General features: G+C 53.6%; 56 protein-coding genes, 1 tRNA gene, 3 pseudogenes and 1 riboswitch (2 of these 61 cut by a window edge). Of the genes and pseudogenes, 32 read left to right on the top strand and 28 right to left on the bottom strand.

Features of this window, described 5'->3' with window-relative positions; all coding sequences use genetic code 11:
- The 16 genes and pseudogenes from ACOTZB_RS11300 to ACOTZB_RS11225 all read left to right on the top strand — a co-directional run.
- Positions 1-672: the 3' portion of an integrase domain-containing protein gene (locus ACOTZB_RS11300; protein ID WP_058973036.1), read on the top strand. The gene continues 219 nt to the left of window position 1, outside the view; 672 of the gene's 891 nt are visible here — the last part of the coding sequence; its start codon lies beyond the left edge, outside the window; it ends in the stop codon at positions 670-672.
- A gap of 577 nt (positions 673-1,249) precedes the next feature.
- Complete coding sequence (locus ACOTZB_RS11295) at positions 1,250-1,654, top strand: hypothetical protein (RefSeq protein ID WP_421627162.1); 405 nt, start codon at positions 1,250-1,252, stop codon at positions 1,652-1,654.
- A gap of 96 nt (positions 1,655-1,750) precedes the next feature.
- Entirely contained in the window at positions 1,751-2,110 is a 360-nt protein-coding gene (locus tag ACOTZB_RS11290) for a hypothetical protein (RefSeq protein ID WP_421627161.1), read from the top strand.
- Between the two features lie 149 nt (positions 2,111-2,259).
- Entirely contained in the window at positions 2,260-2,568 is a 309-nt protein-coding gene (locus ACOTZB_RS11285) for a hypothetical protein (protein WP_058973033.1), read from the top strand.
- 80 nt (positions 2,569-2,648) lie between these two features.
- Entirely contained in the window at positions 2,649-3,260 is a 612-nt protein-coding gene (locus tag ACOTZB_RS11280) for a hypothetical protein (RefSeq protein WP_200678806.1), read from the top strand.
- A gap of 78 nt (positions 3,261-3,338) precedes the next feature.
- Entirely contained in the window at positions 3,339-4,322 is a 984-nt protein-coding gene (locus ACOTZB_RS11275) for an ArdC family protein (protein ID WP_421627160.1), read from the top strand.
- A gap of 95 nt (positions 4,323-4,417) precedes the next feature.
- Complete coding sequence (locus ACOTZB_RS11270; RefSeq protein ID WP_421627159.1) at positions 4,418-5,368, top strand: DUF1281 domain-containing protein; 951 nt, start codon at positions 4,418-4,420, stop codon at positions 5,366-5,368.
- Between the two features lie 124 nt (positions 5,369-5,492).
- The gene (locus tag ACOTZB_RS11265; RefSeq protein WP_421627158.1) at positions 5,493-6,176 is read left to right on the top strand and encodes an N-6 DNA methylase; all 684 of its coding nucleotides are present in this window, start codon (positions 5,493-5,495) and stop codon (positions 6,174-6,176) included.
- A 308-nt stretch (positions 6,177-6,484) separates the two neighbouring features.
- Positions 6,485-6,934 (top strand): translesion error-prone DNA polymerase V autoproteolytic subunit, encoded by a 450-nt coding sequence (umuD, locus tag ACOTZB_RS11260; protein WP_421627157.1) that lies wholly within the window; start codon positions 6,485-6,487, stop codon positions 6,932-6,934.
- An 8-nt stretch (positions 6,935-6,942) separates the two neighbouring features.
- Positions 6,943-7,044 (top strand): annotated as a pseudogene (locus ACOTZB_RS11255) (hypothetical protein); the annotation flags it as partial.
- Between the two features lie 561 nt (positions 7,045-7,605).
- Complete coding sequence (locus tag ACOTZB_RS11250; protein WP_421627156.1) at positions 7,606-8,277, top strand: hypothetical protein; 672 nt, start codon at positions 7,606-7,608, stop codon at positions 8,275-8,277.
- Complete coding sequence (locus tag ACOTZB_RS11245; protein ID WP_031591973.1) at positions 8,274-9,380, top strand: helix-turn-helix domain-containing protein; 1,107 nt, start codon at positions 8,274-8,276, stop codon at positions 9,378-9,380. The genes ACOTZB_RS11250 and ACOTZB_RS11245 overlap by 4 nt, the downstream gene beginning before the upstream one ends.
- Positions 9,381-9,768: 388 nt before the next feature.
- Positions 9,769-9,909: pseudogene (locus ACOTZB_RS11240) on the top strand (DNA polymerase V subunit UmuC); the annotation flags it as partial.
- Positions 9,910-9,982: 73 nt separating this feature from the next.
- The gene (locus tag ACOTZB_RS11235; RefSeq protein WP_421627155.1) at positions 9,983-10,966 is read left to right on the top strand and encodes a tyrosine-type recombinase/integrase; all 984 of its coding nucleotides are present in this window, start codon (positions 9,983-9,985) and stop codon (positions 10,964-10,966) included.
- 1 nt (position 10,967) lies between these two features.
- Complete coding sequence (locus ACOTZB_RS11230; protein ID WP_421627154.1) at positions 10,968-13,085, top strand: tyrosine-type recombinase/integrase; 2,118 nt, start codon at positions 10,968-10,970, stop codon at positions 13,083-13,085.
- A 124-nt stretch (positions 13,086-13,209) separates the two neighbouring features.
- A complete protein-coding gene (locus ACOTZB_RS11225) occupies positions 13,210-13,611 on the top strand; it encodes a VOC family protein (RefSeq protein WP_421627153.1) in 402 nt (133 codons plus the stop codon).
- A 167-nt stretch (positions 13,612-13,778) separates the two neighbouring features.
- Here the strand turns inward: ACOTZB_RS11225 and crcB are convergent, their stop codons facing one another.
- The 6 genes from crcB to ACOTZB_RS11195 all read right to left on the bottom strand — a co-directional run bounded on the left by crcB (position 13,779) and on the right by ACOTZB_RS11195 (position 17,904).
- Complete coding sequence (crcB, locus tag ACOTZB_RS11220; RefSeq protein ID WP_010260804.1) at positions 13,779-14,153, bottom strand: fluoride efflux transporter CrcB; 375 nt, start codon at positions 14,151-14,153, stop codon at positions 13,779-13,781.
- 2 nt (positions 14,154-14,155) lie between these two features.
- The gene (locus ACOTZB_RS11215) at positions 14,156-14,866 is read right to left on the bottom strand and encodes a 2,3-bisphosphoglycerate-dependent phosphoglycerate mutase (RefSeq protein ID WP_421627152.1); all 711 of its coding nucleotides are present in this window, start codon (positions 14,864-14,866) and stop codon (positions 14,156-14,158) included.
- A gap of 43 nt (positions 14,867-14,909) precedes the next feature.
- A complete protein-coding gene (eno, locus tag ACOTZB_RS11210; protein WP_421627151.1) occupies positions 14,910-16,199 on the bottom strand; it encodes a phosphopyruvate hydratase in 1,290 nt (429 codons plus the stop codon).
- A gap of 15 nt (positions 16,200-16,214) precedes the next feature.
- Positions 16,215-16,640 carry a universal stress protein gene (locus ACOTZB_RS11205; protein ID WP_039334412.1) on the bottom strand — a complete coding sequence of 142 codons (426 nt, stop codon included), beginning with the start codon at positions 16,638-16,640 and terminating at the stop codon, positions 16,215-16,217.
- A complete protein-coding gene (locus ACOTZB_RS11200) occupies positions 16,637-17,545 on the bottom strand; it encodes a DHHA2 domain-containing protein (protein ID WP_421627150.1) in 909 nt (302 codons plus the stop codon). The genes ACOTZB_RS11205 and ACOTZB_RS11200 overlap by 4 nt, the downstream gene beginning before the upstream one ends.
- A 78-nt stretch (positions 17,546-17,623) precedes the next feature.
- A riboswitch (Fluoride riboswitch) is annotated at positions 17,624-17,693 on the bottom strand.
- 49 nt (positions 17,694-17,742) lie between these two features.
- Positions 17,743-17,904: a hypothetical protein gene (locus ACOTZB_RS11195; protein ID WP_421627149.1), complete on the bottom strand. Its 162-nt coding sequence runs from the start codon at positions 17,902-17,904 to the stop codon at positions 17,743-17,745.
- A gap of 104 nt (positions 17,905-18,008) precedes the next feature.
- On the opposite strand from ACOTZB_RS11195, the pseudogene umuC reads away from it, so the two are divergent.
- Positions 18,009-19,049, top strand: a pseudogene (gene umuC, locus ACOTZB_RS11190) (translesion error-prone DNA polymerase V subunit UmuC); the annotation flags it as partial.
- Between the two features lie 347 nt (positions 19,050-19,396).
- Complete coding sequence (locus ACOTZB_RS11185) at positions 19,397-21,928, top strand: DEAD/DEAH box helicase family protein (protein ID WP_421627148.1); 2,532 nt, start codon at positions 19,397-19,399, stop codon at positions 21,926-21,928.
- A gap of 63 nt (positions 21,929-21,991) precedes the next feature.
- Here the strand turns inward: ACOTZB_RS11185 and ACOTZB_RS11180 are convergent, their stop codons facing one another.
- The 4 genes from ACOTZB_RS11180 to ACOTZB_RS11165 all read right to left on the bottom strand — a co-directional run bounded on the left by ACOTZB_RS11180 (position 21,992) and on the right by ACOTZB_RS11165 (position 25,622).
- Positions 21,992-22,525 (bottom strand): hypothetical protein, encoded by a 534-nt coding sequence (locus ACOTZB_RS11180; RefSeq protein WP_421627147.1) that lies wholly within the window; start codon positions 22,523-22,525, stop codon positions 21,992-21,994.
- A gap of 46 nt (positions 22,526-22,571) precedes the next feature.
- On the bottom strand, positions 22,572-23,780 hold the full coding sequence (locus tag ACOTZB_RS11175) for a conjugal transfer protein TraF (protein WP_421627146.1): 1,209 nt from the start codon (positions 23,778-23,780) through the stop codon (positions 22,572-22,574).
- A gap of 197 nt (positions 23,781-23,977) precedes the next feature.
- A complete protein-coding gene (locus tag ACOTZB_RS11170) occupies positions 23,978-24,913 on the bottom strand; it encodes a conjugal transfer protein TraE (RefSeq protein WP_421627145.1) in 936 nt (311 codons plus the stop codon).
- A 148-nt stretch (positions 24,914-25,061) separates the two neighbouring features.
- Positions 25,062-25,622 carry a hypothetical protein gene (locus tag ACOTZB_RS11165; protein WP_421627144.1) on the bottom strand — a complete coding sequence of 187 codons (561 nt, stop codon included), beginning with the start codon at positions 25,620-25,622 and terminating at the stop codon, positions 25,062-25,064.
- 204 nt (positions 25,623-25,826) lie between these two features.
- Between ACOTZB_RS11165 and ACOTZB_RS11160 the strand changes: the two genes are divergently transcribed.
- Positions 25,827-27,389, top strand: coding sequence for a TraI domain-containing protein (locus ACOTZB_RS11160; RefSeq protein ID WP_421627143.1), 1,563 nt, complete (start codon positions 25,827-25,829; stop codon positions 27,387-27,389).
- A gap of 33 nt (positions 27,390-27,422) precedes the next feature.
- Positions 27,423-28,382 (top strand): tyrosine-type recombinase/integrase, encoded by a 960-nt coding sequence (locus tag ACOTZB_RS11155; RefSeq protein WP_421627142.1) that lies wholly within the window; start codon positions 27,423-27,425, stop codon positions 28,380-28,382.
- A gap of 275 nt (positions 28,383-28,657) precedes the next feature.
- On the opposite strand, the gene ACOTZB_RS11150 is transcribed toward ACOTZB_RS11155, so the two are convergent.
- Positions 28,658-28,733, bottom strand: a tRNA-Phe gene (locus ACOTZB_RS11150).
- Between the two features lie 169 nt (positions 28,734-28,902).
- On the opposite strand from ACOTZB_RS11150, the gene ACOTZB_RS11145 reads away from it, so the two are divergent.
- Complete coding sequence (locus ACOTZB_RS11145) at positions 28,903-29,748, top strand: AraC family ligand binding domain-containing protein (RefSeq protein WP_421627141.1); 846 nt, start codon at positions 28,903-28,905, stop codon at positions 29,746-29,748.
- Between the two features lie 36 nt (positions 29,749-29,784).
- On the top strand, positions 29,785-30,375 hold the full coding sequence (locus ACOTZB_RS11140) for a LysE family translocator (protein WP_193805207.1): 591 nt from the start codon (positions 29,785-29,787) through the stop codon (positions 30,373-30,375).
- Here ACOTZB_RS11140 and ACOTZB_RS11135 read toward each other — a convergent pair.
- The 5 genes from ACOTZB_RS11135 to aspA form a co-directional block, all read right to left on the bottom strand.
- Positions 30,372-30,947 (bottom strand): transcriptional regulator, encoded by a 576-nt coding sequence (locus ACOTZB_RS11135; RefSeq protein WP_032643754.1) that lies wholly within the window; start codon positions 30,945-30,947, stop codon positions 30,372-30,374. The two genes, ACOTZB_RS11140 and ACOTZB_RS11135, sit on opposite strands and share 4 nt — an antisense overlap.
- Before the next feature lie 49 nt (positions 30,948-30,996).
- Entirely contained in the window at positions 30,997-32,688 is a 1,692-nt protein-coding gene (locus tag ACOTZB_RS11130) for a protein-disulfide reductase DsbD (protein ID WP_421627140.1), read from the bottom strand.
- On the bottom strand, positions 32,664-32,987 hold the full coding sequence (gene cutA, locus ACOTZB_RS11125) for a divalent cation tolerance protein CutA (protein ID WP_193805205.1): 324 nt from the start codon (positions 32,985-32,987) through the stop codon (positions 32,664-32,666). The genes ACOTZB_RS11130 and cutA overlap by 25 nt, the downstream gene beginning before the upstream one ends.
- A gap of 113 nt (positions 32,988-33,100) precedes the next feature.
- Positions 33,101-34,402, bottom strand: a complete 1,302-nt coding sequence (locus ACOTZB_RS11120) for an anaerobic C4-dicarboxylate transporter (RefSeq protein ID WP_421627139.1) — start codon at positions 34,400-34,402, stop codon at positions 33,101-33,103.
- A 115-nt stretch (positions 34,403-34,517) separates the two neighbouring features.
- Entirely contained in the window at positions 34,518-35,954 is a 1,437-nt protein-coding gene (aspA, locus tag ACOTZB_RS11115) for an aspartate ammonia-lyase (RefSeq protein ID WP_003855923.1), read from the bottom strand.
- A gap of 335 nt (positions 35,955-36,289) precedes the next feature.
- Here aspA and ACOTZB_RS11110 point away from each other — a divergent pair, with 335 nt between their 5' ends.
- A complete protein-coding gene (locus ACOTZB_RS11110) occupies positions 36,290-36,754 on the top strand; it encodes an FxsA family protein (RefSeq protein WP_014882199.1) in 465 nt (154 codons plus the stop codon).
- 24 nt (positions 36,755-36,778) lie between these two features.
- Here ACOTZB_RS11110 and yjeH read toward each other — a convergent pair whose 3' ends face one another.
- Positions 36,779-38,029: an L-methionine/branched-chain amino acid transporter gene (yjeH, locus tag ACOTZB_RS11105; protein ID WP_421627138.1), complete on the bottom strand. Its 1,251-nt coding sequence runs from the start codon at positions 38,027-38,029 to the stop codon at positions 36,779-36,781.
- Between the two features lie 179 nt (positions 38,030-38,208).
- Here yjeH and ACOTZB_RS11100 point away from each other — a divergent pair, with 179 nt between their 5' ends.
- From ACOTZB_RS11100 to ACOTZB_RS11090, 3 genes are all read left to right on the top strand, one after another.
- Positions 38,209-38,502 (top strand): co-chaperone GroES, encoded by a 294-nt coding sequence (locus ACOTZB_RS11100; RefSeq protein WP_003855929.1) that lies wholly within the window; start codon positions 38,209-38,211, stop codon positions 38,500-38,502.
- A gap of 31 nt (positions 38,503-38,533) precedes the next feature.
- Positions 38,534-40,177 (top strand): chaperonin GroEL, encoded by a 1,644-nt coding sequence (gene groL / locus ACOTZB_RS11095; RefSeq protein WP_014882201.1) that lies wholly within the window; start codon positions 38,534-38,536, stop codon positions 40,175-40,177.
- A 134-nt stretch (positions 40,178-40,311) separates the two neighbouring features.
- Complete coding sequence (locus ACOTZB_RS11090; RefSeq protein ID WP_421627137.1) at positions 40,312-40,665, top strand: DUF4156 domain-containing protein; 354 nt, start codon at positions 40,312-40,314, stop codon at positions 40,663-40,665.
- Between the two features lie 47 nt (positions 40,666-40,712).
- On the opposite strand, the gene epmB is transcribed toward ACOTZB_RS11090, so the two are convergent.
- The gene (gene epmB / locus ACOTZB_RS11085; protein WP_421627136.1) at positions 40,713-41,741 is read right to left on the bottom strand and encodes an EF-P beta-lysylation protein EpmB; all 1,029 of its coding nucleotides are present in this window, start codon (positions 41,739-41,741) and stop codon (positions 40,713-40,715) included.
- 40 nt (positions 41,742-41,781) lie between these two features.
- Here epmB and efp point away from each other — a divergent pair, with 40 nt between their 5' ends.
- The 3 genes from efp to ecnB all read left to right on the top strand — a co-directional run bounded on the left by efp (position 41,782) and on the right by ecnB (position 42,793).
- On the top strand, positions 41,782-42,348 hold the full coding sequence (gene efp, locus ACOTZB_RS11080; RefSeq protein WP_010427766.1) for an elongation factor P: 567 nt from the start codon (positions 41,782-41,784) through the stop codon (positions 42,346-42,348).
- Between the two features lie 58 nt (positions 42,349-42,406).
- Positions 42,407-42,538: an entericidin A/B family lipoprotein gene (locus ACOTZB_RS11075; protein WP_024907352.1), complete on the top strand. Its 132-nt coding sequence runs from the start codon at positions 42,407-42,409 to the stop codon at positions 42,536-42,538.
- Between the two features lie 108 nt (positions 42,539-42,646).
- A complete protein-coding gene (ecnB, locus tag ACOTZB_RS11070) occupies positions 42,647-42,793 on the top strand; it encodes a lipoprotein toxin entericidin B (RefSeq protein WP_003025482.1) in 147 nt (48 codons plus the stop codon).
- A 36-nt stretch (positions 42,794-42,829) separates the two neighbouring features.
- Here ecnB and ACOTZB_RS11065 read toward each other — a convergent pair whose 3' ends face one another.
- On the bottom strand, positions 42,830-43,429 hold the full coding sequence (locus ACOTZB_RS11065; RefSeq protein WP_421627135.1) for a helix-turn-helix transcriptional regulator: 600 nt from the start codon (positions 43,427-43,429) through the stop codon (positions 42,830-42,832).
- A 261-nt stretch (positions 43,430-43,690) separates the two neighbouring features.
- On the opposite strand from ACOTZB_RS11065, the gene sugE reads away from it, so the two are divergent.
- A complete protein-coding gene (gene sugE / locus ACOTZB_RS11060; protein WP_006178944.1) occupies positions 43,691-44,008 on the top strand; it encodes a quaternary ammonium compound efflux SMR transporter SugE in 318 nt (105 codons plus the stop codon).
- Here sugE and ACOTZB_RS11055 read toward each other — a convergent pair.
- A complete protein-coding gene (locus tag ACOTZB_RS11055; RefSeq protein ID WP_193805200.1) occupies positions 44,005-44,535 on the bottom strand; it encodes a lipocalin family protein in 531 nt (176 codons plus the stop codon). The genes sugE and ACOTZB_RS11055 overlap by 4 nt on opposite strands.
- Positions 44,536-44,640: 105 nt before the next feature.
- Complete coding sequence (gene blaACT / locus ACOTZB_RS11050; protein WP_421627204.1) at positions 44,641-45,786, bottom strand: ACT family cephalosporin-hydrolyzing class C beta-lactamase; 1,146 nt, start codon at positions 45,784-45,786, stop codon at positions 44,641-44,643.
- Positions 45,787-45,918: 132 nt separating this feature from the next.
- Between blaACT and ampR the strand changes: the two genes are divergently transcribed.
- Entirely contained in the window at positions 45,919-46,794 is an 876-nt protein-coding gene (gene ampR / locus ACOTZB_RS11045; protein WP_421627134.1) for a LysR family transcriptional regulator AmpR, read from the top strand.
- A 29-nt stretch (positions 46,795-46,823) separates the two neighbouring features.
- On the opposite strand, the gene frdD is transcribed toward ampR, so the two are convergent.
- Genes frdD through frdA form a run of 4 tightly spaced genes read right to left on the bottom strand, consistent with a single transcriptional unit; the run spans position 46,824 to position 50,117 of the window.
- Positions 46,824-47,183, bottom strand: a complete 360-nt coding sequence (frdD, locus tag ACOTZB_RS11040; protein ID WP_032662398.1) for a fumarate reductase subunit FrdD — start codon at positions 47,181-47,183, stop codon at positions 46,824-46,826.
- A gap of 10 nt (positions 47,184-47,193) precedes the next feature.
- Positions 47,194-47,589, bottom strand: a complete 396-nt coding sequence (gene frdC / locus ACOTZB_RS11035; RefSeq protein ID WP_032662400.1) for a fumarate reductase subunit FrdC — start codon at positions 47,587-47,589, stop codon at positions 47,194-47,196.
- A gap of 10 nt (positions 47,590-47,599) precedes the next feature.
- A complete protein-coding gene (locus ACOTZB_RS11030; protein WP_023310124.1) occupies positions 47,600-48,334 on the bottom strand; it encodes a succinate dehydrogenase/fumarate reductase iron-sulfur subunit in 735 nt (244 codons plus the stop codon).
- Positions 48,327-50,117, bottom strand: a complete 1,791-nt coding sequence (gene frdA / locus ACOTZB_RS11025) for a fumarate reductase (quinol) flavoprotein subunit (protein WP_421627133.1) — start codon at positions 50,115-50,117, stop codon at positions 48,327-48,329. Before frdA ends, ACOTZB_RS11030 begins: the two co-directional genes overlap by 8 nt.
- A gap of 310 nt (positions 50,118-50,427) precedes the next feature.
- Here frdA and epmA point away from each other — a divergent pair, with 310 nt between their 5' ends.
- Positions 50,428-51,405 (top strand): elongation factor P--(R)-beta-lysine ligase, encoded by a 978-nt coding sequence (epmA, locus tag ACOTZB_RS11020; RefSeq protein WP_421627132.1) that lies wholly within the window; start codon positions 50,428-50,430, stop codon positions 51,403-51,405.
- 44 nt (positions 51,406-51,449) lie between these two features.
- Here the strand turns inward: epmA and mscM are convergent, their stop codons facing one another.
- The 3 genes from mscM to rsgA all read right to left on the bottom strand — a co-directional run.
- The gene (gene mscM / locus ACOTZB_RS11015; RefSeq protein WP_421627131.1) at positions 51,450-54,773 is read right to left on the bottom strand and encodes a miniconductance mechanosensitive channel MscM; all 3,324 of its coding nucleotides are present in this window, start codon (positions 54,771-54,773) and stop codon (positions 51,450-51,452) included.
- Between the two features lie 19 nt (positions 54,774-54,792).
- On the bottom strand, positions 54,793-55,761 hold the full coding sequence (asd, locus tag ACOTZB_RS11010; protein WP_421627130.1) for an archaetidylserine decarboxylase: 969 nt from the start codon (positions 55,759-55,761) through the stop codon (positions 54,793-54,795).
- A 97-nt stretch (positions 55,762-55,858) separates the two neighbouring features.
- Positions 55,859-56,473, bottom strand: partial view of a small ribosomal subunit biogenesis GTPase RsgA gene (rsgA, locus tag ACOTZB_RS11005; protein ID WP_023334242.1) — the 3' portion only. 438 nt of this gene lie beyond the right edge of the window; 615 of the gene's 1,053 nt are visible here — the last part of the coding sequence; its start codon lies beyond the right edge, outside the window — the gene reads right to left on this strand; the stop codon is at positions 55,859-55,861.

The raw sequence follows: 56,473 nt of genomic DNA, 5'->3' as shown, positions 1-56,473 counted from the left end.
GAAATGTCGGCCATCCGGGGTTTGCTTCGGGTTGCAGGAAAAACGTTTATGGCTGACCCGGCTCACGAAAAACTGAGCAATCAGGCTCTGGGTATTTCAGAAACCAGTCGTGACGGAACAAAGGTTGCCATTCCCGATAATTATTTCCGGCAGGTGCTGACGAGTGTAGAACAAAAGGATGAAGGTGTAGCATGTGCATTGAGGTTGTCCCGGTTACTGGGTTTAAGAACCGAAGAAACAGTTCAGTCCGCGAAATCATTAAAAACCTGGCAAAAAATGCTTCTCACTGGTAACGAAAAAATTCGCGTTGTATTCGGGACAAAAGGAGGTCGTCCCAGAGACACAACTGTGTTGGATCGTGACGCTACTCTTTCCGCAATCAGTATTGCGCTGAAATATTTGAATGAAAATAACGGTAAGTTGATCGATAAGCCGTCATTACATACCGCTATCGAACGGTACCGAAATATAGTGCGCGAAGCCGGATTGACCGGGAAATATGCACCGCACAGTTTGCGTTATGCCTATTCTGTCGATGTGATGAATCTTCATATGAAAAACGGCTTCAGTAAAGAAGAGGCGCAGGCTCTTGCATCAATGGACCTGGGGCATGGGGATGGCAGGGGGCATTATGTGGCCCGTGTTTACAACAAGGTTGAGAGTGATGAATAGTATTTCTTTTTTCTGTCACTGGACTATTCGATTTCTTTTGAAATTGAACGATAGAGCTACATTTATTCTCGAACAAGGTTATTACGAAATAGCCTGCTCACAAGAAGCGCACATGCGCTATGGTGAAGAATACACACATCCCCATGCTTTTCTCAATTTTTTGCATGGCGCACTATCTGCGTTTTTTAACAAACACTAAATTGTTATTAACTGGCAGTAGTAACTGTTTATTGAGAAATTTATCTCCGTGGTATTGCTGGAAATGAGCGGATTGTGTACGCTTAGATTGCTAACCGTTGTCACACCGACAACTGCCAATGTTCCAGTGATTTGAGAGGAACGCCTTCGGGTAGTCACACGCCAATGCCATCGTTACCTGAGAGATGGCGCTTTCGAGCGGTAATAAATCTGTTTAACCTTTGAAAACAGAGTCCCTTATGGGCTAAGGTCCTTTCAACTAATCACCTCTTCTCGGTTTTCTTGTTGTACTCATCTGGCAGCTTGCAAAAGGCCTATTCGCTATCCATTAGGGAAAATTTCCCTATGGGACGTTTCCCTTCTTCGAGGAATCGTTTCCATGCATTACACACAAGTGTTCAATCCAAATACCTTACTCAGCTGTGATTCTTCTGCTAAGGCAAGCATCATGGTGGAATATGTTCGCACTCAGCTTAATTTCCATTTAATGAACAAACTAAGGGTCGACGCCGACGCTGCTATGTCAGATGACGGTCTTCCCGATTACCTGACATTTATCAGGTGGGTTGCAGATTCCACAGGTTTTGTCATGCAATCCGGTTACGTCAGATATGACTTTGTTGAAAACGCGGTGGACTGTCTCATCCTTATGGGCGCAGAGGTCCACAGCCGACACTGGAACGAAGCTTTTCAGCAGGGCATAACCCGGGCTTGCGAGGAAAAAGCGCTGGACGAAGCCACAGACCAACTACGCAAAATGTTTTATCAGAGCTACCCTCTCTGAAGTAACACGACGGTCTGAACAATTTAATCATTTGTCACCCTGACGGGACTTTTGTCCCCGTAAGGGACAGGGTTCCTCAATTTTAAGGAATCCTTTATGAACGAGTATTTACCTGAACCATCCTTTCACATTCGTGCCCGTGAGCTGACTGCGCACAAAGTGGCGCTTGTTAATGCTGAAGGTGATTTGCTGAGCATTGCAGCTCTACGTCGCCTTGGCCTTAACACTCAAACCGACATAGATGGCTTTGCGTACTATGTCTGGGACATGGCTGCTGTTGCACAAGACCTCGCAGCATTGTCTGTACGCAATCTTATTCCTGAATCCTGGAAGTCTTTCTTCGAAGGCCTTTGCAATATGGCCAGAGAAATTGACGACGCTGCCTGGACGTTTTTTTTCGGGCGCGCGGTCCAGGACGAAGAGAATCTCATAAGCGAAGATCGCTGGATGGACTGAGCCGGACCATTGGGTTCAGACTCAACCGGATTGTGAATGAGTCATACACTAAAAGCTGGCGTCATTGAGACAAACGCGATAACCCATGCGGGGAAAACCTTCCCGCATCCGCGGTGACGGTTTTCTCCGTATTCATCAAGGAGAAAACCATGAGCAGTATAATGCTGATACTCATCACCCGTACCACCCGCATGCTCAGCAGCCTTACAGAGGCAATGAAGCAGCGACAGGCAGAATGGTTTACGAACCGCAGCGGTTACAGCAGTTTCCGCGCTGAGGTCATCGAGTCTGATGACGGATATACCGCCATCATTTCGCGCAGAACAGGTTACAGTTCACGCGACTGGCACTATCAGCAGCTGGCCAGCACCGGTCATTTTGCCTCTGCCCGTAAAGCCTTACACGCTGGACGGCAAATGGCGCAGCAGATGGCCGGACTGCGTTACCGCTTCGACTGAATCGTTCTTCACTGATTAACACTTCCCGGAGGGACCTTCCCTCCCGGGGAGGTTTCCTCCTCATCTTAACTGGAGGGAACATGATCCGCTTTACATCAACTGAACTTCGTCCGCTGCTCACTCAAAATCTGGGTATGCAGCGCCCGCTGATACTCGAAAAGAACCTGGGGATTTATATCCGCATACCCGATGACCGACGCCCCGGCGAGTGGATGAAAGCCTGGGCTGAAGGCTGTAATCCGTCAAAAGATTCTGGTTGGTCAGATGTCGCCGACGGGCTGATCCCAGATAAAGAATTCTCTTTCAAAACTTTCTTGGCACAGAGCATGTTCGATGCGGTGCTGAGTAAACATTGTGACCTGCTGATAACCCCCGTTATCAGTGACCTGAATAATGCGCTGACTCTTCATAAAGAAACGCAACCTCCGTTGAAGATGTATGTGCCGGTGGGGCAATACCGGGATAGTGTGCAGTGGCTTTATGACCAGTCGTTGCGCCACTTTCATGCCTGCGTGGGTAATGCTGAACGTCTGAGCTGGCGTTCACAGGCACTGCGTGTTCTGGATCAGGTAATACGCCTGGACTCAAAACGGGCCAAACCCGCAGATCGGGAGATGTTTAATCGTGCAGTCGCAAGCGTAACTGATCGCATCCGTACCGTTATGTCAGACGGCTCCTTACGCTACTCCTGATAACTGATTTTTCCACTCACTGGTGGCGCATTGTCCGCCACTGGACAGGATGCGCCCCTTACTAAAAGGCAGCATCTGATGAAAACGACTTCTGGCCGGCGTAAAGCGGCAGAACTTAACACTCCCGACCTGTACCAGCAGGTCACAGACAAAATCATTGTTGCGCTGGAGAACGGCGTGCCCCCCTGGCGGCGGCCATGGCGTTCGGCTAAAGGCGTGCACGGCAGCAGTTTGCCGGTGAATGCCGTCACCGGCCGTGCCTACAGTGGTATCAATATTCCGCTGTTGTGGATGGCTGCTGAAGAGCAGGGTTACGCCTCCGACCGCTGGATTACCTTCCGGCAGGCGAAAGACGCCGGCGGATACGTCAGAAAGGGCGAAACCAGCGCGCTGGCCATCATTTACAAACCGTTTGAGAAACAGGCCCGGGACAGTAGCGATAACCTGCTGTTTAGGGACGGTGAACCTGTCATGGAGCAACTGGCCATGATCAAACAACTGCAGCTGTTCAGTGTTCATCAGTGTGAAGGGTTACCTAAATCTGTTACCGGAACGGTTGCTCATACTGCACCGACCGGGCAGCACTCTGATCTCAGCGCAATTCAGCTGAAGCAGGTGCAACAGATACTCAGCGCAACCTGCGTCGGGTGTGACCATCGCCGGCAGGACCGGGCGTATTATCGCCCGGGCGCAGACCGCATCGTGATGCCGACGGCGCCGCAGTTTCTTACGGAGGCGGATTACTGGTCCACGCTGCTACACGAGCTAGTGCATGCCACTGGTCACGGGAGCCGACTCAACCGGGAAGGGATCACCTCTTCATCACGGCAGTTTGGTGACCCGGTGTACGCCTTCGAAGAGCTGATAGCGGAAACCGGCAGTGCTTTTCTCTGCGCGCAGCTGGGTATTACCGGCGACGTGCAGCACGAAAGCTACCTCGCCGGCTGGCTGAGAGCGCTGCGTGAAGACAAACGAGCAATTTTCCGGGCCTGTCGTTTCGCCCGGGAAGCCTCGGAATACTTACTTGAGCCCCTGAACCGGAATACCGAACAGGCGGCATAACTGAACCGGCGGCTGCGGCCGCCATCATCCCCCTGAGGGCATCTTCCTCAGGGGGATGCCCTCTTTTCGTTTTAACTGACAAGAGGAGTTTCACAATGTTTTCATGGTGCCATAACCGTCTGGAAATCACCGCCAAATCGGTCTGCCTCGATGTGATGCAGCCCTGGATTGCCGGCACGGAAAAACCGCTTTACCGGCAGGCCATACGGCAGGCTACAAAGCTGTTTCTGGCCGGCTGTGCCGGCATACTGAAGCCCGTCAGGGCGGTGGAATACACACCTTACCCAATGCTTACCGCATATGGCGCGGGTGCGCAGACCTCACCCAACCAGGCTTTCCAGCACTTCATTGAGCTGCTGGAGCAGGATGCATGGATCGACACTAAAACGGTTTCCCGCATGGAAAAAATCTGGCTGCAGTCCGGCATCGATGCGCTGAAGTGGGAAGCTGTTCCGCTTTCAGCGCGGCAGATAATGGCGCAGTTGATGGCCGTGCACTATGCCGACTGGTTTGGCGTTGCCGGCGCCGGCGGTCACTTCGACCCGCAGGAGCGCTGGGAATGGCTCAGCATCATGCCGGAGGCAACCTGCCCCTGCGACATGCTGATGGTGATGCCGTCACGTCTGGCCACTGAGCTCAACGGCGAAAGTGGTTTGTTCACCGGACTTTCCACGGCATCAGAACTTTATCTGCAGCTGTTTGGCATGGCGTTTCCGGCTGGCCATCAGGCCATCTGGAATCGAGATGAAGTCAGCTCACTGACACTGAGCTTTAGATCTCCCTGGTTTCCGCCTTCAGGCGAGGTGATGGGCGAGATGTCGCAGCTGTTTGACTGTGAAATCCGTCACTACTGGATTTCACCGGAAGCCGGCACGTCAGGCTACAACTGCTTTGACCGTGGTGACCATGTTGACAGCGGTCCTTACCCGGCAGAGGAACTGCGCCAGTCAGAGGCCACTGAAGGGGCCCGTATGTATCTGGTGACGCCTGATAAGGCAGCGGTACCTGCGTCCGGCTTAGCACATTACGGCAGTATCCGTGCATAACACCAAAATGAACCGTTTTATACGGCTTCACTAACCAGCCACAGCGAGAGCTGTGGCTTTTTTTCACCTGAAGGGAACACCGTTTCCCTCCGGGAGCGTGTTCCCTTTGCACGAGGAAGCACGCATGAAAAAAGTTATAAATCACGAAAAGGCTTTTCTTTCACTCTTCAGCCAGACGGCGCGTTACCACCGCCGGCATCAGGTATTTGAGGATTTCATCAGTTGCAGTGTCATCGCACTGGAAAATCGCCTTCAGTTCTGCGAAAAGCGCGAGCAGAAGTATTTGCGCATAGTGTCACGATATGAAAAGCCCGATGTGGAGAACATGGCGCATTTGCTGGCCCATGTAGTCAGCGGACTTGAGGATGCTCCAGGTGATTTTCTGGGGCGGATCTTTATGCAGCTTGATATGGGTGATAAATACCGTGGACAGTTTTTTACCCCATGGAGTATCGCCCGCATGATGGCTCAGCTTCAGCTTGGGAATATTGAAAAACAATTGGAGCATAAACCGTTTATTACACTTTGGGAGCCAGCCTGTGGTTCAGGTTGTATGGTGTTGGCGTACGCCAACGTGATGATGGAGGCAGGTTATCCGCCGCATCAACACATGTGGTTTTCAGCAACAGACATCGACCCACTGGCAGCAGGTATGGCTTATATTCAGCTTTCACTGAGCGGCATACCAGGTGAGGTAGTCGTAGGAAATGCTTTAAGCGATGAGCGGCGACGGGTGTTACGCACGCCTGTACATTACTGGGAACGTTGGCCGTATAGATTGCACAGCGTAACGGATAGCAAAATATAACCTTCTGATTTTCATCAAAAATAACCCAAGCAGACCTGATTCAGGTCTGCTTTCTTTCTACACGTAAAATTAATCCCAACCTGACAAGTTCTCTTTCCTAAAATTTATCCCAGCGATTTTCATTAAAAATTTCCCGCAGGGTCAGTTAGATGGCTTTATTCCAGGAGGTAACTTTTCGCTTCCTCTTGCCAGATAAATTTGGCTCAATAATACTGTATGCATAAACAGTTAAATGAAGGGTGGAATTCTATGTGTAGTTTACTAAAAGCTTACGCAGTCACGCAGCAGCATGACAGGGGCATTGGGTTATGAACATAGCCAAACATAACACTGGGCTAACGCTGCTCTGGCCACCCATTTTTGCCCCCCGTATCCGCGTACCACTGTATGATGATCCTTGTGCCGCCGGTTTCCCCTCTCCCGCTCAGGATTTCGTCGAAAAAGAACTCGACCTTAATGAGCTCTGCATTCGCCGGCGTGCCTCAACCTTTTTTGTGCGCGCAAGCGGCAACAGCATGCAGGACTTGGGCCTCTGCGATGGCGACGTCATGGTGGTTGACCGGGCCGAGGAAGCTTCTGACGGCGACATCGTGATTGCCGAGCTCAACGGCGAGTTTACAGTCAAGCGCCTGCAGCTGCATCCTAGTCTTGCTCTACTGCCAATGAATTCGGCATATCCGATAATTTATCCGGAGCACTTACAGCTGCTCGGCGTCGTCACTTGGTTCTTTAACAGCACTCGTGCCCGCCGGAGGTGATCATGCCAATGTTTGGTCTAGCCGATGTTAACTTCTTTTACGCCAGCTGTGAGACACTTTTCCGCCCTGACCTTCGTGGTAGGCCAGTGGTTGTGCTGAGTAACAACGATCTGAGTGATTAGAAACGTTAGTTAGTTTCGTTCTGTTCAATTTAGTCTGTCTAAGGGTTTGACAGGTCTGCTATGAGCGCAGGCTGTGTGAAAACGCCTGAAGCTTGAGACGTGAACGCAAAAGACACTGACGCCTGCGCTTTTAGGTTAAATCTGCATCATCTTTCAATGCAAATTTTCTAAAAACCGTCCAAACGCGTGACCTTCTGTCAGCAATAAGAGTTCTCACACAGCCTGAGCGAGGAGCGGAAGTTCATGATAGTTCCAACTACTGATTAATGCCTTACAAGCATCACGATATTTTATTGAGATATGAGCAGTTCATTCCCTCAGGCAATGAACTGTTTCTCCACTTCTTTAACTATATGGATAAAGGGCGCAGTTCTATTCAACTTTGAGAAATGTAGTGGTCTTTTTCTATAGCCTAAAAAAGTGAGGAACAACTGGGGACGGGGTGTGAGGAAATAAGTGAGGATTTGTGATAACTTTCCGGTGGCCACTTCTTGATTTTGTCATAACAATTATGTTGAAATCATGAAGTGAACCAATGGAGACACCCTCATGACCATGCCTTATTGTATCCTGCATACCGAAGCTGATTCAGATGTTGTACTTAATGGACTGGGTTTTTCGGAAAACGATATTCATACCGCTCTGACGTCTGCTTTGTACGAGCGCCGCAAATCTAGCAAGCTTCATCCCGCAGTGGATGCAGGGTTCCGTTTCTGGAGCGAGATGGTTGCCGCGACCCGCCGTGAACTGATTGGCAAGTGTAATGGCTGGTCTCCTGAAGTGGTCAAGCGAATGGAAATGGTCGTTAACTCAGCCAAGGGGGTTAATCTGATTATAACCTCGGGTGACAAACACACCGGACGTCCTGATGGATTACCGAAAACCAAAAATGCAAAAGGTGAGGCAACGCGTTCGATTGTTCACAACAATCCCGGCACAGTCGATATGTTCCAGCCGGATGCGTTATATCCAGGTAAATCTGAAATCACGCCGATAGACAGCACCCGCACTTATATCGTCCTTTATTATTATGATGCGGCTAACAAAGAGGTCCGCTGCGAAGTGTCCTACCCGGTAGGAATGGTGAACCAGGACGGATTTGCCCGCGTAAGCGCCTGGAGTGAGCGCATTATTTTGAGTCCTCTGCCGTTTGAAGGCACGGATATTTTCCCTGATGAGGATTTCGATGATGACATATCAATTTCCGTTGAAAGCAAATGAGTAAGCCTGTCGATGACGGCAAACGTCTTTTTAATCCGTCCCGGCTTAAGCTGGCGCGGATCAGACGCAAGCTGACCCTGAAAGAACTGGCAGAGAAAATGGGGCTATCCAGCCGTATTGTAATTGAGTACGAAAAAGACTATTGCCTGTATGAACCCACGCCAGAGACGGTCCAGTTATACGCTAGCGCCCTGAAGTATCCAGAGTCCTTTTTCTTCGGGGATGACGTTGAAGCAATCGATCCACTAACGGTTTCATTCCGTTCTTTGCGCTCGACAAAAGCCGCCGACCAGCATGCGGCAATTGGAGCTGGTGCGCTGGGGGTTATGCTGAGCGAGTATTTCAGCACCCGCTTCACGCTGCCGCAGCCTGAACTGCCGAATCTCCGTGGAAGTGAACCTGAGGTCGCCGCACAGGCGGTGCGAGAAGCTTGGGGTATTGGTAAGAAGAGTATAACCAACGTTGTTCATCTTCTGGAGAAGCACGGCGTTAAGGTGTTCTGGCTCTCGGAGGAAACGGCGAGTATCGATGCATTTTCTTTCTGGAAAGATGATGTCCCTTACATTTTCCTCAACACGCGCAAGTCAGGTGAACGCAGCCGCTTCGATGCGGCACATGAGTTGGCTCACCTGGTGCTTCACCGTCACGCTGATGTCAAAGGACAGGATGCTGAGCGTGAAGCGGATGCTTTTGCGTCAGCATTTCTGATGCCCCTGGAAAACGTGATGGCCGTTAAAATGTCGTTTCCAACGTTCGACAAAATCGTTCAGCTGAAATCGCTTTGGAAAGTCTCGGCAATGGCTCTGATTGTCAGAATGCGAAATCTGAACATGCTGACGGAATGGCAGTATAACAGTCTGATGCGCGATGCAACCGCAAAGGGGTTCCGAACCGGTGAGCCGGGAGGAATTGAGCGTGAGAGGTCACTCATTATAGAAAAAATGATGGCCGCTCTTGCGGGTAACGGCGTTCATCTGACTCAGTTGAGTGATGAGCTTAACGTGCCTCTTGATGAACTGAGCAGTCTGCTTTACGGTGTGGCGGCAATCAGCGGCGGCAATAGCAGAACCTCATTATCCAGGGCCTCGCTCCGTCTGGTGTGAATAGGTAAACCGCTCATGCTTAGAGCCGCTAAGGGGGAGTCTCTGGCGGCTTTTCATTGATGGCCAACAGATTCCCCACGGTCATGTTTCTGAGTAGCAACCCTCACATTTAACCAATATCCAATAGGAACTCGTAAAAATGTAGCGGTATTACCCGCAATTCCCCTGCCTAGCCCCTATTAGTATGTACAGACTGGTTTTATCAACGTTCGCCTTTGGCACATAACGGAAGGTGACTGATCACCTACCTATTTGAAGATGCTTCTCACCGGATTCGTTCTATAAGTTGCGGATTAAATTAATCCTGCGAGACTTGAGATATAGAAAAAGTTAGTAATCCAATACCGATTAAAATCATATTGTTATATATAAGTAACTGTTAGCGACCCTCAGATATAACGACGGCTGTGTTATAGCACGTAGCGCTGGTGCCAAAAAACTGGGCATAAAAATGGGCACACCGTGGTTCCAAATTAAGGGGCAAGATTTTGCTGAGCGCGTACATGTGTTTAGCAGTAATTATGCCTTATAGTAAGTTAAGTGGAATGCAACATTGAGTGAGTAATCTTTGAGCAGCGATATTGCTGTCAGAGGAGAACACGATGCTGATTCCACCGGATGAACATGCTCTGTTACTGGCAGAGCGCTGGCTGAAGCTTTTATCAAATCTGGGTCGCGCGCAGGCCACGCTCACAGCCTACCGCAATGCCCTCCACCATTATTTTACGTTCTGCAGCCAGAATGGAGTTGAACCTGAAAAGGCCCGGTTTGAAGACCTGGCCGCCTACATCAGTCCCCAGCTGCCCGGCATGCCTTACCCTGCGGCCAGCGCCACGCTTCAGCTGCGCCTGTCCGCTATCCGCCTCTGGTATGACTTTCTTATGTATCTGGACCTCTGCCAGGTCAATCCACTGCCCCGTTCCGGCACGCCCGGCATGCTGAGTTCTGGCCGTGGGCTGGTCCCCCGCGTCGTGAAGCTGCCGCGCATTCCTGACGATGCGCAGTGGCAGTCTTTTCTTTTTCATGCCGCCGCTTCCCCGCTGCGTGACCGCCTGATGCTGGCATTGACTTATTACGGCGCGCTGCGGCGGTCTGAAATTACCTCACTGAGTATCGAAGACATCGACTTTGCACACCGGCTCATCCGCATCCGGGCAGAAACCACCAAGAACCGGCGTGAGCGTATTGTCTGTTACAGCCCGGCCGTTACACCCGTGCTGGCGGCCCACCTTATGCAGATGAAGCGGGCAGGAATCATCAGAGGTGCCCTGTTTCGTTCTGAGTCGGATCGTAATCAGGGCGCACCGCTCTCATTCTGGACCTGGAGCAAAACGGTACGGGAATGGGCACTGATTTCAGGGCTACCGGATATCTCAACCCATACCTTCCGCCACCTGCGCCTCACACATCTGGCGCGCGCAGGCTGGAAGCTGCACGAGCTGGCTACCTGTGCGGGACACCGCGACCTGACCACTACCCAGATTTACATCCACCTTTCCGCGCGGGATCTCGCCGCCAGGATGGCGGGCGCGATAGAAACGGCAGATCTGAGAATGGCGAACCTCATTTTCAGCGCGGAGAAATAGCATGAGCACTCAAAGACCGATTGAATGCAACTGGCGTCCGTTCGACATGACTGCATACCGGCTTGAAACGTCACTGAGTTCCGCTGAACAGGTGGCGCTGGCCAGCTCTCACAGCCGGTCCGGTATGTCACGCATGGATCCCGTACCAGACCTTATCAGACCGCTGACGGATATTGCCGCCGCAAGCGGATGCGGCAGAAAAATCACCAGACTTGTAATAGCCAGATTGCTGCGTGAAATGCATGTAACCGGCATACCCTGCTGGTGCTGGTCGCAGGAACGCTGGCAGACACTCTGCCGGGAAGTCCGTGATGGCCGGCCGTTAATAGCCGCTTTTGCCTGGCATCTTGCTGATTTGCATGACCCGCTCAGCCTGCCCGATATCCGGAAACCCGCCCTGTATGCCTCAGCTATCTTTGGCCAGGCTTTTTATCACCAGGAGCTGCAACGACTTACCGATACGCTGACGTCGCTGGGATATGCCCCGGCCAGCCAGAAAAATCATGTCTCAGGCATACTGGCCACGCTGATGATCGTGAACAGGGATCCCCGGCTTGAGTCATTTACGCCGGAACTGCTCTGGCAGGTCCAGTCCGGCATGGAGGCAGGGACTTCCCGCTATGTCGGTCGCGTTTCACATGCGCTCGCCGCGCTGGGCATTATCAGCACTCCAATGAGGATGCGAAACTACACGCAGTGGTATGAAAAGCCGGTGGAAGGCATCGATCCGGCCTGGGTACACTGGTGCCGTCGCTGGCGGGAAACGTCGGTGCTCAGGCCCCGCTCCTGCGAAAGCCTGTACAGTTTTATTCTGCGATGCGGCCTCTGGCTGGCAGAAGCGCATCCGGAGGTAAGAGAACCGGCTGACTGGACGATGGAAACCTGCGCCAGCTTTATCGCGGCGGTAGGCCGGATGAATGTGGATGATCTTCAGCTGGGCACTGAAAGGGGCATCCGCAAATCGGTGCGCTCCGGCGAGCCCATGATGCCGCATTCCAGAGCGAATTTTATCTATTCATTGCGCCGTTTTATGATTGATTACGAAAACTGGGGCTGGGGACGCCTGCGTTTCAGCCCTGCCCGTCATCTCTCCACGCCCGATACGCCCCTTTTCCGCCGTGGGGTCAATCCCCGGGTGATCGACGATCCGGTCTGGCTGAAGCTCATCTGGGCCAGCCTGAATCTGCGTCAGAAAGATCTGCTCACTGAAATACATTATCCGCTGGCCATGCTGCAGGCGATGGCCGTTATCTGGACCCATGCAGGGCTGCGGAAAAACGAGCTGCTCCGTCTGACTACAGGGTGTATCACGCCGCAGGAAGATGAAATAGTGAAAGATGACGGCAGCGTCATTCCTGTCGGTACACTGTGCTACCTGCATATCCCTGCCGGAAAAACCTCAAAAGCCTTTGTAAAGCCGGTAGCAGCCGTGGTGAAAAAATACGTCGATCTCTGGCTGGATGAGCGCCCGACAGAACAGGCCATGCTGGCCGACGATCGGACGGGTGAGAAAGTCCGGCTTCTGTTTCAGTACCGCGGTAAGCCTGCTGGCGGCACCATTCTCAATAACACAGTAATACCGATGCTGTGTGCACGAGCGGGCGTACCCTTAAAGGATAGTGGCGGAACCATAACCAGCCACCGGGGACGGGCCTCTGCGGTGACCGCGCTGGCCAGCGTGCCGCAGGGCATGTCGCTGTACGAACTGATGCAGTGGACGGGACACTCAACGCCTCAATCCACCATGCATTATCTCCGCATCCGTCCGACTCAACTGGCTGCCTCATTCGTAAAAGCAGACAGGATTGCTCACATGATAAGCGTGCTCATTGACCACGATCCGAAAGCCGCCAGCCTGACAGGCCCCGCGACGTACTATGATTTGGGTGACTCATACTGCACCAATCCCTTCTGGAGCAGCTGTCAGCACCGGATGGCCTGCATCGGCTGCGATTTCAACCTGCTTAAAGACAGCGCGCGCGGGCTGATACTGGAGAGTAAAGCATCCATCCGGCGTTACCTCGAAGAGGTTCCGCTCACTCCCGATGAGAGAGCCATACTGGAGCAGGATGCTGAAAAGGTTGGGCATGCTCTCACAAGACTGGGGCCACAATCCTGACAGATCAGATGTCTACAATGTCCGGCCTGAGGGTATCGGTGAAGAATCAGTACAGACGACCGAACGTCGTATTGATATAAATTTGATTATAGTGGGCGTTATGCCGTAACTGATGGAGCAGCAGATGAGAAAACAGAAGCGATGTATGGGGTATGTGGCTGTCGTTGTCGATGACTACGATCGTGCAATTGAATACTACACCGATAAGCTGGGCTTTACCCTGATTGAGGACACGCCGCAGCCGGGTAAGCGCTGGGTCGTCGTGACGCCGGACCCTGACAGCGACTGTGCTATTCTTCTTGCCCGCGCGTCGAATGACCGGCAGGAAGGCTTTATCGGCAACCAGTGCGGCGGGCGGGTTTTTCTGTTTCTGAAGACCGACGACTTCTGGCGCGATTACAATGCTATGAAGGCAAAAGGCGTCCACTTCTGTCAGGAGCCGCGGGAGGAAGAATACGGAATGGTTGTCGTGTTTGAGGACCTCTATGGCAATCGCTGGGACCTTTACCAGAACAGGCAGACCTGAAACACTGTCTCGATAGTGTCCCGGATTTAGGGGAAGCATTACAGGCGTAAACCCTGCCGGGTCAGGCCTGCAGAGAGCGATTCTGAACAGTATACTGAACTGTCTGACCTCAGTGCAGCGGTCGCTGTACTGAGGTCTCCCTTGGATTATAGGCCGTACGGTCCGGGTTAACCACACAGCGTCATGATATAAAATCCGGCCGCCGTCATGGCCAGCGAACCCAGCACGTGTATCAGCACCGAGGCGGCTGCCCAGGCATAGCTGCCTGACTGCAGCAGGGCAAAAACCTCAGCTGAAAATGTGGAGAATGTCGTCATTCCGCCACACAGCCCGGTGGTAATGAGCAGCCGCCAGGCCGGATCGAGGCCTGGATGGCGCAGAAAATACGCCAGCGCCGCCCCGATGATAAATCCACCCAGCAGGTTGACCAGCAGCGTCCCCGGCGGCAGGTCCGGAAAAAGCGCGTTCAGGCGTGCGCCCAGCTGCCAGCGGATTACACACCCTAAAGCACCGCCGGTGATGACGGCAAAAAGCTGATTCACGTTCACTCCTGTTTATTTTTTATATTCAGAACATAACGGGACACGACCTGTGCGGCCTCATCCATCTGGTATACGGCCGGCACGCCGGTCGGGATATGCAACTGAGCCACGCTGTCGTGAGGCATGCCGTCCAGAAAGGCGGTCAGGGCGCGCAGCGTGTTGCCGTGCGCCACAATCAGAACGGTACTTCCGCAGCGCAGCTGTGGCACTACAACGTGATGCCAGTACGGCATGACGCGACGCAGGGTCATTTCAAGGCTTTCCGTTGCAGGCAGGTCGGCCAGCGCAACGCGGCTGTAGCGCAGATCCCGACGCAGCTGCGCCGGCGCCTCCGCGTCCGCGGGCGGAATGCCGGTGAAGCTTTTGCGCCAGAGCCTGACGGTCTCTTCCCCCATCATCCGGGCAGCGTCGTCCTTGTTCAGCCCCTGCAGCGCACCGTAGTGGCGCTCGTTCAGTCGCCAGCTCTTTTCCACGGGTGTCCAGCTGCGGTCAAGACGGTCCAGCACCCGCCAGACCGTATGAACGCAGCGTGTCATCACCGAGGTAAAGACCCTGTCGGGCATCAGGCCCGCCGCCCGTAGCGCGTCACCGGCCCGGTCAGCCTCCTGCTGCCCCCGGACCGTCAGCGGCACGTCCGTCCATCCGGTGAAACGGTTTTCCCGGTTCCACTGGCTTTCGCCGTGCCGCAAAAGGATCAGCGTTGCAGGTGTCACAGGCATTCCTTCTGTGCCGGACGGGCACCGCCCGGCGGATGTGTTACGTGCGGCGCACAAACGCATGAAGCCCCGCGTAGTGCGCATCGTCACCCAGCGCCTGCTCAATGCGCATCAGCTGGTTGTACTTTTCCACGCGTTCGCCGCGGCACGGCGCACCGGTTTTCAGGTGACCCGCGCGCAGGGCCACCGTCAGGTCGGCAAGGAACGTGTCCGTGGTTTCCCCGCTGCGGTGGGACATGAACGCGCCCCATCCGTGCCGCTGGCAGAGCGCCACGGCGTCGAGCGTTTCGCTGAGCGAGCCTATCTGATTGAGCTTAATCAGCGCGGCGCTGGCGAGGTTTTCGTCAATGCCGCGCTGAATGAATTTCACGTTGGTGACAAACAGGTCGTCACCAACCAGCTCGGCCCGGCCTGCGAGCTGCCGGTGCAGATGCTTCCAGCCCGCCCAGTCGTCCTCGGCCAGGCCGTCTTCCAGCAGGATGACCGGAAACTGGTCCATCAGCTCGCCGTAGTACGCCGTCATTTCCGCCGCGCTCAGCGCACTGCCCTCGGTGCGCAGATGATACTGACCGTCTGCGAAAAACTCACTTGAGGCGGGGTCCATGCAGATGCTGATGTCCTCTCCGGGCCGGTATCCCGCTTTCTCTATCGCCTGTACGATAAACGCCAGCGGGTCGCGGTTCGACGACACGGCGGGCGCAAAACCGCCTTCGTCGCCCACTGCCGCCGACAGGTTGTTGTCCAGCAGGATCTGGCGCAGCGCCTGGTAGACCTCGCTGCCCTGACGCACGGCCTCGCGTAGCGTGGGGGCACCGTGCGGGGCTATCATGAACTCCTGAAAATCCGCGCCCTGACCGCGGGCGTGCACGCCGCCGTTGATAATGTTCATGCACGGCACGGGCAGCAGGTTCGCCTGCAGGCCTCCCAGGTAGCGCCACAGCGGCTCGTGCGAGGCCTGTGCCGCCAGCCGGGCCACCGCCAGCGACACGCCAAGAATGGCATTGGCACCCAGGCGACTCTTGTTCTCCGTGCCGTCCAGCGCCAGCAAAATGTTGTCCAGCTGACGCTGCTCGCGCACGTCGCTGCCGCGCACGGCCTGGCAGATTTCCGTATTAACCGCCCTGACGGCATCCAGCACGCCTTTGCCGCCAAAACGGTGTGCGTTACCGTCGCGGCGCTCTGCGGCCTCGCGCGACCCGGTGCTGGCCCCGGAAGGCACCGAGGCGCGCGCCATCATCCCGTCCGCGGTCCGGGCTTCGACTTCAACGGTAGGGTTGCCGCGCGAGTCAAGAATTTCACGGGCGGTCACGTTGTCCAGTGTAAAACGCATGGTGTTTCTCCCGGTTCAGTCAGTCAGGTGGGTGATAAGTACATCCACCGTGAGGTGGTTGATATATTCCGCTGAGCGGGAGGTGAGCATGCCCATAAAGCGGTTGCGGTGCCCGGCAAGCACGAGGTCCACGCCCAGCTCCGCGATGCACTTCTCCACGTCCTCAAAGCGGTGCATGGTGACCAGCTCCCGCGTATCGACCGCCTCAGGCACGGAAGCCGCCAGCTCGCTCAGAAACGCCTTGGCCTTCACCACCTCCTCCGACACGACGTCGTCCATCAGGCTGTCGGACACGTAGTTCATCTCGCGGTAGTCGTCGCTAATGTGGGCCAGCGTGATTTTCATGCCGAGCGGCTGCGCCAGCGCAACCGCGCGCTTCAGCAGGAGGGTGCCGTCGTCTTTATCATTTACAAGAATCAGTGCGTGGGTGTAGCAGGTCATAATGAACTCCCGTTCTGGTTAAGGCGGGACTCAAGCCACGGCAGAAGCTGCTTTTTGCGGCTGAGCATGCCCGGCACGGAGCAGGAGGCCGCGTTAACGCTCTCCCGCCCGGCGAAGTAAAGCGTTGAAAAACCGGCACGAATGTCGGTCAGCATCAGCACCGCCAGGGCGGCACCCGACTGGTCTGCCAGATACACCAGGGCTGCGAGCAGGTCGTCCATCACAGGGGCAACCTGTGTCGGTGAGCTGACTTCAATCTGGGCAATGCGCACGTCGGTGCCGGCAATGACGAAGGCCTTGAGGTCCCTGTCCAGCAGCTGCTGTGCGCTGAGGCCGGTGACGTCTGTTTTTGCGGTGAGGAGGTCACGGGCGAAGGCTCTGCGGTTTACGCCGGACAGCACGCCCAGTTCGGTCGCCGAACGGATATCGTCTTCGGTGGTGGTCGGCGAGCGAAGATTCACAGTGTCACTCAGAAGTGCACCCAGCAGAAGCACGGCGAGCGTCGGGGGCAGCGCGCGACGCGCTTCAGCGTTCATCAGCAGCCAGAGCAGGGTGGCGCTGCTGCCAACCGGGCGAATGTGCACCTCCGGCGGCAGTTGTGTTATCAGCCCGCCCAGCCGGTGGTGGTCAGTGATGCCCACAACGTTGCTCCGGAGCAGGTCGTCAGGCCCCTGCGCCGGCTCTGTGAAATCGACCAGCCAGACCCGTTCATCCTGTAAAGGAATATCAAGCAGCGGCGGCAGCGTGAGTCCGGCGCCGTCAAAAATAAAACGGGTTTCGCGGTTAGCCTCGCCGAGACGCCATGCGCGGGCGTCCATGCCGCGCCCGGTCAGCCAGTGCGCGGTGACGACGGCCGTACAGATAGCGTCGCTGTCAGGATTGATGTGGCCAAAAACGTGTATCAAGGGTCTCTCCCCATAAAGGGAAGTACGCAGGCCGGGAGCAAAGTATGGACGGCCTGACGCACCTCCTGAAAATCAAGAGTCACATCAGGCGTCATCAGCTCCGGAACGGAGCGGTTGGGAAAGGTGGAACGCCATCACCCTGTACTGTGAGTATAGAACCGGACGGAAAACCTGTCAGTATTATTCTGCTGGCGCCCTCAGCCTGCCAGCGCAGCGTGGGCCTCGCGAAGCACCCGGCGAATGTTTTCCGGCACCGCCGGACTCGTGCAGAGCGACACCGGGCTGGAGTTCGGCATCACCAGCACCGAGACGCCGGGTCGCAGGGAACTGAACGTCCTTAAGTCAGACGCAGTCGGCATGGATGACTGCAGCAATTTAAGTCTGAATAAGTAAGGCTCTGGATTTCAGGCCATGAGGTATAGTCGCTCATTTTTTTGTTTAAATTGCATTCCACATAAATCATAGCCTTAGCCAGAGGGTGATGACTGCACTTGAAGAAATAACGCCACGCGTAGAGCAGTATTCAATCGACGAGATGTTCTTGGACCTAACTGGCATAGATGGATGCGAAGGGTTTGAGCCCTTTGGCCTCCGGTTGCGCGCGCATGTATTGGCCACAACAGGTCTGACAGTTGGCGTAGGCATGGGGCCGACAAAAACCTTGGCCAAATCAGCACAGTGGGCAAGCAAGGAGTGGCCCCAGTTTCGCGGTGTGCTTGCGCTTACACCAGGCAATCCCAAGCGTACTGAGACACTACTTGAAAATCAGCCTGTGGAGGAGATTTGGGGTGTCGGCCGACGAATTGGCAAGCGGCTCAACTTAATGGGGATTGAAAACGCTCTGCAGTTGGCACGCGCTCATCCTGCTTTTATCCGCAAAAACTTCAGCGTGGTTCTTGAACGCACCGTTCGCGAGTTAAACGGCGAATCATGTATTCCCCTTGAGGAGTTTGTGCCAGCAAAGCAGCAAATAGTGTGCAGTCGCTCTTTTGGTAGGCGTATCACGACGAAAGCGGCTATGCAGGAAGCGCTGTGTCAGTACTCTACACGGGCAGCGGAAAAGCTCAGAAAAGAACGTCAGTTCTGTCGGCGAATTAACATTTTTATCCGGACTTCACCGCATGCTCAGGGCGAAATCTATTATGGCAACAGCGCCAGCGAGAATCTCACGATACCCACTCAGGATACGCGAGATGTTATTGAGGTGGCCATGCGATCGCTTGACCGAATCTGGTTAGAGGGGCGACATTACATGAAAGCAGGTGTCATGCTTGATGACTTCACGCCTAACGGCGTCAGTCAGTTGAACCTGTTTGATGAGGATAAGCCGCGGGCTAACAGCACGCAACTAATGAAGGTTATTGACGGCATCAATCAGTCCGGGCTTGGGCACATGTGGTTTGCGCGTCAAGGGGTCGGTAATGAGTGGCACATGAAGCGGGAGTTATTATCACCTGCCTGGACTACTCGTTGGAGTGATATTCCGTGCGCTCGGGTGCTATAAGCAGGCAAAAAAAATCAAACTCATAAAAAGCAATATTAGTGTGTCACCACGATCATCAACATGGACATGGCCATAGCAAAAATAAAGTAGATGATTGCTTCCGCAGCTCGTTTTGACTTTCTTCACATCCTCTCTCCTCATAGCACTAACCAAAGAGCTGTTACAGGGGGATTTGCCTCAAGTTTGTCAACACCCTTCGAAAGCTTTCGATGGATCGTGGTGAAAAAATTCGTTTATGGAATGGCTAAACGGATACACCAATCATTGCCGAAAAACATAATTTTTAATACATTGATTTGATGGGTACCCTTTGCTTCAGTTTCCGAACAACAAAAATGGAGTGAGTTATGATTGATTTCACAAAAAAGCTAAAGAAAAAAGAACTACCCAAAAGAATCAACCCTATTGAAATATATGAGTCTTTAGATAGGCGTAGCGAAGCAGGCCCGTTACGCCCTTCCCAAAAAAGAATTCTCGAAGAATGGTTCAATAACCGAAGAGATGATAGAGATAACATAATTAAATTGCATACTGGAGCAGGTAAAACATTAATCGGATTGCTAATCTTACAATCTAAAATAAATGAAAAAAACAGCCCATGTCTATATGTCTGCCCAAATATATATTTAGCAAAGCAAGCAGTAAGAGATGCTGAAAAATTTGGCATCCCTTACTGCATAATAGATCACAGCAAAATGATACCTGATGATTTTCATGCTGGTCGAAAAATACTTATAACGCATGTTCAAAAATTATTTAACGGCAAAACGGTTTTTGGTTTAGGTAGTAAATCAATACTAGCGAATTCAATCATACTAGATGACTCTCAGGCATGTATAGATTCTATTAAAAACAGTTTTACTATAAAGGTCGATAAAAAGAGCAAACTTTACACATCAATACTGAATATATTTTCTGATGAACTCCGAGAGCAAGGGGAAGGAAGTTATCTTGAAATGGAGAATGGTGTTGGAACAAATACATTGCTTCCTATACCTTACTGGTCATGGATTGATAAAAAAGAATTTGTGGCTCAAGAGCTTCTAAAAAATATTGAGGACAACAGAGTCTCGTTCATTTGGCCCCTAATAAAAAATGAAATACATAATTGCCAGGCATTCATTTCTGGCGAATCTTTAGAGATATCACCGATATTTTCACTAATAGATTCTTTTGGCACTTTCAGCAAAGCCAGGCATCGTTTCCTTATGTCTGCAACGACACAGGATGATTCATTTTTTATTAAAGGTTTAGGATTTGATGTTGAAGCAGTAAAAAAACCATTAGTTAACCCAGACCTTGTGTGGTCTGGTGAGAAAATGATATTAATACCATCTTTGATTGATGAAACATTAGATCGTGAAAAAATAATAAACTGGTTGCTTCCTCCATTCGATAAACGGACGTTTGGAACAGTTTGTCTTGCACCAAGTTTCTCCAACACAAAGCAATTTCAAAACATCGGAGCAACGGTGGCAACTACAGAAACCATATATGACTGCATTGAACAGTTGAAAAGAGGCATATATACAAATGCTATAGTCTTTGCGAATCGCTATGATGGAATAGATCTTCCAGATAACTCGTGCCGTATTTTAGTTATTGATTCCAAACCATACTCTGAAACCTTAACCGATAGGTATGAGGAGGAGTGTAGGCCGAGCAGCGACATAATTAATGTCAAGACAGCGCAGCGAGTAGAACAAGGGTTAGGTCGCAGTGTGCGAGGTGAAAAGGACTATAGTGTTATTATTATCACTGGCGGTGATCTTGTTCAATTTTTGAAAAGCCCCCTAACTACAAAATATTTCTCTCCCCAAACAAGAATGCAAATTGAAATAGGTAGTCAAATTGTTGGATTTGCAAAAGATGAGATTGAGGATGGCGTAGATGTTGATAAATTGTTCGTTGGTTTAGTTAATAAATCATTGCTTCGCGATGAAGGTTGGAAGGAGTATTATGTCGAGTCCATGAATGAAATTGATATGCACGATGGGAGGGATAATCTTTATGATTTAATTAGCTTGGAATATAAAGCGGAGAATTTATTCATAAAAGGTTATATAGATAAAGCATGTGATGTGTTGCAAGATATTTGTGATAATCATGTTGAGGATGTAATGGAGAAAGGTTGGTATCTCCAACTCCAGGCCAGATATAAATATAACATGAGCAAGCTTGAATCGAACAGGGTTCAAAAATCAGCATTTCAACGTAATTGCAATTTACTAAAGCCAAAGGATGGTGTTGTTTATAAAAAAATTGACAATATTAATGCCACGCGCGCCAATAGAATTATTAAGTGGGTGACATCGCATGATAATTATCAATCCTTAATGATATCTATCGATAGTATTTTGCAGAATATTTCTTTCGGCGTGCAATCTGACAAATTCGAAGATGCTATGCACAACTTAGGAACCGCTATTGGTTTTGTTTGCCAACGCCCTGATAAAGAAATAAAAAAGGGACCTGATAATCTTTGGGGAGATGTCGATGGACAGTATTTCCTTTTTGAATGTAAAAACGAAGTTGACGAAAATCGATCGGAAATAAATAAAACAGAAGCCGGTCAAATGAATAACCATTGCGGCTGGTTTGCTGATGAATATGGAAATGCCAAATGCAAAAAAATAATAATAATAAATACACGAATTCTTTCTTATCAGGGTGACTTTACTGATGATATTTTCGTTATGCGAAAAACTAAACTGAAGCTATTAAAAGACAATGTAAGAGCTTTTTTCAAAGAGTTCAAGGATTATGATATTCATGCATTAGACGAAACTATCATTCATAAATTCATCGCTCCTCATAAAATCGACATTGGAAACCTAATTTCCATTTATACTGAGTCAATAGTTAAGGCAAAAAAATAACTTATTTAGTAGGCATGTACTGTTTAGACGGTGCCTGCCTACATACTTTTTTCATCCTCTTATTTATTTTAGGGAGCCGCTAGCGACGTCCGGGATTTGTTTCCACAAACGCGAGGTCCAACTTTTTTTAAGATGCTCCGGATTGGAAGATGTATAGGTTGCTTTAATAAAGCTTTCTTTGCTGTTACCTCGCATTTCGAGCGTCAAGCGGTCATTTCCGGCCCAGTTTCGGCTCATGCGATAGTAGCTGCCCGGCTGTGCCTCCCAGCTGGCGCCTTCTGAAATGGCTGACGCTGACCAGCCAGCATTTCCCTGGCCGCTATTACGCGCAGCGGCGATATCAGTATCCGACACAAATCCGTAGTGTTGTTTTAGTCGCATTGCAACCACATCAACTGGATCCGAAAAAGTTCCTGAGGTCCAGGTCACCGAGTCACGAGGTGCCGATTCTGCGTTCTCAGTAGCTGGCTGCTGGCTGGGAGAATTAAGGAGCGAATTCAGATTACCGAGGCCGAATTCGTTTAAGGCGTTATTGCTGCAGCCTGTCAGCGCAAGAAGGAGGGTTGTACAGAAGACAGCGGAGAACATTTTTTTCATTTTATTAACCTTTCAGTGAAGGGCTGCATGAAGCAGCCCGGAATTATCAGAACGTGAAGGTAAGCTGAGCCGCCGCACCATAGGTGCGGTCGGTTCCGGCCATACCGGTCAGGTCGAGATGGACCACGTTTAAGGGGGAAATGCCGATGCCAGCAGTAAACACGTTGTTGTCGCTGTTGCGCATGTCCGCCCGATAGCCAGCGCGCACTTGGGCCCAGTCCCATGCGTTGAGTTCGGCACCTACGCCGGCATACTGAGCTTTTTCATCGGAGGCAAAGCCGCTGGCTGGGGTCAGATCAACATCTGTCGCCAGCGTGATGAGGCCATTGCTCCAAGAAGTACCAGCCGTGGCCTGCGGGCGGATTTGGAAAGTGTCTTGAAGACCATTCACTTCACGGGTGCTCACATTTCGTGAGACCAGGTTCTGTCCGGTCAGGCCCACCGTCCATTCTGGTGTCAGCTGCGTGGCTAAACCGATATCCATGTTGGCGCCACTTTCCGAGCGTTTCCACTCACCGCTGTGAAAGTCAGAGGTACTGTAGTTATTAATGGCCACGTTATAGTTCCAGGTATCGACCCGCTGAAGTTTTGGCGTGATCCCCACCGAAACTGGTGTGCCGGCCAGCGTAAACTGATGGGCCATGGCGAGGCCGTATTCACTGACCAGTGCCGCCACCCCTTCAGCACGAGAGGTCAGCTGGTCCAGATCGTCCTGCGTGGGCGAGAAAATGCCGGTCTGCGCGGTATCGAGATACTTCAGATCGTGATCGGTCACTACTGCACGGGCCTTTGCCTGTCCCCAGCCTTTCACCACCAGGGCAAAGGGCAGCGTGTCGTTCGGAATGGCAATCACGGCCGACACGCCAGCGCTGGCGTGACCGCTGTCACCTGAGACGTCCTGCAGAGATTTTTTGAGCGCTGCGGACTGTGCTGCACTGTTACCACTGCCGGCAGAGTCACTGAGGCGTTTCCAGTTGTCTTTTACACGATCAAGGCCGTCCTGCAAGTTATCCGGATCGCTGATCTGTGCCCCGATGCCCGGAAGGATAATGCCCACATCGTCACTGGCATCATGGCGCGTCATCAGCGCCGGGTTGGCCAGCGCGGCCGCCGTGTAGCTGGATGAGGCCACGCCAGTACCGCCCATTGCGTCATTACGCGCCTCGGTCCAGGAACCTGCTGCCTGAGCCGCCGGCAAAGCAGTCGCAAACAGCGCCAGTGTTATTCCGTGAGTAATCATGGATACTTTCATCATTTATTTCCTTTCATCGGTTGTATTTTTTTGGGTAAAGCGAATCCCTGGTACTGACGCACCAATAAATAAGGGTAAATTCTGTTGCCGCCATTTAATAATGAGGGAAAAAACTGCAATATCTCGTCAAGAGTTAATCTTTTCCTCACGCCTTTTAGCTATTCAAGTGAGCGAGATTTTCCGGTCAGCCAATTATTTTTTCATTCCCAACCCCACTGATAGTTAATACCCTTGTCTTTCTGTTCTTCAACAAAAGTTCTGAGTATTGAAAGCAATGAAACGGGTAATTCATTCCCTCGAGTAAACTGAGTAAAAATATGCTCAGGTACTGATACCGTTTCAATATCTCCCAGCCGGGATATTTCCCTCATCGTTTCGCAGAAAGTCAGAAAATCGTTTGTCTTATAATTATCTACAACCTCATGCGGAATAATGCCACTACAGGTCACGACTCTCAGGGTTATTCTGTTAATCTGTTTCAGCTGACGGATAAAGATGACCGTTTCCATTTTACCGCCGATATGGTCAATACTACTGTCCTGGCGAACAAGCGTAATGGTAGGCAGTACGGTTCCGGCGCAGAACTCAGGCAGGAGGCGATCTGCGACATCCTGCCAACTGGCGAACGTTACCTGTTTGACAGGCTTTTCCTCAGTACCGTTAAGCCAGTCAGGAGACACGCCGAACCATTCTGCCAGCTGATGGATTACTGACGCCGTCAGATAGTCCAGCGTGCGCTCACGGCTCTCCAGTACGCTGAGCCCCATGTTCATCCCAGACAGCAGCGTGGCCACCCCGGTCACGCTCAGCCGGTGCGCGTCCATCAGCTGCCAGAAACGTTCATAAATCCGCGTCACCGTGGCCTGACGTGGGGCGAGCGTTTCCAGCATTATCCCCTCCATCAGAACGTTAACCAGTTCGGCGGTGGAAATACCCAGTCTCTGCGATACCCGCGAGATGAACTCCCGTACGGCAGGACGAAAGCGGATGGCCATGGGCGTGCCCGCTGTTTTTTTGCCGTCGGCAAACTGTCGGACCAGCTGCTGCATTTCTTCATCCTGCTCCAGCGCAATACGGGAGAGGATGGTTGTCATATTATTTCGCTTCATAAGTTCCCTGGTGCTGGCTAACGTCATGATTTGACTTATGTCAGGCTCATCTGTAGCCGCTGTGAATACGTTACCTGGCTGTGCGGCACCTGTATAACGGATAAAATCGATCGTTCAGATCGAATACACGCATGTAGCCAGTGTGAGCTGCTGCGCAGGCCGGTGACAGGGGAAATTATTTCTGTGCATCAGAAGATTTTCGTTTCAGAACCAGCACAGGCCAGACACTTCGAAATTCCGTACGCCAGCGCCATTGCCGGAAAAGGATTTCCAGCTGCATCACTGCCTTCCTGGCCGGGGTAAAGGGAATGCTGTATGTCCGGCTGCGAACATCAAGGCCGCATTTTTCTAGGTGAGCCATCACCCTGCGGGCGCGGATGCCGGTCAGGAGATGGGAGGAGATGATGACGGTCTGGTGAGTTTGCAGCGCTTGACAGGCAGAAGTGTTAACGCTGTTCCAGAACTGGCCGACCTTCTCCGGCGTCAGATTCGTGGTGGGCTGCCAGGGAGCAAGATGCACCCAACCTCGCTTGCGTCTGTGGCTTATAAGCGTTAACGCCGGCCTGAACTGACGTTCTGCGCGGGCAAGTGGTTTCAGCATGAAAGGTATGCAGGCTAGCAGCGCCCAGACCGTGACAAAAACGCCGTGTCTGCTGCCGCCGGTAAAGCTGCAGCTCATAAGACTGGAGAGGACCAGCCATGAAGTCAGAGTGATAAAGACAATCATCTGCTGCATAAATGAAACTCTGCACGATAGAAGGAAAGAGGGGGCATTAGAACAGTAAGGTGAGTGGTTGACAGTCATAAACCGTGAACCGGTTATGAAGATTTTTAGCAAGTGAGATTTCTGCTCCGGCTAATACCGGGTTTTTCATTGCAATTGCGGCAGGGGCTTTTAGCGTAACGTCATTTTATCAGGCTGAAACCTGAGGAGGTAACGGTGCGCGGACTAAACTGGTTAACAGGTAGGAACAGACAGCAAAACAGTGCTGATGCTTCGGCTGACTCTAATAATAGAGAGCAAATAAAGACATCAGAGGCGGGCTGGCATCCTGCTCAAAGCGCTGCAGCCTGTTTGGCAACAAGGGATCGACGTCAGCTCATCAAAGTATTGTCAGAAAACAGTCCGCTTTCGAAACCCGTAACAGACGCATGGTGGCTAAGTCCTCTTGAGCAGATGGCTGCCCGCGTTCAGGCGTGCCCGGCAGCATGGAACGGCCCCTTTTCAGGCCCCGGGGGATTTACCGACCTGAGTCTCACGGTGGCTACGCGCGCCGTCAGGCTGGTGCGCGGTATGATGCTGCCACCGGGAGCCTCGCCTGAAGAGCAGTCAGAGCAAGCCCCTGGCTGGGTTTGTGCTGTGTACTGGGCCGGACTATTCCATCACCTCAACTGGCTGTCGCAAATGGAAGGGGGGCTTGAGAATGGACGCGTCTGGTATCCGGGAATGAGTGTCCCCGACGTGGCCTGGCGGGTTCGTCCTGCGAAAAAAAAGGGGGGAGAGATGAGTGGCTTGTATATGGCTCTAAGCCTGCTGCCGGACGCCGGCATGCTGTGGCTGCAGCGCTGGCCAGTTCTGTCAGACAGCCTCCTGCTTTACCTGTCAGGAAGACGAAAGGAATCGGGGATACTCAACAGCATCATCAGTGATGTCATTATCAGCTGTGGCATGCCAACAGGGCTCACCATGGCCGGAGTATTGTCATCTGAGTTGTCACCATCACCGGTGTCATCAGGATCAGATGATACGTCCCCAAAATTATATGAAACCGCAGCAATCCCGTTGTCCAGTCAGGGTACAGAAATCGCTAAATCAGTACCAATTGAAAGTGCGGTATTTTCCTATAGTGCTCAGCACGTAGAAACGACAATGTCTGTAGTTGCGCCGCAACCTGAACTCAGTCTGGGGCTTGAATCTGCACTGAACAGGAAAGAAACAGAGGCTGAGCCTGAAGGGGAGATTTCGTCAGATGGAGCAGACTACCAGGCCTCTGCAGAAAACCTCATGTCAATGCTGGATCTGATGGCACATGGCCAGTCTCCAGCAGCGGGAGCGGTTCAATCCTTAACTCCCGGGTTGGCTCCTTCAACAGACGAGCAGCCTGCAGGTAAATCCTGCGACAGCGAAGCCCTCCCCGGGGAAATCTATCTGGAGTGGCTCAGGGACAGCGTTGAGGATGGCACGATAAGCGTTAATGAAAGAGACAGTGTTTTGCATGTACTGGCGCAGTTTGTATTTCTGGTTTCTCCAGGCTGTTTTTACCGATACATGTCAGCAAAGGGTGAAGAAGCAGCTGAAAAGGATCGGCTACAGAAAAGCTTTGAGTCGCTGAGCATACATCATTCACGTAATGGTAAGGGGCTGTTCCATTACCATCAATACGATTCGCCGGATAAAAGCGGTCGTTTTACGAAAGTGTCAGGCTACATGATTAAAGCCGACATTATCTTCAAAAAAGGGTGCTGCCCTCCGGACAGCGTATGGCTTTCAGCCAGAAAATAACAAGCTTCAGACTAATTTACTAATGAGGGCGTAATGAAAAAGACATGTTCGTTTGAAGAACTGATTGAAGGATATTTTTTCAGTAAGACTCTGCGAGCTGCAACAGAATGGAGTTATAAAAAGGTGTTAAAGACCTTCCTTAACTTTGCGGGTGAGTCAATTAATCCTGCGGATGTTGATGATATGATTGTCTTAAACTGGAGAAGGCATGTAATAAATGTGGAGGGACTTACCAAAACAACATGGAATAACAAACTCACTCACATGAGAGCATTGTTTAATTTCGCGATTGAGGAAGGACTCGTTTCAACTAATAAGAATCCATTTAATGGAAAAATTGCCCGACCTGATGTGAAGCGTAAGAAAACGTTGACTGATACTCAAATAAACAAAATTTATCTTTTGATGGAGTCAAGGGAGTCTGATGAACAGTTTGGGAAAAATTTTATCCAAAGGTCAGCGTTGAGGCCTGCATGGTTTTGGCTTACGGTACTTGATGCCTTACGAAGAACAGGAATGAGGCAAAATCAACTTCTGCACATTAGATTATGTGACGTAAGTTTTGAACATAATTGGATAAGCCTTCGTCCAGAAGGTGCGAAAAATCATAAAGAGCATTTAGTTCCAATCACACGTCACTTGAAACCAAGACTTGAAAGGCTTTATAACCTTTCTCTTGAGAAAGGTGCAAAAATGGAGGAGCAGCTTTTCAATTTATCGCGCTTTGATGGACGCAGAAATGAGATCAGTGAAAACATGGATAATCCCCCTCTTCGTGCATTTTTCCGACGTCTTTCAAATGAGTGCGGATTTGTTGTGAGCCCTCATCGATTCCGCCACACAATAGCGACTAACTTGATGAGTATGCCTGATAGAAACCTTAAAATGGCTCAGGATCTGTTGGGCCATTCCACGCCAGCCGTTACTCTTCAATACGTAGAAAGCGACATAAACAAGGTCAGAAGTGTATTAGAGCAGTTGGAAGTTGCCTAAGATTAATCTTAAGTCAAATCTTAACGATATGATTCTTAACGGAGAAAAAAACCGAGGTAAACCTTTACAAAAGATTGACAGAAAACGTTTCTAAAGGTAAATACGTTGCTGAAGTATTTTTTAAGGACGTGAGAAGTCCAGAGGATGCTCCAACATCCTCCGGACTTAAGTCCCGTGTTCAACTATGGTGCGGTAAGTAAACTACCAACATCATGCTGGGGACCACTGTCATGCCCGTTAAGGATCTCAACCCCTAACGAACAGGCTCTGAAGAGTGGTGCCCGGAGGCGGAATCGAACCACCGACACGGGGATTTTCAATCCCCTGCTCTACCGACTGAGCTATCCGGGCAACGGAGCGCATTAAACCGCAATCACGCCCGATCGTCAACATTATTTCGGGAAAAGCTGTTCAACTGCTTAAGTTTGCGGCAATCTGTCCGCTTTCGCCGTGAAAATGCACAAATCTTCCAGACACAACCAGCGTAATACGGCAATGCTGATAGCAAGAGGAGGACAGTATGGCGAATGACTGGCTTGAACTGCGTCAGCATGCAGATACGGGTATTGAGACGATTAAAGCGCATTTCGAAGGGCATGCCTTTGATCCGCACTGGCACGATAGCTATCTGGTAGGGATAACCCTCTCCGGCACGCAGCAGTTTCACTGCCGCCGTGAGCGTCATCGTAGCCAGCCGGGCGACGCATTTCTCCTCGAGCCTGGCGAGATCCACGACGGTGATGCTCCTGTAGAGGGCGGCTTTACCTATTTGACCTTCTATCTTGATGAGCGCTGGCTTACCCGTGCGCTACAAGGGCTTTACGAATCTACTCCAGGGAGTTATTCACTCCACTTTGCCCAAACGCTGACGCGGGAGCCGCAGCTGGTGCGCGCTATCGGTGAGACATTTTCCACCCTGCATAATGACGAGATGAAAATCGTTCAGCAGAGCACAATGGATAATCTGCTCTCCCGGATCACCGCCCACTGCCACTGGCGTAAAAAACTGCCGTCGCAGTTACAAAGCGCTGCCGTGGCGCACCGCGCGCGCGACTATCTCTTTGCTCATATCGGCGAGAACGTGGGGCTGTCAGACCTTGCGCGCGAGACGGGCACGGATCGCTTTACCCTGACGCGCTGTTTTAAGCGCGAGTTCAATCTGGCGCCACACGCATGGCTTATTCAGCTGCGTCTGGCAAAGGCCCGACAGCTGCTGGCGCGTGGCGACCAGCCCGTTGATGTGGCTGTCGCAGTGGGATTTGCCGATCAAAGCCATCTGGGGCGTTGGTTTCAGCGTGCTTACCGCATCTCTCCTGCACACTACCGACGGTTGTGCACAAACCTTCCAGACGTTTCCAAAAAATAACGGCACATTCATGGCTCTAATAAAAAGGAGCCACCTGTGAGTTTGATACCCTTTCTGTTGTTCGCATTTGTCGCCTCCATTACGCCGGGGCCGACCAATATTCTGGTACTGACGAACAGCCAGCACTTTGGCGTAAAAAATACCGTACCTGCTATTCTGGGCGGGTGTATTGCGGCCAGTGCGATTGTGCTGGTATCAGGCGCGGGCGCAGGGGAAGTGCTGCGTCAGTATCCTCTGATACGTCAGATAATGAGCTGGACAGGCGTGCTGTGGCTAAGCTGGATGAGCTGGCAGCTGTTTCGCGCCCCGGCTGTCCGTCTCGCCGCTGAGAACCGTATCCGATTCACCGCTCGGGCGGCGGCGCTGCTGCAGATCGTGAACCCCAAAACCTGGATGATGGCGCTGGCCGTCGTCAGCCTGTTTGCCCCAGCTGGCGACCATGCATTGCGGGATATTGCGCTAATGTCGCTATGGTTTCTGCTGATCTCGATAGCCTGTTTGATGTGCTGGGCGTGGTTGGGTAAAGCGGTGAACCGAATATTTCGCACCACCGTGGCGATGGTGCGGTTTCAGCGCCTGATGGCGCTGTGTCTACTCGTCTCTTCCTGGGCGGGCATCCTGGCTTAGGTCAGCGCTCCACCCATTCTGCATTGGGCAAAGCGCAGAATATCTTCCGCCAGGCGGTGCGCCGTATCCACATCGGCCTGGCTACGGTTCACCAGCATGCGGCTGAGGCAACCTTCCAGCACCAGTTCCATCTGCTTCGCCACCATCGCCGGGTCATCGACTTCCAGCGTGGTCAGCAATTCGTGGGTGAAGTCATGCGCCGCCCGTTTTTGCTGATCCGCCAGTTGATGGATAGGATGGCCTGGGTCGGGAAAATAAGTGCAGGCGGCAATGAACAGACAACCCGGGTAGCGGTTGTTGCTGACGCATTCGGTCAGCGCGGTATAGCGCGCCAGCAGCTTTTGCTCCGCGGTCAGTTCTTCATTCAGCATCAGCTGTCTGCGCCAGATATCAACCTGCTGGCTGAGATAGCGCAGGGCATCATAGAGTAGCGCCTCTTTATCCGGCCAGAAGCGCTTAAGTTCATCCAGAGGATAATCGATACGGTCGGCTACCATCTCAAGCGTGGTGCTGGCGATCCCTTGAATCTCAAGTAATTGCAGGGCTTGTCCCAGTACGTCTTCACGTTGCACGGTTATCTCCTCCGCTATTCCCAACGGTTTGTCCCGTTTAAAGTGTTGTTTACGGTTGGCGATTGCGCAAATGCGCGCTAAATGCCGCTGCATCCATAAACCCGGTTACACGCTGTTCTGGCTGCTCCTGGCCCTGTTGATTGAAGAACAGAATGGTTGGCAGCCCGAGCACGTTAAGCTGCTTCAGCAGAGCCTTATCCTGCGCATTATTGGCGGTCACGTTCGCCTGGAGCAAAACGGTCTCTTTCAGGGCGCTTTGCACCTGTGGATCGCTAAAAGTATATTTTTCAAACTCTTTGCAGGCGACACACCAGTCTGCATAGAGATCGAGCATCACCGGTTTGCCTTTCGCCTCTGCCAGGGCGCTGTTAAGTTCATCCACGTTTTTAATCTGGGTGAAGTTCAGATGCGCCTGGGTCTGACTCACCGGTGTGCCGAACGCCCAGTCCTGCAGAGGGCGTACGCTCACCAGCGCGGCAGCCAGCAGCAGGATTTGCACCAGGCGCATCCATGGCTTCTTCGCCCCCAGGCTGACGATAAACGCCCAGGCAAAGAATGCTACGCCGAGCATCGCCCACAGGCGTAAACCCCAGGCGTCGCCGATGATACGCTCAAGGAGGAACACCGGCAGCGCGAGGATGACAAAACCAAATGCGGTTTTCACCGTCTCCATCCACGGGCCGCTCTTCGGCAGAAGTCGATTGCCGAGAACCGTGACCAGAATCAGCGGCAGGCCCGTGCCCAGCGCGTAGAGGTACAGCGTACTCCCGCCGAGCCACATGTTTCCGCTCTGGGCGATATAGAGCAGGATAGCGCTCAGCGGCGCGGTGGTGCAGGGAGAGCATATAAGCCCGGCAATGGCACCCATCGCGAACACGCCGCCTGCGGAGCCGCCCTGCTGACGGTTGCTCATCAGCGTTAAGCGCGTTTGCAGCGAGGAGGGCAACTGCAGCGTGAACAGGCCAAACATCGACAGCGCCAGCAGGATAAACACCGCTGACAGGCCAATGAGAACATAAGGGTGCTGGAGTGCTGCCTGGAACTGTAACCCGGCAGCGGCAACCACGAGGCCGAGCGCCGTGTAGGTTAGCGCCATTCCCTGCACGTATATAAAGGCCAGCAGCAGCGCGCGGGCAGTAGAAAGACGCTGTTTGCCGCCCAGCACGATGCCTGAGATGAGCGGATACATCGGCAACACGCACGGCGTAAAGGCAATGCCGATACCAATCAGTAACGCCCACAGCGCTGAGAACGGAAGGTCAGCGCTGTCGTTGGTTTTCTCAACCGCAGGGACCGGCGTTACAGCAGCAGACGCTTTCACTTCGCTAAGTGGCACGACTTTCGTTTCCGGTGGATAGCAGAATCCCGCGTCCGCGCATCCCTGGTAGGTCACCGTCAGCGTCGCGCCTTTATTGGCCTGATTCACCGTAACGGGCACGCTCAGGCGCTGGCGGTAGATCTCACTCTTGCCGTAGAACTCGTCCTCGTGCCACTCGCCAGCGGGCAACCGTAATGCGCCCACGTTTGCCAGGGCAGGGGTAATGCTCACCTGCTTGCGATAGAGGTAATAGCCCTCTTTCACCTGCCAGGTGAGCGTCAGATCGTGCTGGTTTTGCTGAAAATCGAAAACAAATGCCTGGTCGGCAGGAATAAAGTTCGAACGGCCGGGCGCGTCAAACAACCCGGCAAATACTGATGTGCTGCACAGCAGCAGGATCAGCGTAAGGAAGCGTTGAGCCATGAGAGATAGTCGTTATCGCCATGAACTACTGGCAAGACCAGCAGCTCCGGGGTTTGGTATGGATGATGAGATTTGAGGCAGTCCAGGAGTGCCTGCTGATTCGCCAGATTGGTTTTGAGCAACATCTGGACTTCGTACTCTTGCTCCAGCTTGTCTTCCCAGTAATAAAGGGAGGTGGCACCGGGGAGGAGCGTCACGCAGGCAGCCAGTTTTTCGGCCAGCACTTTAGCGGCGAGATCCTGGGCAGAGGCTTCATCAGGGGCGGTACACAGTACGACAACAGCATCAGGCGTGTTCACAAGTCAACCTCCTCATCACTAAAGGCTTCACTATATCACGCAAGGCGGTTGGTCATTAATGAAACGGGCCGCAGAGCGGCCCGATTTTAACTATTTTTACAACCACTCACCGTTTACAGCACCACGCCGCCAATGATAAAGCCGAGGATCACGCAAAGTGAAATGGCGACCACGCCCGGGATCAGGAACGCGTGGTTAAACACATACTTACCGATACGGGTTGAGCCGGTGTCGTCCATCTCCACCGCAGCCAGCAGGGTTGGGTAGGTTGGCAGAACGAACAGGGCAGAAACCGCTGCGAAAGAGGCAATCGCCGTCAGTGGCGTAACGCCCAGCATCAGTGCCGCAGGCATCAGCGCTTTGGTGGTCGCCGCCTGGGAGTAAAGCAGGGTAGCGGCAAAGAACAGCACCACCGCCAGCAGCCACGGGTAATGGTGGAGCAGGTCGCCAGCGACGGTCTGAATGTCGCTGATGTGCGCTTTCACGAAGGTATCACCGAGCCACGCCACGCCCAGTACGCATACGCAGGCGCTCATACCGGATTTAAAGGTGCTGGCGTTCAGCACTTCGCTGGTGTCAATTTTACAGGTGATGCTAATCAGCGTCGCGATGGTCAGCATAAACACCACAATCGCTTCGTTACGCGGCAGGACCGGGTTCTGGATCAGGCCCACGGTGTCGCTGATGGCGGTCGCGTAGAACATCACCGCGACAATACCGATCAGGAACAGCAGCACGGAACGTTTTGCGTGCGGCTTCAGCTCGAAGACCTGGCTGCCGCGCAGTCTCACTTCACCCTTAGCAAGGCGTTCCTGGTAAACCGGATCGTCTTTCAGTTCGGCGCCGAGGAAGTTACACAGCACGGCTGTGATCATCACTGCGATCAGCGTCACCGGGATACAGATCGCCAGCAGCGTCAGGTAGCTCACGCCCATCGGCTCAAGGATACCGGCGAAGAAGACCACCGCAGCGGAAATCGGCGAGGCGGTAATCGCAATCTGGGACGCGACGACGGCAATAGAGAGCGGACGAGACGGACGGATACCCTGCTCTTTCGCCACTTCGGTAATCACCGGCAGCGTAGAGAAGGCGGTGTGGCCTGTACCGGCGAGAATGGTCATAAACCAGGTCACCAGCGGGGCAAGGAAGGTAATGTATTTTGGATGGCGGCGCAGCATACGCTCCGCCAGGCTTACCAGGTAGTCCATACCGCCTGCCACCTGCATGGCGGCGATAGCGGCAATAACTGCCATGATGATTTCGATAACGTCGAACGGGATTGCGCCGGGTTTAATCTGAAAGATAAGGGTAAGAACGAGCACCCCGAGACCGCCGGCAAAACCGATGCCGATACCCCCGAGTCTTGCTCCCAAATAAATCGCCAACAAGACGATGACGAGTTCTGCTCCAAACATAAGGACCTGCCTTGCTTATTAACAAGTTGATATTGAATTGTTGTATTTTGGTAACGCCTAAAAAGAAAAAAGGCACGTCACAAGTGACGTGCCTTAAGAAGCCTAGCCTGAACGGTTACTGTTCGCTTTCATCGGTATATCGTTTCGCTTTATATGCCGGGTGCATCAGGTTCTGGGCCGAGAAGATATCGTCCAGCTCAGCTTCGGTCAACAGCCCGCGCTCCAGCACCACTTCACGTACGCTCTTACCGGTTTCGGCGCAAATCTTACCGACGATGTCACCGTTGTGGTGACCGATGAACGGGTTGAGGTAGGTGACGATCCCGATGGAGTTATAGACATAACCCTCACAGACTTCTTTATTCGCCGTGATGCCGTTAATGCATTTTTCCAGCAGGTTGTAGCAGGCGTTGGTCAGAATGTGGATGGATTCAAACATCGCCTGGCCAATCACCGGCTCCATCACGTTCAGCTGCAGCTGACCCGCTTCAGAGGCCATGGTCACGGTCGTATCGTTACCGATGACTTTAAAGCAAACCTGGTTTACCACTTCTGGCACCACCGGGTTCACCTTGGCTGGCATGATGGATGAACCTGCCTGCAGTTCTGGCAGGTTAATTTCATTCAGGCCAGCGCGCGGACCGGAAGAGAGCAGGCGCAGGTCGTTACAGATTTTGGACAGTTTCACCGCCAGACGTTTCAGGGCGCTGTGTACCATGACGTAGGCGCCGCAGTCGGAGGTGGCTTCAATCAGGTCTTCTGCAGGCACAACCGGCAGGTTAGAGACTTCCGCCAGCTTCTGTACCGCCAGTTGCTGATAGCCATCCGGGGTGTTCAGACGCGTACCGATGGCGGTAGCGCCCAGGTTCACTTCCAGCAGCAGCTCGGAGGTGCGCAGCAGGTTTTTGGTCTCTTCGTTCAGCAGTACGTTAAACGCATGGAATTCCTGGCCGAGCGTCATCGGCACCGCGTCCTGCAGCTGGGTACGACCCATTTTCAGGATGTCCTGGAACTCAACTGCTTTACGCTGGAAGCCATCACCCAGCTGGTTGATCGCGTCCACCAGTTTCACCACGGAGGCATACACCGCGATACGGAAGCCGGTAGGGTAGGCGTCGTTGGTGGACTGGCATTTGTTTACGTGGTCGTTCGGGTTCAGGTACTGGTATTCACCTTTCTGGTGACCCATCAGCTCCAGGCCAATGTTTGCCAGTACTTCGTTGGTATTCATGTTGACGGAGGTGCCCGCGCCGCCCTGATAGACGTCAACCGGGAACTGGTCCATGCATTTGCCGTTGTTCAGCACTTCATCGCAGGCTGCGATAATCGCATTTGCCGCGCTTTTAGGAATGGTTTGCAGCTCTTTGTTAGCCAGAGCTGCGGCTTTCTTCACCATCACCATGCCACGGACAAACTCAGGAATGTCGCTGATTTTGCTGTTGCTGATGTAGAAGTTTTCAATCGCTCTCAGAGTGTGGACACCGTAGTAGGCATCCGCTGGAACTTCCCTGGTACCCAACAAGTCTTCTTCGATACGAATGTTGTTTAACATGTGAACCTTCTTTTCAAGCTGCCGATGGATTGTACTAAACACACAGTATTTATGTGGTTTTGAATATTTTCTGGCCGACGATTATTCCCTCAATCAGCCAGATGCTCGAGATCATATGCTGATGATAGCGAATTGCCGTAAGCTGGATCACTTATTATCGAGCCGATTCCATGATAATTATTAATCTGTGAAATGGGTCACCGCTTTATAATTTCCAAAAAAAATATCCGTGCAAACTGATTGAATTTTCGCTAACCGTCACCATTTCATACAAACGCGCGTCGCGAACACATTCAGACAGGGGCCCGATGGCCTCTGCCACACAGGAGATGCCAGTGCGCTGGATACCATTTATTGCTTTCTTTCTCTATGTTTACATTGAGATTTCCATTTTCATCCAGGTTGCCCATGTGCTGGGCGTCCTGCTGACGCTGGTTCTGGTGATTTTCACCTCCGTCATCGGCATGTCGCTGGTGCGTAATCAGGGTTTCAAAAATTTCCTGATAATGCAGCAGAAGATGGCCGCAGGGGAAAGCCCGGCGGAAGAGATGATCAAAAGCGTGTCGTTGATTATTGCGGGGCTGCTGCTGATCCTGCCGGGGTTCTTCACCGACTTCCTCGGCCTGCTGCTGCTTCTGCCGCCGGTGCAAAAACACCTGACCATGAAGCTGCTGCCGCATCTGCGCTTTAGCCGTATGCCGGGGGGCGGGTTCAGCACCGGGCCGGGCGATACCTTTGAAGGGGAGTATCAGCGTAAGGATGAACAGCACGACCGTTTAGACCATAAAGACGATCGGTGATTTTATTGCCCGGTGGCGCTTCGCTTACCGGGCTTCCGGTACCGCACCGCGCTTCGGCAAAAACACCCACAGCCCTGCCAGCATGACAATCGCGTACACACTTTTCCATCCCACCATCGCCAGCAACAGCAGGCAAAGCACGCCCCCGACGACCGCCAGAGCTTTATAGCGACCTTTCAGCAAACGACATCCCGCCAGCATGCACAGCAGGTAGATCATGATGAAAATGCCGTTGGCGTAGACGATCAGCGCGTCCAGATTGATCTTCAGTGCGTAAATACAGAGCGTGCTCACCACGCAGCAGCCCAGTACGGCATTCAGGGCATTCAGCGGAAGCTGGCGTTTAGACAGGCGCGCGAGGCGATTCTCAGGTTTGTCGAGCGCCTGCGACCACACCAGCCGGGCAAAGCTCTGGATATAAATATTGAGGCTGGCAAAACAGGCCAGATAGCCGATGACACAGGCGATCCATAGCGCCTTCACGCCGAACAGTTCCACCACGATACCCGGCAGCGATGCCGCGGCGGCGAGAGCCGCTCCGAACGCGTGGAAATGTAAGACCAGCACGGTACACGCCCAATAGACCGTACCTGCCAGCAGCAGGCCTATCATCAGCGCGCGGGGGAAATCACGTTCAGGCTGCTTAAATTCAGAGGCCAGATGGGCAAAGGCTTCCAGACCCACAAAACACCAGAACATGACGGAGAGCGCGGCGAAAAGCTGGGAATGGTCGACGTCGGTCAGCGCCGGGAAGGGAATTTCCTTGATTGTGATATCGCCCGCCCACCAGATTGCGACAACGAGCGCGACAATCAGCACCGCAACAAGCGTCTGCAGGTTGGCGCTGGAGCTGGCGCCGCGAGAGCCCACCCACCAGACAATCGCCAGCGTACCCAGCTCGGCCAGCAATAACTGTTCGTTATGCCAGCCAAACAGCGCCTGACCAAAGCCGGTCGCAATATGCAACGCCGCAGGAAGGCCAACCGGAATGACGGAGAGAAACAGCCAGCCGGTAACACGCTGCAGCCGCGGGCCAAAGGCCAGGCCGACAAAGTGCGCCACGCCGCCAGCGCTGGGGAAATGTCGTCCCAGGATGGCAAACACAATGGCTATCGGGAAAACCAATACAATCAGCGCCGGCCACGCCCACAGGCTGTTATTTCCAGCCACCAGCGCCGCCAGTGCGGGTACGGCAAACACGCCCGTACCTAACAAGGAGGTTGAGAGCAGTCCGACGCCCTGCGCCAGCCCCAGCTCCTGCTTGAGTCCACTCATTCACATCGCCCTGCCACCACCAAAAGAGAGGCGATGGTAACACTTTCGCAAATTTTTTTTTCGACTCCCCCTTGAAGGGGGAAAAAGCTATCCCCATCTCTCAGGGCACTAGTCGGAAAACCGCATGCGGGCCGGCGTCATCCATAACTGATAATGACTTTCTCAAAGGAGAGCTATCAATGAGTATTCGTCCGTTACATGATCGTGTGATCGTCAAACGTAAAGAAGTTGAAACCAAGTCTGCTGGCGGCATCGTTCTGACCGGTTCTGCAGCAGCCAAATCAACGCGTGGCGAAATCATCGCTGTCGGTAAGGGCCGCATCCTGGAAAACGGAACTGTGCAGCCACTGGACGTTAAAGTTGGTGACATCGTAATTTTCAACGATGGCTACGGCGTGAAATCCGAGAAGATCGACAATGAAGAAGTGTTGATCATGTCCGAGAGCGACATTCTGGCAATTGTTGAAGCGTAATTTACGCACGAGAATTTGAGGAAATAAGAACATGGCAGCTAAAGACGTAAAATTCGGTAACGACGCTCGTGTAAAAATGCTCCGCGGCGTAAACGTACTGGCAGATGCAGTTAAAGTGACTCTGGGCCCGAAAGGCCGCAACGTAGTGCTGGATAAATCCTTCGGCGCGCCAACCATCACCAAAGATGGTGTTTCTGTAGCACGTGAAATTGAGCTGGAAGACAAGTTCGAAAACATGGGCGCGCAGATGGTGAAAGAAGTTGCCTCTAAAGCGAATGACGCCGCAGGCGACGGTACCACCACCGCGACCGTACTGGCGCAGGCAATCATCACCGAAGGTCTGAAAGCCGTTGCTGCGGGCATGAACCCAATGGATCTGAAACGTGGTATCGACAAAGCTGTCGCCTCCGCTGTTGAAGAGCTGAAAGCGCTGTCCGTACCGTGCTCTGACTCTAAAGCCATTGCTCAGGTTGGTACTATCTCCGCTAACTCCGACGAAACCGTAGGTAAACTGATCGCTGAAGCGATGGACAAAGTCGGTAAAGAAGGCGTGATCACCGTTGAAGACGGTACCGGTCTGGAAGACGAACTGGACGTGGTTGAAGGTATGCAGTTCGACCGCGGTTACCTGTCCCCATACTTCATCAACAAGCCAGAGACTGGCGCTGTTGAGCTGGAAAGCCCGTTCATCCTGCTGGCTGACAAGAAAATCTCCAACATCCGCGAAATGCTGCCAGTGCTGGAAGCCGTTGCGAAAGCAGGCAAGCCGCTGGTGATCATCGCTGAAGACGTTGAAGGCGAAGCGCTGGCGACCCTGGTGGTTAACACCATGCGCGGCATCGTGAAAGTGGCTGCGGTTAAAGCACCTGGCTTCGGCGATCGCCGTAAAGCGATGCTGCAGGATATCGCTACCCTGACCGGCGGTACCGTGATCTCTGAAGAGATCGGTATGGAGCTGGAAAAAGCGACCCTGGAAGACCTGGGCCAGGCGAAACGCGTTGTGATCAACAAAGACACCACCACCATTATCGACGGTGTGGGTGAAGAAGCTGCTATTCAGGGCCGCGTGGGTCAGATCCGTAAGCAGATCGAAGAAGCGACTTCCGATTACGACCGTGAAAAACTGCAGGAGCGCGTAGCGAAACTGGCAGGCGGCGTTGCGGTTATCAAAGTCGGTGCAGCGACCGAAGTTGAAATGAAAGAGAAAAAAGCACGCGTTGACGATGCCCTGCACGCGACCCGTGCTGCGGTAGAAGAAGGCGTGGTTGCTGGTGGTGGTGTTGCGCTGGTGCGTGTTGCCGCTAAACTGGCAGGCCTGACCGCACAGAACGAAGATCAGAACGTGGGTATCAAAGTTGCGCTGCGCGCAATGGAAGCTCCTCTGCGTCAGATCGTTTCTAACGCCGGTGAAGAGCCATCTGTGGTTGCGAACAACGTGAAAGCGGGCGAAGGTAACTACGGTTACAACGCGGCAACTGAAGAATACGGCAACATGATCGACTTCGGTATCCTGGATCCAACGAAAGTAACCCGTTCTGCTCTGCAGTACGCGGCATCTGTCGCTGGCCTGATGATCACCACCGAGTGTATGGTCACCGATATGCCTAAAGGCGATGCACCAGATTTAGGTGCTGCTGGCATGGGCGGCATGGGCGGTATGGGCGGCATGATGTAATCGTGCGCTCTACGTCGTAGAATGTGAAAAACCCCCGGGCAGAAATGCTCGGGGGTTTTTCTTTTGGTCATCTTTTAGGTATAAGATTTACACACGGACAACTACTGTCCAGCTTATTGAAAACGAGGAATAACATGCGCGTAAAAGTCTGTGCAGGGATTTTAGGGGCAGCATTGCTGCTGGCGGGTTGTAGCTCCAGCAATGAGCTGTCGGCAGCGGGCCAGGGCGTTCGCTTTGTGGAAGATAAGCCTGGCAGTGAATGCCAGCTGTTAGGCACGGCAACCGGTGAGCAAAGTAACTGGATGTCAGGTCAGCATGGCGAAGAAGGTGGCTCGATGCGCGGTGCGGCGAATGCCCTGCGTAACCAGGCTGCGGCAATGGGCGGAAACGTGATTTACGGCGTGAGCAGCCCAACGCAGAGTATGCTGTCCAGCTTCGTGCCGACCGCCAGCCAGATGAACGGCCAGGTCTACAAGTGCCCGAACTGATTGCCTTTTTCCCTCTCCCTGTGGGAGAGGGTTAGGGTGAGCGGAAACTAGCGCTGCCGCAGCTGCAAATCCAGCGGCGTCTTGCTCGGCTCTCCGCCAATCTCGCGTGCCAGCTTCGGCACCATATAGCCTGAAACCAGCGTTAACAGTTCGCGCATAATCTGCCGGGCTTCTTCATCCGTCACCATGAAATGGGCCGCGCCCTGAACGCGATCCAGCACGTGCAGATAATAGGGCATCACGCCCGCATCAAACAGGGCATTGCTCAGGTCAGCCAGCACGCGGGCGCTGTCATTCACGCCGCGCAGCAGCACGCTCTGGTTCAGCAGCGTCACGCCCGCTTTACGCAGACGCGCCATCGCCGCGCGAAAATCATCGTCAATTTCATTCGCGTGGTTAATATGGTTCACCAGCAGCACCTGCAATCTTGACTGCTCCAGGCGTGACACCAGTCCGTCAGTGACACGTGCCGGAATGACAATCGGTAAACGGCTGTGAATACGCAGGCGCTTAACGTGCGGGATGGCTTCAAGCTGAGTCAGCAGCCAGTCGAGCTCATGATCTTTTGCCATCAGCGGGTCACCGCCGGAAAAAATAATCTCATCCAGCTCCGGATGGGCGGCGATATAGTCCAGCGCGACCTGCCAGTTGCGTTTATTGCCCTGGTTTTCGGCATACGGGAAGTGCCGACGGAAGCAATAACGACAATTTACCGCGCAGCCGCCTTTTACCAGCAGCAGGGCGCGGTTGAGATACTTGTGCAGTAAACCCGGCACCACGCTGTTCTGCTCTTCCAGCGGATCGGTGCTGTATCCCGGCGCGGTGACAAACTCATCCTGCAAAGTAAGCGTTTGTTTTAAAAGTGGATCGTTGGGGTTGCCTTTCTCCATCCGCGCCACAAACGCACGGGGAACGCGCAGGGCGAAAAGGCGCTTTGCCTCGCGGCCTGCAAGCAACTCTGAGTGCTTATCGAGGTCTAAAAGACGCAGCAATTCATCAGGACTGGTGATTACATCGGCAAGTTGCGATAACCAATCTTCTCTGGACGGGGTGTTTAGGGTTACAATATGCGCCATTTTGTGGCTTAGCTACCAGTTAACAAATTTAGAGGGCCTTATGGCAACGTACTATAGCAACGATTTTCGTGCTGGTCTTAAAATCATGATGGACGGCGAACCGTACGCGGTTGAAGCCAGCGAATTCGTTAAACCAGGTAAAGGCCAGGCATTCGCACGCGTTAAGCTGCGCCGTCTGCTGACCGGTACCCGTGTTGAGAAAACCTTCAAGTCTACTGACTCCGCTGAAGGCGCTGATGTTGTTGATATGAACCTGACCTATCTGTACAACGACGGTGAGTTCTATCATTTCATGAACAACTCCACTTTCGAACAGCTGTCTGCTGATGAGAAAGCGGTAGGTGATAGCGCTAAATGGCTGCTGGATCAGGCTGAGTGCATCGTGACCCTGTGGAACGGCCAGCCTATCGCTGTGACCCCACCAAACTTCGTTGAACTGGAAATCGTTGAAACCGATCCAGGTCTGAAAGGTGATACTGCAGGTACCGGCGGTAAACCAGCCAAACTGTCTACCGGCGCAGTGGTTAAAGTTCCACTGTTCGTACAGACTGGCGAAGTGATCAAAGTGGATACCCGCTCCGGCGAATACGTATCCCGCGTGAAGTAATTTACGTCATGATTGAAGGCGCAGCGCCCGCTGCGCCTGATTTTTGCAGGCAGGGATGATGAAACGTACCGTTAAAATTCTGCTTCTGTTAGCGCTTTCCAGTGCATTGCTTTCCGGCTGTAACACCACCCGTGGGATGGGACAAGATATCCAGGATCTCGGTCATATCATTTCTCACGCCGCCAGCTAAGTTCGTCTAATTTTCCTAAAAATGCTTCCTTTTCCGTCAACCGGCGGGATCTTGTCTATCCTTAAGTTGCTATACACAAAACAACTTTGGCTATAAAAGGAAGATATTATGGTTAAGAAAACAATTGCAGCGATCTTTTCAGTCCTGGTACTTTCTTCAGTGTTAACTGCCTGTAATACCACGCGTGGCGTCGGTCAGGATATTTCTGAAGGTGGTAGCGCAATCTCTGGTGCGGCAACCAAAGCTCAGCAGTAATTAACATACGGTACGAGACCAGCGGGTTTCGTACCGTCAGCTTTCTGATTCCTGCAGGGATAAGAACGGAGAAAAACGCGTATCCATATGCAATTTCATGCGGATATTGCGTTTATAGGTATACACCGTTTTTCCGTTGATACTCAGGTGAGCGGCAATTTTTTGATTGCTCGCCCCGTCCATCCACAATGTCAGCACTTTCTCTTCCTGTCGGGTCAGCAAGGGGGCGGCTGCCGTTGGCCTTTCAGCGCTGGCGCGCGAGTTTAATGCGTCGTTGATAGTCGTTGCCACTTTTTCGAGACTGACGTTTTTCAACAGCGACGACCACACCGGGAACTGTCCGAGCCAGTCGGTCATGCCGCGGTCCTCTCCCGATTGCAGCAAAATAAACGGTAATCGTTCACTGGCGCTCAGCAACGACGAGAGCTGCTGAAAATGATGAATATCCTGCCTGAAGCCGTACAGGTCGGCGATAACCAGCGTGGGTTTCCATTGCAGAATGTGCTCCCTGGCAAGGAACAGATTATTTAGACCCGTCACAACGTAGTGTCCCGGGAACAAACCGGAATGATTGAGCCATGCTTCAAACCCGGTGCGGGTGAAGTGACAACGGTCAATCAAAAGAATTTTGAACATATTTTATTCGCAGTCGGCTAGTGGTTTGGCTTCCTGCCATCAGAAAGCACATCATCATAGAGAAGTCGGATGAGTGCTAAATGCCGGAACTACGCGCCATACTGCGGCTATTTCTTGCCTTAACGTGTTCAGCAAAAAATGATTGAAAAAAAATAGCACGCTAACCACAATATGGGGCGTAATCTCTGCCTTACGGGACGACCCGTAAGCATTCCTTCCACCGGGGACGGCCCCAACTTGAATTAAGTTAAGGAGCCTGAAATGTCCTGGATCATTCTTTTTATTGCTGGCCTGCTCGAAGTGGTATGGGCAATTGGTCTCAAGTACACCCACGGATTTACCCGCCTGACGCCCAGCGTCATAACCGTCACCGCGATGATCGTGAGTATTGTTCTGTTATCCTGGGCAATGCGCTCGCTGCCTGTGGGAACAGCTTATGCCGTCTGGACGGGTATTGGTGCGGTGGGGGCCGCCATCACCGGCATTCTGCTGCTGGGAGAGTCAGCGAGTCTGGCGCGTATCGCCAGCCTCGCCTTGATTGTGGCCGGTATCATTGGGCTTAAGCTCAGCACCCATTAATGGGGTTGTTTTACCCAGATAAGTTTTGAAACATCAAACCCTTGCCGGGTCGCGACGTCCAGCATCTGCTGTTTCATTTCTGACGAAATAGTTGGCGTGCGGGAAAGTATCCACAGATAGTCGCGATCCGGCCCGCAGACCAGCGCGTGACGGTACTCTCTGTCGAGCGCGATCACGTTATAGCCGCCATAAAACGGGCCGAAGAAAGAGACTTTGAGCGCGGCCCGTCGCGGGTCGCCCGTGAAGTACGCTTTCCCAATCAACTGCTGCCACATCTCCCGATCGGGATTATAGCCCCGATTGATAACCTGAATACCGCCATCATCCATTGGGCTGTAATTCGCAGTGACCTTCTCCAGGCCCTGCTCAAACCGATGGTCGAGGCGCGCAATTTCATACCATGTTCCAAGGAAGCGTTGTGCATCAAAAGGCGTGACGACGGTAACGCCAGGAGGTGGGGTAGGGGAACTACAGGCAACCACTAAAAACGCGGCTGTCACCGCGGCGATAACAGGCAGAATGCGCATAGGAGTTTCCTTACTGTTTTTTGTTAAGTGTAGATGACGGCAAGGAAAATGTGGTTTTTGTGCGGTGTGTTTCGCCGGGTAAGCGTAGCGCCACCCGGCTATGTTTTACTGCAGCGCGTCGAGGATACGGTATGCCGCCTCAATGCGGGCAGGGTTCGGATAGCTTTTATTCGCCAGCATCACAATGCCGAGCTGCTTTTCAGGAATAAATGCTACGTAGCTGCCAAACCCGCCGGTTGAACCTGTTTTATGGACCCAGGACGCGTTGACCGGGGGCACCGGTGGATTCACTTCTCTCGCAGGCAGCGGTGCCAGCGCCACCTTATTGTCGCTACCTTCAACCACGGTTCTGGCATCGACCGGCCAGTTAAGCATTTCCCAGCCTAACCCCTGATACATGGCACCCACGCGCCAGTAGCGAGACTGCGCCAGGGCAATGCCTTGCCTGAGTGACGTATCCTGAAGCGAGTCCGGCTTCATGTTGACCATCACCCAGCTTGCCATATCCTTCACGTTGGTTTTTACGCCATAGGCTTCAGCGTCCAGCATGCCTGGCGAAACGTGTACCGCTTTACCGTCGCGGTATCCCCAGGCGTAATGCGCCTCTTCCGCTTTCGGAACGTTAATCCAGGTATGGTCCAGCTTGAGCGGCTTAAAGACCCGCGTCGTTATGGCCTGCTCATAGCTCATGCCGGAAGGCTTAACCGCCAGCGCGCCAAAAAGACCGATGCTGGCGTTGGCGTAAAGACGTGTGGTGCCCGGCTTCCACTGCGGCTGCCAGTTTTGATAAAAGCGCAGCAGAGAGGCGTTATCCGTGACCTCATCCGGCACCTGCAACGGCAAACCTCCTGCGGTATAGGTTGCCAGATCCAGCATGCGGATCCCCTGCCACTGCTTGCCTGTCAGCTCAGGCCAGTATTTTGTCACCGGATCGCCCAGCGATATTTCACCGCGAGCAATGGCATCGCCACCGAGTACGCCGGTGAAGGTTTTACTTATAGAACCCAGTTCGAACAAGGTTTGTGGAGTGACAGGTTTGTTCGCCGCAACATCGGCTTTACCAAAGGTAAAGTAGTGCGGCTGACCCTCATAAATCACCGCCACCGCCATACCCGGAATGGCCTGCGCTTTCATCAGCGGCGTAACGGTCCGTTCCACCACCTCAGCCAGCTGTTTTTCTGACATCGGGGTAGCCAATACCGAGCAGGAGGTGCTGAGCAGCAGGGCGCAGCAAAGGGATTTAGTCATCATCATTTATCTTCCGTAATAGCAGTTCAAGGGAGTGTCCGGGCCCGTCAGACCGCTGTAGTCTGTTGGATTTGACTATGGCTGACAAACGGTTAAATTTAGCATTAGCTGTTAATTTTTCTAACGGACGAGCCTATGACGCGCAGCTATCTCCCTCTTAATTCCCTGCGGGCGTTTGAAGCAGCCGCCAGGCACCTCAGTTTTACTCATGCCGCTATCGAGCTGAACGTCACCCATTCCGCGATTAGCCAGCACGTAAAGGCGCTGGAGCAGCACCTTAACTGCCAGCTGTTCGTTCGCGTTTCGCGAGGGCTGATGTTGACTACCGAAGGCGAGAATTTGCTGCCGGTGCTGAATGACTCGTTCGATCGTATCGCCGGAATGCTGGATCGATTTGCCAGCCAGCGCGCTCAGGAGAAGCTCAAAATAGGCGTGGTAGGGACTTTTGCCACGGGTGTTTTATTCTCGCTGCTCGCGGATTTTCGCCGCTGCTATCCGCATATTGATCTTCAGCTTTCCACCCATAATAATCGCGTCGATCCGGCGGCTGAAGGGCTTGATTACACTATTCGCTACGGTGGCGGCGCGTGGCATGGAACCGATGCTGAATTTCTTTGCCCTGCGCCGCTGTCTCCGCTCTGTACGCCCGACATTGCCTCAGTTCTCAAAAGCCCGGCAGATATCCTGAAGTTTACCCTGCTGCGCTCCTACCGGCGTGACGAGTGGGCTGCGTGGATGCAGGCAGCGGGCGAACACTCTCCCTCGCCGACGCACCGGGTTATGGTATTTGATTCGTCCGTGACCATGCTGGAAGCCGCGCAGGCAGGCGTAGGGATTGCCATTGCGCCTGTCGACATGTTTACCCATTTACTCAGCAGCGAGCGCATCGTGCAGCCCTTTGCAACGCAGATTGACCTCGGCAGCTACTGGCTGACAAGACTACAGTCACGGACAGAAACGCCCGCAATGCGCGAGTTTGCCCAGTGGCTGGTGGGGAAAATGCAGAAATAAAAGGCCCGCCGGATGGCGGGCCTGAAGCGTCAGAGGGTGACCACGGCAATCAGCGTCACCACGGTCAGGATAGTCGCCAGACCGTAGAACACCCATTTCCCGCTCGGTACATGGATTTTCAGGTCATGCATCGCATGGTGAATACGGTGCAGGCCACACCACAGCGGCAGGACGATCATCAGGAAGATGAACACGCGGCCGATAAAGCTGCTCGCGAACGCCAGCACGCGCTCGTAGCTCAGCGCATCGCCCGGGAACAGCCCCAGCGGCAGCATAATGCCTACCAGCAGGATAATGACGGGGGCGATGATGGCACTCCACATGCCGCCTGCGCCAAACAGGCCCCAGAAGACCGGCTCGTCAGAACGTTTTGGATTTGGATTAATCACAGTAGTCTCCTTACCAGAACAGTGCGACAAACAGAATGACCACAGTGACCAGAATCGTCACTGCCCAGAGCCCTTTAATCACCGGCTCTGGCCCCATTTTCTCGTCTTTTATAATGATGTTCGCCGCTTTTGGCGCCAGCTCAAACCAGGTTTTGGTATGAAGCAGCGCGGCCGCGAGCACGATCAGGTTCAGAACAACAATGATCGGGTTTTGCAGGAAACCGACAAAGCTGGCCCAGGCTTCCGGGCCATGCTTGAGGGCAAAAACGCCGTACATCAGCTCAAGGCTGAACCAGACCGCCGGTACCGCCGTGCCTTCACGCAGCATGTAGAAGCGATAAAACGGCAGGTTTTTCCACCAGGTGGACGGCACAGGCCGCACATAGGCTTTGCGTTTAGTCGTCATCATGCACTCCTTAGCGTGGTTTCAGGGTAGCGATAAGAAAGTCTTTCGAGCTTTCTACTTTACCCTGCTGAATTGCGGCGGCCGGGTCGACGTGCTTCGGACAAACTTCGGAGCAATAACCCACAAAGGTACAGCTCCAGACGCCGTTCTGGCTGTTAAGCTGCGCCATACGTTCTTTTTTACCGTGGTCGCGGCTGTCCTCGTTATAGCGGTGCGCCAGGGTAATGGCGGCCGGTCCGATGAACTCCTTGTTCAGGCCAAACTGTGGACAGGCGGCGTAGCACAGGCCGCAGTTGATGCAGCCGGAGAACTGATGGTATTTCGCCATTTGAGCCGGCGTCTGGGTATTTGGCCCCTGATCCGGCGTGCGCGGATTACCAATGATGTACGGCTTAATCGCTTCCAGGCTTTCGATAAAGTGGGTCATATCGACCACCAGATCGCGTTCAATCGGGAAGTTGCCCAGCGCTTCGACCTTAATGCCTTTGGTGTACTCTCGCAGGAAGGTCTTACAGGCCAGCTTCGGTACCTTGTTGACCATCATGCCGCAGGAGCCGCAGATTGCCATGCGGCAGGACCAGCGGTAGCTCAGGTCTGGCGCCAGGTTGTCTTTGATATAGCCGAGCGCATCCAGCAGGGAGGTTTGCTCGTCATAAGGCACTTCATAGAAAGCGCTGTGCGGTGCGGCGTCCACTTCCGGATTGTAGCGCACCACTTCAACCTTCATTTTTTGCATCTCAGCCATTCGCCTTCTCCTTCTTCTCGGCGGCTTCTGCTTCTGCACCGTACACGCGTTTAGCTGGCGGCAGCGTGGTGATTTTCACGTCGCTGTAGTCCAGACGTGTGGTGCCATCTGCATCGCGCCAGGCGAGAGTGTGTTTCAGGAAATTGACGTCGTCACGTTCGGTACAGCCTTCATCAAGACGCTGGTGGGCCCCACGCGACTCTTTACGCGCCAGCGCAGAGTGCGCCATACATTCCGCGACGTTCAGACCGTGGCCCAGCTCGATGGTGTAGAGCAGGTCGGTATTGAATACGCTGGAGGTATCGGTGATGCGCACGCGCTTGAAGCGCTCCTGCAGTTCCGCCAGTTTGTCGACGGTTTTTTGCATCAGCTCTGGCGTACGGTAAATACCGCAGCCTTCTTCCATCGACAGGCCCATCTCGTCGCGGATTTTAGACCAGTTCTCGTTACCCTCCTGGTTCACCAGGTCTTTCAGGCGTTTTTCAACGTCTGCGACCTGCGCATCCAGCGCGGCACCGTTGGCTTCGCCTGCGGTAGCCGCCCGCTCCATCGCGCGCTCGCCCGCCATGCGGCCAAAGACGACCAGCTCTGCCAGCGAGTTCGACCCCAGACGGTTAGCGCCGTGCAGACCGACAGAGGAACACTCGCCGACAGCGAATAGGCCTTTAATACGGGTCTCGCACTGCTGGTCGGTTTCGATCCCGCCCATGGTGTAGTGCGCGGTTGGACGCACCGGAATCGGCTCTTTTACCGGGTCGACGCCGACGTAAGCTTTCGCCAGCTCGCAGATGAACGGCAGACGTTCCAGCAGTTTCTTCTCGCCCAGGTGACGCAGGTCGAGATAGACCACATCGCCGCGCGGCGTGGAGATGGTGTTGCCTTTGCGCCACTCGTGCCAGAAGGCCTGAGAGACTTTGTCGCGCGGGCCGAGCTCCATGTATTTGTTCTTCGGCTCGCCGAGCGGGGTTTCAGGGCCCATGCCGTAATCCTGCAGATAGCGGTAGCCGTTTTTATTGACCAGAATACCGCCTTCACCGCGGCAGCCTTCCGTCATCAGAATGCCGGAGCCCGGCAGACCGGTTGGGTGATACTGCACGAACTCCATATCGCGCAGCGGTACGCCGTGGCCGAGCGCCATGCCCATGCCGTCACCGGTGACGATACCGCCGTTGGTGTTATAACGATAAACGCGACCCGCACCGCCCGTCGCCATAACTACCGCGTTGGCGCGGATCTGGACGAGCGTGCCTTCCATCATGTTCATCGCCACCAGGCCACGCGCGTGTCCGTCATCAACCAGAATGTCGAGGACGAAATGTTCATCGAAGCGCTGAATTTGTGGGAACTGGAGGGAGGTCTGGAACAGGGTGTGCAGCATATGGAAGCCGGTTTTATCGGCGGCGAACCAGGTGCGTTCAATCTTCATTCCGCCAAAGCGGCGAACGTTGACGCTGCCGTCCGGACGGCGGCTCCACGGACATCCCCACTGTTCAAGCTGGGTCATTTCCGTTGGACAATGATGCACAAAGTAGTCAACGACATCCTGTTCGCAAAGCCAGTCGCCCCCTGCAACCGTGTCGTGGAAATGGTATTCAAAGCTGTCATGATCCTGCGCAACGGCGGCGGACCCTCCTTCTGCTGCCACTGTGTGACTACGCATTGGATAGACTTTTGAAATCAATGCGATTTTAGCGTTGGGATTAGCTTGTGCTGCAGCAATCGCAGCACGTAATCCAGCCCCGCCAGCGCCTATTACGGCAAGATCGGCCTGAAAAGTTTGCACGACATTCCTCCAGATTTTTGTTATTTCGCAACGCGACAAACTAAAGGTAGTTCACCCGTCCAAAAGGACGATTGCGAAAGCGTTTCCACTGCTCCTTTATGGGTAAAACAGTATAACCGTGTAGATGTCAGGGAAATTTGACGTGTTCGATTTTTTTGCTGTTCTGTACGGCGATTTATCATGAAGATTGATGAAATACGTCACGAAAAAGTTCACCTAAATGAAATGCGCTTTTTTACTGCGCAAAATTTGTCTCTGCCCCTGCTAACGAGTAGACTTCGTGCCCTTGTCTGAAATCGGAGAACAACTCATGAGCGAAACGGCCACCTGGCAGCCGAGCGCATCCATCCCTAATCTGTTAAAACGCGCTGCAATTATGGCGGAGATCCGCCGTTTCTTTGCCGACCGCGGAGTCCTGGAGGTGGAAACGCCGTGCATGAGTCAGGCAACGGTAACGGATATTCATCTGGTGCCGTTTGAAACCCGTTTTGTTGGCCCCGGCCATTCTCAGGGCATGAATTTGTATCTGATGACCAGCCCGGAATACCACATGAAACGCCTGCTGGCGGCGGGATGTGGTCCGGTTTATCAGCTGTGCCGCAGCTTCCGTAATGAAGAGATGGGTCGTCACCACAACCCGGAATTCACCATGCTGGAGTGGTACCGCCCGCATTATGATATGTACCGCCTGATGAATGAGGTGGACGATCTGCTCCAGCAGGTGCTGGACTGCTCAGAAGCCGAAACGCTCTCCTATCAGCAGGCTTTCCAGCGCTATCTGGAAATCGATCCTCTGTCGGCTGACAAAACCCAGCTGCGCGAAGTGGCGGCAAAACTGGATTTGAGCAACGTGGCGGATACCGAAGAGGATCGCGACACGCTGCTGCAGCTGCTGTTTACCTTCGGTGTTGAACCGCAGATTGGCAAAGATCGTCCGACGTTTGTCTATCACTTCCCGGCAAGCCAGGCCTCACTGGCGCAGATCAGTACCGAAGATCATCGTGTCGCAGAGCGTTTTGAGGTCTATTACAAAGGCATCGAACTGGCGAACGGCTTCCACGAACTGACGGATGCCCGCGAGCAGCAGCAGCGCTTCGAGCAGGATAACCGCAAGCGCGCCGCGCGCGGTCTGCCGCAGCAGCCTATTGATGTTAATTTGCTTGAAGCATTAAAAGCAGGTCTGCCGGATTGCTCCGGCGTGGCGCTGGGTGTTGATCGTCTGGTGATGCTGGCCCTGGGCGCAGAGCAGCTTGGCGATGTGATTGCGTTTACCGTAGATCGCGCCTGACGGCAGTTTACCCTCTCCCGTGGGAGAGGGTTGCCCCGCTTATCTTACAAACTTCCCGCCGGACGCGTCCGCGCCGCTGACGTCAGCGTTCTTCCCGTTTTACGCCCGTCCAGGCTTTCCAGACGCATCTGGAACGGTGGGAACGGCATATCAATACCGTGTTCGCGGAAGCCCGCCAGAATCAGCTGGTGGATCTCATGGCGCAGCGGCATACGGTGTCCCATTTCGGCGGCGTAGATACGCAGCTCGAAAATCTGGATCCCCTGCTGTAAATCCACAAGGAATACTTCCGGCGCCGGGTTGTCGATTACCAGCGAGCAGCGCTCAGCGGCAGTGTAGAGGATCTGGGTGACCTCTTCGCTGTTGGCGTCCGACGGCGCCGGTACCGTCAGCACCACGCGGGTAACGGAGTCTGACAGCGACCAGTTGATGAACTGCTCGGTAATAAACGCCTTGTTTGGCACGATGATCTCTTTCCGATCCCAGTCGCTGATCGTCGTCGCACGGGTGTTGATCTTCGTGATGCTGCCGGTCAGATCGCGGATCGTTACGGTATCGCCAATACGGATCGGTTTTTCGAACAGAATGATCAGGCCAGAGATGAAGTTGGCGAAGATCTCCTGTAAGCCAAAACCTAACCCTACACCAAGGGCCGCCACCAGCCACTGCAGCTTCGACCACTCAATACCGATCATCGAGAAGCCAACCAGCCCGCCAAACAGCATGATCAAATATTTGGTAATGGTCGTAATCGCATAGCCTGTACCCGGCGTTAAATCCAGATGCTGCAGCAGCGCAAGCTCCAGCAGCGCCGGGAAGTTGCGCACCAGCTGCGTGGTGATGATCAGCACCAGAATGGCAATCAGCACCGCCCCTAAGGTAATCGGCTCCAGACTTTCAACGCCCTGCACCGTGGAGGTCACGTCCCACAGAGAGATGTTCTCCAGGAAGCCAAATGCGGAGTGGATCTCTGACCACAGGAAGATCACCGACAGCAGGGCTATGAGCATCAGGATGGAGCGAACCAGGCGCAGGGACTGGGTGCTGATGGCATCCAGATCCAGTTCGACTTCGTCCGCTTCCGTTGTGCCTTCCGTACTGTTGACGTGGTTTGGCTCTTCCTCACCCCGCGCACGCTGGGCGAGGATCTCCGCCCGACGATGCTTGGCTCGGTCAAAGGCCAGACGGCGGCGCTGGATCAGCATCCAGCGGCGGATCACGTGGTACACCACCAGAAGCAGGAACCAGATTGCCACCGAGGTTTCCAGTCGCGCCAGCAGCGCCTTCGAGGTCGCCAGATAACCCACCGCGGCCGCCAGCATCGCAACCAACGGTGCGCTCAGCAGCAGGTTCCAGAGCAGCCGGTTGAACATGTTGTCGCCGCTGCCGGATTTATCAAGATAGAGCGGAATACCCGCGCGTTTCAGGCTGAGCGTAACGATGGCCAGCGCCCCGCATATCAGCATAAAGCAGAGGCGGCCCAGCGAGCCTGAGAATTCCCGGTCGTTGAGATTATCGAACATGATCAGCGCCATAATCAGCGGCACGATCAGCCCGATGCTCATCAGATAGTAACGCATGGCGCGCGCAACGCGATTACGCGGCCAGCCAAAGTGGGCGATAAACAGGCCATTGGGGCGCGCGAAGGTGGCGCAAATCATGACCACCCACAGCAGCGGCACCGTGGCGGTGACGCCATCGCCAATTGCGACCGCGAGCGGATAGGGCCAGGCTTCCCGCAGACCATACCCCAGCGTCATCCACAGCACCGGCAGCGGGGAGGCGACAAGAATCGACCAGAATACGGTGCGCAACGTTAGCCAGAAGTGATCCTGGGTGACTTTCCCGACCCGGGAGCTGGAACGCTCCAGGAAGCGGGTGAAATGCCTGCGCGAGTAAATGCTGAAGCCCACCAGAATCAACGCCCCGAGCAGCGGGAAAATGGTCTCTTTGCTGGTAAACATCATCACGCTGGCCTGTCCCAGCTGGCTGACGGTGTCCAGCGAAATCAGGCGACGCAGATCCTGAACAATCTCAATCGGCCACGAGAAGGTCATCGGACGCACGTCAGACGTCCAGAAGAGATAACGGTGCGTCGCCTCGTTCACCTCTTTCAGCGCATCTTCCAGCTGGCTATTGGAGACTTTTAGCTTGGTCAGCTCCAGAATCAGCGTATCCCCGCCCTGGAGCAGGGAGTTCAGCAGTTCACGCTGGGTACGCAGCTGGGCTTCCAGAATGCGGTTTTGCTCGCTGGTCAGGGGCTGGCCGTCAGCCTGACGGATCTGGCGGACTTGCGGCTGCTTATTGAGAAGATCTTCAAAGTGCAGTCGCTGAACGCGCAGCTGGGCCATTTCTGTATCCAGCTGCTGCGGCTTCGGCATTTCCGGCAGGCGTGCGACCTGGGCGCGTAACGCTTCGCCCAGCAGGTTTGATGACCCGAGCCACTGGGACTGCTCGCGCAGGGTGTTTAACGCCTGACGCACCTGAAGGGTTTGATTGGTCGCCTGACGCTGCTGGGATGCAACCAGATCCATGCGCTGCGCCTGCTGATTCAGCGCGGCAGAAAGCTCGCGGTTGACCCTGAATTGTTCGTTGATACCGGCAGGCAGGTTTTCGCTGTTTTCAGCCAGCAGTTCGGTGCTTTCAAGGGCACGCTCGGCTTCGCGCTGACGCTGGCTGTTAAGCTGATTGCGCAGGGCCTGGAGATACGCATCCAGCTGCTCGCTCTGCTTCTGCGCGAGTTCAGAGCGCATCCGCGACAGTTCCTGGCGGTTATTCGCGGAAAGCTGCGCCAGCTCAAGCTCATCAACAAGGGCCTTCAGGCGAGCAGATTCTGCCTGCAGGCCCAGATTTTGGGCCTGAGCCTGCGGGGTGTTGCCGCTTTGCGTTCCCACGCGACGCTCAACTTCATTAAGCTGGCGGCGGGCGTCGGTTTGCTGTTGTGGAAGCTGGCTGAGGGAGTCGGCAATTTCACGCGCGCGCTCCTGCTCCTGCTGGGCAAGGCGGCTCTTTTCCAGAAGCTGGCTGCTGACCTGCAGGATCTCCTGGTTTAGAGCGTCCGAGGTCATGCCTGCGGGCACGTCGCGCGGTTCGTCACGCAAATTGTTGAGCTGCGCGCGCAGCGTCTGCGAGAGTTTGGGGAAGTTGTCGATAACCTGCTGATACTGCTGAGCGCGCTCAAGAGAGCCTTTCCGCTCCTCAAGCGCGTTCAGGGCAGCCTGGAGCGACTCGACGGTCCCTGGCTGAGCGGGTTTGGCCGCTTTTGCCTGCTCCAGTTCCTGGGTTATCTGTTTGGCGTCGGGGGCTGTCGCTGCGTACGCCCCCATGCTGAGGCACCAGGCCATCAGTAGAACGATAATCGGGCGCACGTCAGCGATCCTTCTGTTATTAGCCTTCGTCTTTTTTGTCGTCAACCAGCGGGCTGGCGTCGTGCTCGGCGTTGATCTCTTCCTGCGGTAGCGACGCTGGTTCTGCATCCGGCGTAACGAAGGTTTCGGTAGAGACCGCCAGCGGCTGGCCCAGTTTGGTGACCGACAGGCTTTCGAGCTGTTCAGCCAGCTTCACTTTGCCCGGCGCAAACAGGTTGATTACGGTAGAGCCCAGCTTGAAGCGACCCATCTCCTGACCTTTCAGCAGGGCCACCGAGCCTTCCGCTTCACCGGCAGGCCAGGTCCAGCGTTTGATCACGCCTTCGCGCGGTGGGGTGATGGTGCCGGCCCAGACGGTTTCGATGCTGCCTACGATGGTCGCACCCACCAGAATCTGTGCCATAGGGCCAAATTCAGTATCGAACAGACAGATGACGCGCTCGTTACGGGCAAACAGGTTCGGCACGTTCTGTGCGGTCAGGTGGTTTACGGAGAACAGGTCGCCCGGGACGTAAATCATTTCACGCAGGATACCGTTACACGGCATATGCACGCGGTGATAGTCGCGCGGTGAAAGATAGGTGGTGGCAAACGTACCGTTACGGAACAGATCCGCCATCAGGTAGTTACCCGCCAGCAGCGCTTCCAGACTGTAGTTATGGCCCTTCGCCTGCAGGATTTTGTCGTCTTCGATGTTACCCAACTGGCTGATCACGCCGTCTGCCGGCATCACCAGGACGTTAGGATCGGTGTTCAGCGGGCGCACTTCGTCACGCAATGGGCGTACGAAGAACTCGTTGAAGGTGCGGTAGCTGGCGGTATCCGGCTTTTGCGCCTCTTTCATATCGACCTTGTAATATTTTACGAAAAGGTCGATGACCAGTTTGGTCAGCCAGCCCGCGCGTTTGCTTGCGCCCCAGCCCGCCAGGCGAGTGAGCCACAGTTTTGGCAGAATGTATTGAAGCGAAAGTTTAAATGCGTTTAACAAGTTAGCCTCCAGGCCATTGTTTTGTCGTTCCTGATCCGGCGTTAAGCCGCCGGAACCTGAAAAAAGGGGACGATTTTAGCGATGCTTAGCTTAGTTGTCAGTTATCAGAATCAGAAAAGTTTTTACGCGTTTTTACGTCTTCCATGCTCTCAAGAATGCGGTGGTAATTCTCGAAGCGGGTTTCCGCGATCTCCCCTTTCTCAACCGCTTCACGGATAGCACAGCCAGGGTCGTTATCGTGCTTACAGTCGCGGTATTTACAGGCGCCTAAATAATCATGGAATTCGACAAATCCGTTAAAGATTTGTTCCGGCTCAAGGTGCCACAAACCGAACTCACGCACCCCCGGGGAGTCGATCACGTCGCCGCCGTGCGGGAAATGATACAGACGCGAGGCGGTAGTGGTGTGCTGGCCCAGACCCGAGACGTTGGACACATCGTTGGTCAGGATCTCTTGCTGGAGGCCAAGCAGGTTGTTCAGCAGGCTCGATTTACCTACGCCGGATTGGCCCGCAAAGATGCTGATGCGGTCGGTCAGCGCCTCTTCCAGCGGTTTAAGGCCATCTTTGGTGTGGCTGGAGACCATCAGCACGCGGTAACCAATCTTGCGGTAGATATCCATCTGCTCATTCACGAAGGCCATACCGTCGTCATCCAGCAGATCGATTTTGTTCAACACGATAATCGGTTCAACCTGCAGCGTTTCGCAGGC

Origin of the sequence: Enterobacter cloacae complex sp. SHL020 (genome assembly GCF_049236945.1) — a bacterium.
Classification (GTDB): Bacteria; Pseudomonadota; Gammaproteobacteria; order Enterobacterales; family Enterobacteriaceae; genus Enterobacter; species Enterobacter dykesii.
This window is presented reverse-complemented; position numbering and strand designations above follow the sequence as displayed.

What these genes read in the sequence shown, in the direction of transcription:
- ACOTZB_RS11055 (WP_193805200.1), bottom strand. Translation starts at nt 44,535, where the DNA reads ATGCGCATTCTGCCTGTTATCGCCGCGGTGACAGCCGCGTTTTTAGTG.
- ecnB (WP_003025482.1), top strand. Translation starts at nt 42,647, where the DNA reads ATGGTTAAGAAAACAATTGCAGCGATCTTTTCAGTCCTGGTACTTTCT.
- ACOTZB_RS11145 (WP_421627141.1), top strand. Translation starts at nt 28,903, where the DNA reads ATGGCGAATGACTGGCTTGAACTGCGTCAGCATGCAGATACGGGTATT.
- efp (WP_010427766.1), top strand. Translation starts at nt 41,782, where the DNA reads ATGGCAACGTACTATAGCAACGATTTTCGTGCTGGTCTTAAAATCATG.
- ACOTZB_RS11285 (WP_058973033.1), top strand. Translation starts at nt 2,260, where the DNA reads ATGAGCAGTATAATGCTGATACTCATCACCCGTACCACCCGCATGCTC.
- eno (WP_421627151.1), bottom strand. Translation starts at nt 16,199, where the DNA reads ATGCGTTTTACACTGGACAACGTGACCGCCCGTGAAATTCTTGACTCG.
- groL (WP_014882201.1), top strand. Translation starts at nt 38,534, where the DNA reads ATGGCAGCTAAAGACGTAAAATTCGGTAACGACGCTCGTGTAAAAATG.
- ACOTZB_RS11100 (WP_003855929.1), top strand. Translation starts at nt 38,209, where the DNA reads ATGAGTATTCGTCCGTTACATGATCGTGTGATCGTCAAACGTAAAGAA.
- ACOTZB_RS11235 (WP_421627155.1), top strand. Translation starts at nt 9,983, where the DNA reads ATGCTGATTCCACCGGATGAACATGCTCTGTTACTGGCAGAGCGCTGG.
- ACOTZB_RS11225 (WP_421627153.1), top strand. Translation starts at nt 13,210, where the DNA reads ATGAGAAAACAGAAGCGATGTATGGGGTATGTGGCTGTCGTTGTCGAT.
- ACOTZB_RS11175 (WP_421627146.1), bottom strand. Translation starts at nt 23,780, where the DNA reads ATGATGAAAGTATCCATGATTACTCACGGAATAACACTGGCGCTGTTT.
- ACOTZB_RS11075 (WP_024907352.1), top strand. Translation starts at nt 42,407, where the DNA reads ATGAAACGTACCGTTAAAATTCTGCTTCTGTTAGCGCTTTCCAGTGCA.
- sugE (WP_006178944.1), top strand. Translation starts at nt 43,691, where the DNA reads ATGTCCTGGATCATTCTTTTTATTGCTGGCCTGCTCGAAGTGGTATGG.
- ACOTZB_RS11180 (WP_421627147.1), bottom strand. Translation starts at nt 22,525, where the DNA reads ATGAAAAAAATGTTCTCCGCTGTCTTCTGTACAACCCTCCTTCTTGCG.
- ACOTZB_RS11265 (WP_421627158.1), top strand. Translation starts at nt 5,493, where the DNA reads ATGAAAAAAGTTATAAATCACGAAAAGGCTTTTCTTTCACTCTTCAGC.
- ACOTZB_RS11270 (WP_421627159.1), top strand. Translation starts at nt 4,418, where the DNA reads ATGTTTTCATGGTGCCATAACCGTCTGGAAATCACCGCCAAATCGGTC.
- epmB (WP_421627136.1), bottom strand. Translation starts at nt 41,741, where the DNA reads ATGGCGCATATTGTAACCCTAAACACCCCGTCCAGAGAAGATTGGTTA.
- ACOTZB_RS11155 (WP_421627142.1), top strand. Translation starts at nt 27,423, where the DNA reads ATGAAAAAGACATGTTCGTTTGAAGAACTGATTGAAGGATATTTTTTC.
- ACOTZB_RS11090 (WP_421627137.1), top strand. Translation starts at nt 40,312, where the DNA reads ATGCGCGTAAAAGTCTGTGCAGGGATTTTAGGGGCAGCATTGCTGCTG.
- ACOTZB_RS11245 (WP_031591973.1), top strand. Translation starts at nt 8,274, where the DNA reads ATGAGTAAGCCTGTCGATGACGGCAAACGTCTTTTTAATCCGTCCCGG.
- epmA (WP_421627132.1), top strand. Translation starts at nt 50,428, where the DNA reads ATGAGCGAAACGGCCACCTGGCAGCCGAGCGCATCCATCCCTAATCTG.
- ACOTZB_RS11170 (WP_421627145.1), bottom strand. Translation starts at nt 24,913, where the DNA reads ATGACGTTAGCCAGCACCAGGGAACTTATGAAGCGAAATAATATGACA.
- ACOTZB_RS11290 (WP_421627161.1), top strand. Translation starts at nt 1,751, where the DNA reads ATGAACGAGTATTTACCTGAACCATCCTTTCACATTCGTGCCCGTGAG.
- ACOTZB_RS11250 (WP_421627156.1), top strand. Translation starts at nt 7,606, where the DNA reads ATGACCATGCCTTATTGTATCCTGCATACCGAAGCTGATTCAGATGTT.
- ACOTZB_RS11065 (WP_421627135.1), bottom strand. Translation starts at nt 43,429, where the DNA reads ATGTTCAAAATTCTTTTGATTGACCGTTGTCACTTCACCCGCACCGGG.
- ACOTZB_RS11120 (WP_421627139.1), bottom strand. Translation starts at nt 34,402, where the DNA reads ATGTTTGGAGCAGAACTCGTCATCGTCTTGTTGGCGATTTATTTGGGA.
- ACOTZB_RS11130 (WP_421627140.1), bottom strand. Translation starts at nt 32,688, where the DNA reads ATGGCTCAACGCTTCCTTACGCTGATCCTGCTGCTGTGCAGCACATCA.
- ACOTZB_RS11205 (WP_039334412.1), bottom strand. Translation starts at nt 16,640, where the DNA reads ATGACCTGCTACACCCACGCACTGATTCTTGTAAATGATAAAGACGAC.
- ACOTZB_RS11275 (WP_421627160.1), top strand. Translation starts at nt 3,339, where the DNA reads ATGAAAACGACTTCTGGCCGGCGTAAAGCGGCAGAACTTAACACTCCC.
- ACOTZB_RS11030 (WP_023310124.1), bottom strand. Translation starts at nt 48,334, where the DNA reads ATGGCTGAGATGCAAAAAATGAAGGTTGAAGTGGTGCGCTACAATCCG.
- blaACT (WP_421627204.1), bottom strand. Translation starts at nt 45,786, where the DNA reads ATGATGACTAAATCCCTTTGCTGCGCCCTGCTGCTCAGCACCTCCTGC.
- yjeH (WP_421627138.1), bottom strand. Translation starts at nt 38,029, where the DNA reads ATGAGTGGACTCAAGCAGGAGCTGGGGCTGGCGCAGGGCGTCGGACTG.
- frdC (WP_032662400.1), bottom strand. Translation starts at nt 47,589, where the DNA reads ATGACGACTAAACGCAAAGCCTATGTGCGGCCTGTGCCGTCCACCTGG.
- umuD (WP_421627157.1), top strand. Translation starts at nt 6,485, where the DNA reads ATGAACATAGCCAAACATAACACTGGGCTAACGCTGCTCTGGCCACCC.
- aspA (WP_003855923.1), bottom strand. Translation starts at nt 35,954, where the DNA reads ATGTTAAACAACATTCGTATCGAAGAAGACTTGTTGGGTACCAGGGAA.
- ACOTZB_RS11195 (WP_421627149.1), bottom strand. Translation starts at nt 17,904, where the DNA reads ATGCCGACTGCGTCTGACTTAAGGACGTTCAGTTCCCTGCGACCCGGC.
- ACOTZB_RS11230 (WP_421627154.1), top strand. Translation starts at nt 10,968, where the DNA reads ATGAGCACTCAAAGACCGATTGAATGCAACTGGCGTCCGTTCGACATG.
- ACOTZB_RS11185 (WP_421627148.1), top strand. Translation starts at nt 19,397, where the DNA reads ATGATTGATTTCACAAAAAAGCTAAAGAAAAAAGAACTACCCAAAAGA.
- ACOTZB_RS11280 (WP_200678806.1), top strand. Translation starts at nt 2,649, where the DNA reads ATGATCCGCTTTACATCAACTGAACTTCGTCCGCTGCTCACTCAAAAT.
- ampR (WP_421627134.1), top strand. Translation starts at nt 45,919, where the DNA reads ATGACGCGCAGCTATCTCCCTCTTAATTCCCTGCGGGCGTTTGAAGCA.
- ACOTZB_RS11295 (WP_421627162.1), top strand. Translation starts at nt 1,250, where the DNA reads ATGCATTACACACAAGTGTTCAATCCAAATACCTTACTCAGCTGTGAT.
- ACOTZB_RS11165 (WP_421627144.1), bottom strand. Translation starts at nt 25,622, where the DNA reads ATGCAGCAGATGATTGTCTTTATCACTCTGACTTCATGGCTGGTCCTC.